44 protein-coding genes, 2 tRNA genes and 7 pseudogenes are annotated in these 57,671 nt (G+C 35.9%); 16 read left to right on the forward strand and 37 right to left on the reverse strand.

Going from position 1 to position 57,671, the window contains the following annotated elements:
* Window positions 1-1,728: 1,728 nt before the first annotated feature.
* Window positions 1,729-1,827, forward strand: a complete 99-nt coding sequence (locus CICURV3402_RS07570; protein WP_407079069.1) for a hypothetical protein — start codon at window positions 1,729-1,731, stop codon at window positions 1,825-1,827.
* Window positions 1,828-3,503: 1,676 nt separating this feature from the next.
* On the opposite strand, the gene CICURV3402_RS07575 is transcribed toward CICURV3402_RS07570, so the two are convergent.
* The 5 genes from CICURV3402_RS07575 to CICURV3402_RS03155 form a co-directional block, all read right to left on the reverse strand.
* Complete coding sequence (locus CICURV3402_RS07575) at window positions 3,504-3,788, reverse strand: YcbK family protein (RefSeq protein WP_407079074.1); 285 nt, start codon at window positions 3,786-3,788, stop codon at window positions 3,504-3,506.
* Window positions 3,776-3,940 carry a peptidoglycan L,D-endopeptidase MepK gene (locus tag CICURV3402_RS07580; RefSeq protein ID WP_407079070.1) on the reverse strand — a complete coding sequence of 55 codons (165 nt, stop codon included), beginning with the start codon at window positions 3,938-3,940 and terminating at the stop codon, window positions 3,776-3,778. The genes CICURV3402_RS07575 and CICURV3402_RS07580 overlap by 13 nt, the downstream gene beginning before the upstream one ends.
* Before the next feature lie 179 nt (window positions 3,941-4,119).
* Window positions 4,120-4,863, reverse strand: a complete 744-nt coding sequence (rlmB, locus tag CICURV3402_RS03145) for a 23S rRNA (guanosine(2251)-2'-O)-methyltransferase RlmB (RefSeq protein WP_158379827.1) — start codon at window positions 4,861-4,863, stop codon at window positions 4,120-4,122.
* A complete protein-coding gene (gene rnr, locus CICURV3402_RS03150; protein ID WP_158379828.1) occupies window positions 4,856-7,204 on the reverse strand; it encodes a ribonuclease R in 2,349 nt (782 codons plus the stop codon). The genes rlmB and rnr overlap by 8 nt, the downstream gene beginning before the upstream one ends.
* A gap of 66 nt (window positions 7,205-7,270) precedes the next feature.
* A complete protein-coding gene (locus CICURV3402_RS03155) occupies window positions 7,271-8,590 on the reverse strand; it encodes an adenylosuccinate synthase (protein WP_158379829.1) in 1,320 nt (439 codons plus the stop codon).
* 255 nt (window positions 8,591-8,845) lie between these two features.
* Between CICURV3402_RS03155 and CICURV3402_RS03160 the strand changes: the two genes are divergently transcribed.
* The 3 genes from CICURV3402_RS03160 (at window position 8,846) to CICURV3402_RS06535 (ending at window position 10,602) form a co-directional block, all read left to right on the forward strand.
* Window positions 8,846-9,469, forward strand: a complete 624-nt coding sequence (locus CICURV3402_RS03160) for a TIGR04211 family SH3 domain-containing protein (protein ID WP_158379830.1) — start codon at window positions 8,846-8,848, stop codon at window positions 9,467-9,469.
* 247 nt (window positions 9,470-9,716) lie between these two features.
* Entirely contained in the window at window positions 9,717-9,917 is a 201-nt protein-coding gene (locus CICURV3402_RS07585; protein WP_158379831.1) for a hypothetical protein, read from the forward strand.
* A gap of 481 nt (window positions 9,918-10,398) precedes the next feature.
* A complete protein-coding gene (locus tag CICURV3402_RS06535) occupies window positions 10,399-10,602 on the forward strand; it encodes a hypothetical protein (RefSeq protein ID WP_235667618.1) in 204 nt (67 codons plus the stop codon).
* Between the two features lie 1,500 nt (window positions 10,603-12,102).
* Here the strand turns inward: CICURV3402_RS06535 and tyrP are convergent.
* From tyrP to CICURV3402_RS06545, 5 genes are all read right to left on the reverse strand, one after another.
* Window positions 12,103-13,233 carry a tyrosine transporter TyrP gene (gene tyrP, locus CICURV3402_RS03175; RefSeq protein WP_320410062.1) on the reverse strand — a complete coding sequence of 377 codons (1,131 nt, stop codon included), beginning with the start codon at window positions 13,231-13,233 and terminating at the stop codon, window positions 12,103-12,105.
* Between the two features lie 98 nt (window positions 13,234-13,331).
* Entirely contained in the window at window positions 13,332-14,462 is a 1,131-nt protein-coding gene (gene nrdB, locus CICURV3402_RS03180) for a class Ia ribonucleoside-diphosphate reductase subunit beta (RefSeq protein ID WP_158379833.1), read from the reverse strand.
* A gap of 35 nt (window positions 14,463-14,497) precedes the next feature.
* Window positions 14,498-16,789, reverse strand: coding sequence for a class 1a ribonucleoside-diphosphate reductase subunit alpha (gene nrdA / locus CICURV3402_RS03185; protein WP_158379834.1), 2,292 nt, complete (start codon window positions 16,787-16,789; stop codon window positions 14,498-14,500).
* Between the two features lie 308 nt (window positions 16,790-17,097).
* The gene (locus CICURV3402_RS06540) at window positions 17,098-17,301 is read right to left on the reverse strand and encodes a hypothetical protein (protein ID WP_235667619.1); all 204 of its coding nucleotides are present in this window, start codon (window positions 17,299-17,301) and stop codon (window positions 17,098-17,100) included.
* Window positions 17,302-18,765: 1,464 nt separating this feature from the next.
* Window positions 18,766-18,915, reverse strand: a complete 150-nt coding sequence (locus CICURV3402_RS06545; RefSeq protein WP_235667652.1) for a tight adherence pilus pseudopilin TadF — start codon at window positions 18,913-18,915, stop codon at window positions 18,766-18,768.
* Window positions 18,916-23,503: 4,588 nt separating this feature from the next.
* Here CICURV3402_RS06545 and CICURV3402_RS06550 point away from each other — a divergent pair.
* The gene (locus CICURV3402_RS06550) at window positions 23,504-23,707 is read left to right on the forward strand and encodes a hypothetical protein (protein WP_235667620.1); all 204 of its coding nucleotides are present in this window, start codon (window positions 23,504-23,506) and stop codon (window positions 23,705-23,707) included.
* A gap of 712 nt (window positions 23,708-24,419) precedes the next feature.
* Here the strand turns inward: CICURV3402_RS06550 and crr are convergent.
* From crr to secG, 14 genes are all read right to left on the reverse strand, one after another.
* Window positions 24,420-24,932: a PTS glucose transporter subunit IIA gene (gene crr / locus CICURV3402_RS03205; RefSeq protein ID WP_158379835.1), complete on the reverse strand. Its 513-nt coding sequence runs from the start codon at window positions 24,930-24,932 to the stop codon at window positions 24,420-24,422.
* Between the two features lie 136 nt (window positions 24,933-25,068).
* Window positions 25,069-26,793, reverse strand: a complete 1,725-nt coding sequence (gene ptsI / locus CICURV3402_RS03210) for a phosphoenolpyruvate-protein phosphotransferase PtsI (RefSeq protein WP_158379836.1) — start codon at window positions 26,791-26,793, stop codon at window positions 25,069-25,071.
* Between the two features lie 50 nt (window positions 26,794-26,843).
* Window positions 26,844-27,101: a phosphocarrier protein Hpr gene (gene ptsH / locus CICURV3402_RS03215; protein ID WP_158367375.1), complete on the reverse strand. Its 258-nt coding sequence runs from the start codon at window positions 27,099-27,101 to the stop codon at window positions 26,844-26,846.
* 171 nt (window positions 27,102-27,272) lie between these two features.
* Window positions 27,273-29,138 (reverse strand): DEAD/DEAH family ATP-dependent RNA helicase, encoded by a 1,866-nt coding sequence (locus tag CICURV3402_RS03220; RefSeq protein ID WP_487249580.1) that lies wholly within the window; start codon window positions 29,136-29,138, stop codon window positions 27,273-27,275.
* Between the two features lie 440 nt (window positions 29,139-29,578).
* Window positions 29,579-31,723 (reverse strand): polyribonucleotide nucleotidyltransferase, encoded by a 2,145-nt coding sequence (pnp, locus tag CICURV3402_RS03225; RefSeq protein ID WP_158379837.1) that lies wholly within the window; start codon window positions 31,721-31,723, stop codon window positions 29,579-29,581.
* A gap of 149 nt (window positions 31,724-31,872) precedes the next feature.
* Complete coding sequence (gene rpsO / locus CICURV3402_RS03230) at window positions 31,873-32,142, reverse strand: 30S ribosomal protein S15 (protein ID WP_158379838.1); 270 nt, start codon at window positions 32,140-32,142, stop codon at window positions 31,873-31,875.
* A gap of 247 nt (window positions 32,143-32,389) precedes the next feature.
* Window positions 32,390-33,334 (reverse strand): tRNA pseudouridine(55) synthase TruB, encoded by a 945-nt coding sequence (truB, locus tag CICURV3402_RS03235; RefSeq protein WP_158379839.1) that lies wholly within the window; start codon window positions 33,332-33,334, stop codon window positions 32,390-32,392.
* Window positions 33,324-33,740: a 30S ribosome-binding factor RbfA gene (gene rbfA / locus CICURV3402_RS03240; RefSeq protein ID WP_187306945.1), complete on the reverse strand. Its 417-nt coding sequence runs from the start codon at window positions 33,738-33,740 to the stop codon at window positions 33,324-33,326. Before rbfA ends, truB begins: the two co-directional genes overlap by 11 nt.
* A gap of 65 nt (window positions 33,741-33,805) precedes the next feature.
* Window positions 33,806-36,454, reverse strand: coding sequence for a translation initiation factor IF-2 (gene infB / locus CICURV3402_RS03245; protein WP_158379841.1), 2,649 nt, complete (start codon window positions 36,452-36,454; stop codon window positions 33,806-33,808).
* A gap of 108 nt (window positions 36,455-36,562) precedes the next feature.
* Window positions 36,563-38,047 (reverse strand): transcription termination factor NusA, encoded by a 1,485-nt coding sequence (gene nusA / locus CICURV3402_RS03250; RefSeq protein WP_158379842.1) that lies wholly within the window; start codon window positions 38,045-38,047, stop codon window positions 36,563-36,565.
* Between the two features lie 11 nt (window positions 38,048-38,058).
* A complete protein-coding gene (gene rimP, locus CICURV3402_RS03255; protein ID WP_158379843.1) occupies window positions 38,059-38,523 on the reverse strand; it encodes a ribosome maturation factor RimP in 465 nt (154 codons plus the stop codon).
* Window positions 38,524-38,782: 259 nt separating this feature from the next.
* Window positions 38,783-38,859: transfer RNA gene (locus CICURV3402_RS03260), tRNA-Met, on the reverse strand.
* A gap of 68 nt (window positions 38,860-38,927) precedes the next feature.
* Window positions 38,928-39,014, reverse strand: a tRNA-Leu gene (locus CICURV3402_RS03265).
* 72 nt (window positions 39,015-39,086) lie between these two features.
* Window positions 39,087-39,416 (reverse strand): preprotein translocase subunit SecG, encoded by a 330-nt coding sequence (gene secG / locus CICURV3402_RS03270; protein WP_158379844.1) that lies wholly within the window; start codon window positions 39,414-39,416, stop codon window positions 39,087-39,089.
* A gap of 337 nt (window positions 39,417-39,753) precedes the next feature.
* On the opposite strand from secG, the gene ychF reads away from it, so the two are divergent.
* The gene (gene ychF / locus CICURV3402_RS03275; protein WP_158379845.1) at window positions 39,754-40,845 is read left to right on the forward strand and encodes a redox-regulated ATPase YchF; all 1,092 of its coding nucleotides are present in this window, start codon (window positions 39,754-39,756) and stop codon (window positions 40,843-40,845) included.
* Here ychF and CICURV3402_RS07590 read toward each other — a convergent pair.
* The 7 genes and pseudogenes from CICURV3402_RS07590 to CICURV3402_RS07595 all read right to left on the reverse strand — a co-directional run.
* Window positions 40,831-41,376 (reverse strand): annotated as a pseudogene (locus CICURV3402_RS07590) (chorismate-binding protein); the annotation flags it as partial. The gene ychF and the pseudogene CICURV3402_RS07590 sit on opposite strands and share 15 nt — an antisense overlap.
* Window positions 41,377-42,201: 825 nt before the next feature.
* Window positions 42,202-42,393: a hypothetical protein gene (locus CICURV3402_RS06555; protein WP_235667621.1), complete on the reverse strand. Its 192-nt coding sequence runs from the start codon at window positions 42,391-42,393 to the stop codon at window positions 42,202-42,204.
* Window positions 42,394-42,576: 183 nt separating this feature from the next.
* Window positions 42,577-42,687 (reverse strand): prepilin peptidase, encoded by a 111-nt coding sequence (locus CICURV3402_RS07340; RefSeq protein WP_320410064.1) that lies wholly within the window; start codon window positions 42,685-42,687, stop codon window positions 42,577-42,579.
* A 1,147-nt stretch (window positions 42,688-43,834) separates the two neighbouring features.
* Entirely contained in the window at window positions 43,835-44,062 is a 228-nt protein-coding gene (locus CICURV3402_RS03290) for a hypothetical protein (protein ID WP_187306920.1), read from the reverse strand.
* A gap of 100 nt (window positions 44,063-44,162) precedes the next feature.
* On the reverse strand, window positions 44,163-44,354 hold the full coding sequence (locus tag CICURV3402_RS03295; RefSeq protein ID WP_222837041.1) for a hypothetical protein: 192 nt from the start codon (window positions 44,352-44,354) through the stop codon (window positions 44,163-44,165).
* A gap of 815 nt (window positions 44,355-45,169) precedes the next feature.
* Window positions 45,170-45,334 carry a hypothetical protein gene (locus CICURV3402_RS06565; protein WP_235667622.1) on the reverse strand — a complete coding sequence of 55 codons (165 nt, stop codon included), beginning with the start codon at window positions 45,332-45,334 and terminating at the stop codon, window positions 45,170-45,172.
* Between the two features lie 423 nt (window positions 45,335-45,757).
* On the reverse strand, window positions 45,758-46,048 hold the full coding sequence (locus tag CICURV3402_RS07595; RefSeq protein ID WP_407079071.1) for an iron chelate uptake ABC transporter family permease subunit: 291 nt from the start codon (window positions 46,046-46,048) through the stop codon (window positions 45,758-45,760).
* A gap of 282 nt (window positions 46,049-46,330) precedes the next feature.
* On the opposite strand from CICURV3402_RS07595, the gene CICURV3402_RS07600 reads away from it, so the two are divergent.
* Entirely contained in the window at window positions 46,331-46,474 is a 144-nt protein-coding gene (locus tag CICURV3402_RS07600; protein ID WP_407079078.1) for a hypothetical protein, read from the forward strand.
* Window positions 46,475-46,525: 51 nt separating this feature from the next.
* Here CICURV3402_RS07600 and CICURV3402_RS07605 read toward each other — a convergent pair.
* The 5 genes and pseudogenes from CICURV3402_RS07605 to CICURV3402_RS03325 all read right to left on the reverse strand — a co-directional run.
* Window positions 46,526-46,588: pseudogene (locus CICURV3402_RS07605) on the reverse strand (hypothetical protein); the annotation flags it as partial.
* A 674-nt stretch (window positions 46,589-47,262) separates the two neighbouring features.
* Window positions 47,263-47,538, reverse strand: a complete 276-nt coding sequence (locus CICURV3402_RS06570; RefSeq protein ID WP_235667623.1) for a TroA family protein — start codon at window positions 47,536-47,538, stop codon at window positions 47,263-47,265.
* Between the two features lie 94 nt (window positions 47,539-47,632).
* Complete coding sequence (locus tag CICURV3402_RS07345) at window positions 47,633-47,719, reverse strand: hypothetical protein (RefSeq protein WP_158380008.1); 87 nt, start codon at window positions 47,717-47,719, stop codon at window positions 47,633-47,635.
* Between the two features lie 404 nt (window positions 47,720-48,123).
* The gene (locus CICURV3402_RS03320; RefSeq protein WP_158379846.1) at window positions 48,124-50,172 is read right to left on the reverse strand and encodes a TonB-dependent hemoglobin/transferrin/lactoferrin family receptor; all 2,049 of its coding nucleotides are present in this window, start codon (window positions 50,170-50,172) and stop codon (window positions 48,124-48,126) included.
* Window positions 50,173-50,461: 289 nt separating this feature from the next.
* Complete coding sequence (locus CICURV3402_RS03325; RefSeq protein WP_158379847.1) at window positions 50,462-51,169, reverse strand: methyltransferase domain-containing protein; 708 nt, start codon at window positions 51,167-51,169, stop codon at window positions 50,462-50,464.
* Between the two features lie 52 nt (window positions 51,170-51,221).
* Between CICURV3402_RS03325 and gloB the strand changes: the two genes are divergently transcribed.
* Both gloB and CICURV3402_RS03335 read left to right on the forward strand, forming a co-directional pair.
* Window positions 51,222-51,971 (forward strand): hydroxyacylglutathione hydrolase, encoded by a 750-nt coding sequence (gloB, locus tag CICURV3402_RS03330; protein WP_158379848.1) that lies wholly within the window; start codon window positions 51,222-51,224, stop codon window positions 51,969-51,971.
* 171 nt (window positions 51,972-52,142) lie between these two features.
* Window positions 52,143-53,348: a transglycosylase SLT domain-containing protein gene (locus CICURV3402_RS03335; protein WP_235667624.1), complete on the forward strand. Its 1,206-nt coding sequence runs from the start codon at window positions 52,143-52,145 to the stop codon at window positions 53,346-53,348.
* A 38-nt stretch (window positions 53,349-53,386) separates the two neighbouring features.
* Here CICURV3402_RS03335 and CICURV3402_RS03340 read toward each other — a convergent pair whose 3' ends face one another.
* Window positions 53,387-54,205 (reverse strand): endonuclease/exonuclease/phosphatase family protein, encoded by an 819-nt coding sequence (locus CICURV3402_RS03340; RefSeq protein ID WP_158379849.1) that lies wholly within the window; start codon window positions 54,203-54,205, stop codon window positions 53,387-53,389.
* Between the two features lie 240 nt (window positions 54,206-54,445).
* Here CICURV3402_RS03340 and CICURV3402_RS03345 point away from each other — a divergent pair.
* The 7 genes and pseudogenes from CICURV3402_RS03345 (at window position 54,446) to CICURV3402_RS03365 (ending at window position 57,616) form a co-directional block, all read left to right on the forward strand.
* Window positions 54,446-55,257 (forward strand): annotated as a pseudogene (locus CICURV3402_RS03345) (metal ABC transporter solute-binding protein, Zn/Mn family).
* Window positions 55,235-55,859: pseudogene (locus tag CICURV3402_RS03350) on the forward strand (ATP-binding cassette domain-containing protein); the annotation flags it as partial. The pseudogenes CICURV3402_RS03345 and CICURV3402_RS03350, both read left to right, overlap by 23 nt.
* Before the next feature lie 6 nt (window positions 55,860-55,865).
* A pseudogene (locus tag CICURV3402_RS03355) lies at window positions 55,866-56,297 on the forward strand (metal ABC transporter permease); the annotation flags it as partial.
* A 107-nt stretch (window positions 56,298-56,404) separates the two neighbouring features.
* A pseudogene (locus tag CICURV3402_RS07145) lies at window positions 56,405-56,539 on the forward strand (metal ABC transporter permease).
* A gap of 19 nt (window positions 56,540-56,558) precedes the next feature.
* On the forward strand, window positions 56,559-56,633 hold the full coding sequence (locus tag CICURV3402_RS07150; RefSeq protein WP_268904301.1) for a hypothetical protein: 75 nt from the start codon (window positions 56,559-56,561) through the stop codon (window positions 56,631-56,633).
* Window positions 56,634-56,691: 58 nt separating this feature from the next.
* Window positions 56,692-57,068: pseudogene (locus CICURV3402_RS07155) on the forward strand (metal ABC transporter permease).
* Window positions 57,065-57,616, forward strand: coding sequence for a metal-dependent hydrolase (locus CICURV3402_RS03365; RefSeq protein ID WP_158379850.1), 552 nt, complete (start codon window positions 57,065-57,067; stop codon window positions 57,614-57,616). The pseudogene CICURV3402_RS07155 and the gene CICURV3402_RS03365 overlap by 4 nt, the downstream one beginning before the upstream one ends.
* The last annotated feature ends 55 nt before the right edge of the window (window positions 57,617-57,671 follow it).

The raw sequence follows: 57,671 nt of genomic DNA on the forward strand, positions 1-57,671 counted from the left end.
ATTATTCACTCTCACGTCAGTGCACACACACATTATCTGATAAATTTTTAAAGAGCTTCTTCCTAATCCTAATATGACCGCGCATTCTACGTACTTATTCTATCCAGTCAACTCCTTTAGTCCATTTATTTAATTCCAATCAACATCTATATGTTAATTAAAGTATGCTCCCAAATTATTGTCTTACCGAGAGATCATTGTACGGGGAACGATCATAACCAGCCGAAACGGCTAGCACATATTGATGAGATTGCTCATGAAAGCTCACTGATGTGGCAGAAAAACACCAATACGGCCAGTGATAGCGTAAATTGCCCTTCAGCTTTTGCATGTCTGGAAATTGACTTTGTTCACAAACATTTAAGTACCAGGAATAGGAAATGATGATCGCCTTTGGGATATGAAATCAATTCACCTGGTTTGGTATGCTTCAAATCTATATAACCCATTAAAATTTAGAATGCGTTTGCAATAGCTGAGTACCAAACAACACCGCTTATTGTATAAGCGTTTTTTATATTTATAAAAATATCAATTAGCATTTCTATACATTAAAAAATACATATTAAATAATATTTAAAGCACAGGGATTATTATGAATGCATCTGATGATCTGGGTAAAAATTAACGATAACTCTATTATATTAGTGACTTAAATTTATTTTTTCTAAATATTTTTAATATGACTATATTTTCGCAAAATAGCTAACTTGAGTAAAATACATGAAAAATTTAACGAAATGATACTTTTTATTTGAAAAAAATTTTAATTACTTAATTTTATTAATAGTTCTATTTTAAAATATTGCTGCTTTTTAGCTTACTCAAATGAAGTTTGGTAAAAGATAGATCGGAAGAACTATGACTTTCAAGAATTTCTTTAATTAATTAATGCTAATATCTATATATATATTAGTGCAACTATTGAACACAGTAATTATACTATCTGCTTCGATAATAAGATAGATATTACTTTTAATATCATTATTACTATGTCTATTTTTCTCACTTGTGATGAAGGTTATAAAACTTCTTTTAGGTAGTTTGTCCTCTCTATTGCAAATCTAATTATTCGACATAGCCAAAAATCATTGCTTATTTGGCTATCATACCACCAGTTAGCACGTGATATTATTTTGTTTAATCGATCTCGATACCCTGACCCCGGGTGCGGCATTAAAATGCTGATAGATCAAATTTGATACTGGTAGGAAAATTTATCAAAAATAGGTCAGGCTACACAAGCGGCTTTAATGATAAACATTACTGTAGGCCGGCGTTTTTAAAAAGTAGCTTAAACATATAAGATACCTGACTATTTTGAAGGTGAAGCTCTTAGGAAATATTCTATTGTATAAAGCACTGGATAATAGTAGTAAATTGCATGGATTTATTTTAACATATGACTGTCGATTTTATTACCCGTAATAATTTAGCTAAACGCATTTTGTATCGCACTCTACCAATCGCTCAGGATTATGCTATAGACACTGGATTTTTTGGCGAAAACACCCGAGAGATAGTTCCTACTGGAGGTCTATTCTCTACTCAATTATTCCATAAATCAAGCGCATAACGCTCATTTGCTTGAAGGATAGCTCAATTCGCTACTTGAGTCGATGAATTTTTTAAACCGATGCAATGTATTGCAAAACTGATTATAAAAAAATTTTGGGCTACTGTTTTGCAAGATTCTGTTGTTGAACCAGTACTGACGACCTTGAGAGATTGTTAAGAAAAACGATTTTTTATTCACGCTGTGTTAAAATACATGCAAAGGTTATCGGCACCTACCTATATCGAGAAAAACGAGTATCATCGTTGTGAAATAAGACCTTTTTAAAATTTTATTTATTTTAACAATTTTAATATTAACAATTTAAATAATTTATTTTGTCAATATTGACATATTTACTTTAATATTTTTATTAACGAGTCAAATCTTATGACAAAAGATATATCGAAAACATTTAAGATGAATTTTACTAGAATTTTTCCATTAGATTTGAGTCGTGAATCTTCTAAATCTAGATTATTATGTGATTTGAGTGGTAGTTTCAATAGAACAATAACATGGGATCCACAACAGAATGTTTCTCAAAAAACATAGCATATTATTTCTCTATCTGACGTATATTTTAGAGCATCTATTAAATCATACAAAAACATTTTCAGAAGACTCTTGATCAAGAGTTATTGACTGATTCAAAATTACAAAATAATTTTTAAAAACCTTAGCTTGAAAAGATCAGCAACAAGAACATTGAAAATATCTGATGTTTTTTGAACTCATTAAATTCTCTGTCAACGATCTCGAGAGAAACAGCTTTTGCTGGCACGAGTTGCAGCCTTTTAGGCCTTATTTTTGGAAAAATTACCAACTCAGTAGCAACTGTGAATGATCGTTCAATGATTAATTATTTAAGCGATTTAACAAAAACTAACACGAATAACACGGATAAGTTTTGTAAAAACCCTGCTCAAAGATACCAATCTTTACTCAAAATCCATAAATGTAGATTGATAGCAGGTATATTGACATCAGTTATAGGTATCCAGATTGTTATTGTGATAATAGCCGGCTTTGTTTGCTCTATATCTGTTCTAATTTCTTTGGGTATATTAGTAGAAGACTATGTTTATTTAACAATGAGAGTAGGCTCACTCCAACAAAAACTAACGCGGCTATTTGAAGGATCTAAATCTACAATAAAGTTATTTTTTCATATAGGAACGAAATACTTCAGAAGATTCTAGAATACAATAAGCTCGATAACAATAGTGTTTTTTAAAGAATATTTAAGAAAAGTTTGAGAACGAAATCAATAAAGAAATAAAAAGCGATTATGAACACTTTCAGGACTCAAAGTTATACTCAATTTTATATAAAATCATAAAAATAAAAACACGATCAAATATGGTACTGCAATATTAGACAATTCAGTACCCTACTTTTAAGTATAACATTCAAGTAGTAAAAACACTGTTTTAGGCAAGCTAGAAAAAATGGGAAATAATAAAACAAAAATAATTCTAAAAAACTTTTTTTACAAAACATAAGACTTCTTTAACAAAAGAACAGATAGTAAATATGAAAATAATCGAATAAGATGGTATAGACTGAAGTTCTATTTTACGTGGTAAAACTGTAGACGTTATTAAACAAAATCTCAATCAAGAATTACGGTTGTTTGATAAGAAATATTATTTAATACCAGAAGATGGTAAAAATAAGCCGTGAAATATTCATAGAACGAAATAAAAATGATGCCAAAATTTGAGCTTCATAACCTTTATCTTTTAAAACCTCAGTTTTTAAAGATTACAAATACTATCTGCTATCAACATCGAGAATTCTGAAAATGTTTAGATAAAATCGATCCACCCGGCAAGTGAAAGGGGGTTGTTAGGTTACTCAGTGTGATAAAGAGAAGATGTAGATCTGTATGTTTTTATCGATGACATAACTTTTAGTGACAATACTTTTAGATTACATCAGAGCTCTATTGATATGATGACCAGTTTCGTACTGGACTAGTATCAATATGAATAAAATAACTTTTATGATAAAAACCTACTCCCCCTACATTCATTCTTAATGCCGCTTTATAAATTTTGTTCGGTGGTATGCCTTCAATATAAAAATCTACAGCACGACCTAAAGTATGAAATCTGTTTATAGCTACAGCAGAGCTGCTCTTTCTTAATAAATTATTGGTTTTTTGTTCGATAATCTGAAATAAGCTGTATCGGTTTACTTGGTATCCAATATATTTTATAAAAGATATAGTTGATTAAATAATTGAGTGTCAATAGATAATAATTTATTGACTCTAAAATCTCGAAATATATAATTTAAAAGAGACAGCCATTTTTTATTATATTTGATTCTATCAGAAAACTCTATTTTAATAAATTCTCCTGTATGAGTATGATTCATTTGCAGTATTCTCAGCTTCGGACGGGATGCCGTTAACACCAAATGAGATAACAGGACCGATCCCTAAAAAGCGTCTCCTAAAATAAACTACTTCCGTTGATGTATATCTATTTTATCTATAGTTATCTCTGTGAATAATATCAATATTAAATAACCTTAACGACCTATAAAAATGGAATTCATATCTTTGTCATATTGCGTTGACGTACTGCTTCAAACAGACAAACACCAGTAGCAACCGATACGTTTAAAGAAGAGACCATGCCTAGCATGGGAATTCGTATTAAATGATCACAATGCTCTCGAGTTAAACGACGTATCCCTTTTTCTTCGGATCCCATTACTAAAGCCATAGAGCCTGTCATCTTCGCTTCATACACCGTTTTTTTTGCTTCGCCTGTTGTACCGATAATCAAAAGATAATATTCCTTCAATATTCTAAGAGTACGAGCCAGATTGGTAACCCTAAACACGGGAATATTTTCAGCAGCGCCACTAGCCGCTTTTCTTACAGTGGCGTTTAAAGGAGCACTCCGATCACGTGGCAATATGACGATTTGTACTCCGCTGGCTTCAGCAGTACGTAAACAGGCCCCTAAATTATGAGGATCAGTGATGCCGTCTAATACCAAAACAAAAGGGATATCCAAGCTATTTAGTAAGGCTGGTAACTCATTTTCTTGATATTGATGCGCAGAACACACTTCCGCCATGATGCCTTGGTGGACGCCGCCGCCAGTTTGAGCGTCTAAGTATTGGCGCGAAGTGAAAAGAATACTCAGACCAGCCGATTTGAGCTCTTTTACCAGAGATTGAAGACGATAACTGTCATTATTTTGTAAAACAAAAATTCCCAAAAAACGCTCTGGGTGATGCTCTAAAAATGCTTTAATACTGTGAAAACCATAAATAATATTACTCATCATCTTTCTTAATAGTGGTTTTTTTTGGATTGGTGCTCGCACGCTTTTTTTTAGGGGGCGTTTTCGTACTTTTCATTTTGGTTTTTTTTGCGTTGTCTCGGTCAGTTTTCCCTTGGAGTGGAGGTTTCCTGTCACTGGAAACTAAAGAAAAATCAATTTTACGTTGATCCATATTCACCGCCTCTACCCTAACTTTTACTGTATCCCCTAAACGATAAAGGATCCCTGAAGATTCCCCTATCATACGTTGCCCAATACTGTCATAACGATAATAGTCGTTATCCAGACTAGAAACGTGCACCAAACCATCAATTAAAAAATCATCGAGACGAACAAAAAATCCAAAACCAGTCACGGTGGTGATGATTCCTATAAAGACATTCCCAACCTGATCATGCATAAAATCGCATTTTAACCAATCAGCCACATTTCTAGTCGCTTCATCAGCACGACGTTCTGCCATGGAAGCATGTTGGCCTAGTTCAAGCATTTCTTCATAGGTGCTGTGCCAACCTCCAGTCGGTGTTGAGCGTGCTTTGAGAGGATCTTTTTGCTTCGTATTTTTTTCAATCGATGTCTTACAAAGGAGATATTTAATTGCTCTATGCGTCACTAGATCAGGATAACGACGAATAGGGGAAGTAAAATGCCCATAAGAGCTTAATGCCAAACCAAAGTGCCCTCTGTTCTCGGGATCGTAAACCGCCTGCTTCATAGATCTCAGTAGCATAGTTTGCAACATTTGTTGATCTGGGCGATCTGCTATTTTACGCATCAGTTCTGCATAATCTTTTGGTTGTGGTTTAAGATCGCGTCCTAATGCCAAACTTAGTTCACCCAAAACGCTGCGTAATCCTGTCATAGCATCGTCCGAAGGACGATCGTGGACGCGAAAAAGTACTGGCTCTTTCTGTTTTTCAATAAAACGGGCAGCGGCAATATTAGCTAGAATCATACATTCTTCGATCAATTTATGTGCGTCATTTCGTAATACAGGCTCAATGCGTTCTATCCGCATTTGCTCATTAAAAATAAATTTGGCTTCTTCTGTTTCAAAGGTAATCCCTCCGCGTTGTTCTCTTGCACGATCAAGCATTTGATACATCGCATAAAGCTCTTCAAGATGAGGGATAAAAGCTTGATATTGATCACGTAAGCTTTGTTCACCATCAAGGATGCGCCATACTTTTGTGTAAGTTAAACGTACGTGTGATTTTATAGTGGCTTCATAAAATCGATAAGATGAGAGTTTACCTTGCGCAGAAAGCGTCATTTCACAGACCATGGATAAACGTTCCACTGATGGATTGAGTGAACAGAGTTTATTTGATAAAATTTCAGGTAGCATCGGAATGACTTTAGAAGGGAAATAGACTGAATTACTGCGATTTTTTGCTTCATCGTCCAGTGCGGTATTAGGGCGAACGTAATAGCTCACATCTGCAATCGCCACCCATAAACGCCAACCCCCTCCTCGTTTTTTTTCACAATACACCGCATCGTCAAAATCACGGGCATCTTCACCATCAATGGTCATTAAAGGTAATGCTCGCAAATCAACTCGTCCTTGTTTAGCCTCCTCGGGAACCTCTTCCTTTAATTGGTTTATTTCTTTTTTTATTTCATCTGACCAGAGATAAGGAATTTCATGGGTACGTAGTGCCATCTCAACAGCAATGCCTGTACCCATATTCTCCCCTAATATTTCAATAATTTTACCTACAGCTTTACTGTAATATGTCGCGCGCTGAGTGAATTCTACCACTACCAGAAATCCTATACGGGCGCGTTGAGCATGTTCCGATGGAATCAAAATATCAAAGCTCAACCGGGCGTCATCAGGCACAACAAAACCGACACCGGCGTCGACAAAATAACGACCGACAATCTGGCTTTTTTTGGGTACCAAGACTCGCACAATCCGTGCTTCCCTTCGCCCTTTACGATCAAAGCTCACGGGTTGCACCAGAACGATATCACCATGAATAGCTTTTTTCATCTGTTCTGCAGAAAGATATAAATCGTCTTTACTCCCTTCAACACGTAAAAAACCAAAACCATCACGGTGGCCTATCACCGTGCCTTTTAATAAATCTAAGCGTTCTGGCAATGCGTAACATTGACGGCGAGTAAAAACCAATTGTCCATCACGCTCCATAGCTTTTAAACGACGCCTCAGGGCTTCCAAAGACGCCTCACCTGATAAATGCAGATCATTAGCCAACTCAATACGGCTAACAGGCGTTTCACGTTGAGCAAGGTGCGCTAAAATAAATTCTCGACTAGGAATGGGAGATTCGTATTTCTTTGCTTCACGTTCAAAGAAAGGATCTTGCGACATCAAAATTTCTCCTTCGTTGTCTATTGTCAGTACAATGCCAAAAACGCATTTTGTAAAAATTTTAGTTTATCTTTTTCTATTTTTTGTCATTTCATCAAATGGGTGTCGCAAAATAATGGTTTCTTCACGATCGGGTCCAGTAGAAATAATATCTACCGGGATACCAGTAAGTTCTTCAACACGTTTGATGTAATTTAGTGCCGTTTGAGGCAACTGGCTCTTCTCTTTAATGCCAAATGTGCTTTCTTTCCATCCCGATAAGGCTTCATATATAGGTTCGACTTCTGCCCACTCATCCCTTGTAATAGGGGTACTCATGGTTTCCGTGCCATCAGTTCTTTTATAACGTACGCAAATTTTAACGGTTTTTAGCCCATCCAATACGTCCAATTTGGTCATACACAAACCAGAGAAAGAATTCACTTGAACCGCTTGCCGCAAGCTGACGGCATCAAGCCACCCTGTACGGCGGATGCGGCCTGTCGTAGCACCGTATTCATGACCTTTATCACGAAGAAAATTCCCTGTCTCATCATTAAGTTCGGTAGGGAAAGGGCCTGCTCCTACACGAGTTGAATAGGCTTTGACGATCCCTAAAATATAGTCAATATACAAAGGACCAAAACCAGAACCTGTTGCGACGCTCCCCGCAGTGGTATTAGAAGAAGTCACATAAGGATAAGTACCATGATCGATATCTAAAAAAGTGCCTTGTGCGCCTTCAAATAGTAAATTTTCAGCCTTTTCTCTGGCGTGGCTTAATACTTGCGTGACGTCAATCACCATATTTTTTAATATATCGGCAATGCCCCATATACTTTCAACAACACGCTCGTAGTCAACCGGTTCTGCTTTATAATAATGGACCAATTGAAAATTATGGTATTCAATGACCTCTTTAAGCTGTACTTCAAAAGTTATTTGATTGAAAATATCACCTAAACGTAACGCCCTCCGGGCGACTTTATCTTCATAAGCAGGCCCTATTCCACGGCCGGTGGTACCAATGGCTTTAATCCCTCGCGCTTTTTCTCTTTGATTATCCAAAGCAACATGATAAGGCAGGATCAGTGGACAAGCGGCAGATAGAAATAACCTGTTACGAACAGGCACACCTTGCATCTCAAGTTCTTTGATCTCTTTGATTAAAGCATGAGGCTCTAAGACTACGCCGTTACCAATAATATTGATGGTGTTATTGCGCAAAATGCCAGAAGGGATTAGATGCAAAACCGTTTTTTTACCCTTGATGATTAAGGTGTGGCCGGCATTATGCCCGCCTTGATAACGGATAACATATTTTGCCCGTTCAGTCAGTAGATCAACAATTTTACCTTTACCTTCGTCACCCCATTGTGCTCCAAGCACGACTATATTTTTACCCATGTCAAAAATCACCTAATTGCTTAAAAAAAGATTCTAACATTTGATTTTTATGCTGACAGCACTTTATTTGTTTTTTTAAAAAAATTGAAAATCCAATAGATTTAATGATGGCCGGCTTGATGAAATCTTTTATAAAACCGTATTGAGGGAAGTCAATTCAAATGAGCTTATAATGATAAGCGCGTTGCATCTGCACTATTAAACATCTACTATTTATCGTATTTCCAGTTATATTTTAATGAAAACGATGACATCATGAAAAAACGACATTGCATCTATCTTGTGATATTGAGTTTATCTCTCTCTTTAAGTGCACAAGCAGCAGAAGAAGAACGTTATATTTCAGATAACCTAACGACCTATGTTTATAGCGGTCCTGGGGATGAGTATCGTATCCTAGGCGTATTAAAAGTAGATGAACCCGTCACTTTATTGGACGCCCAGACTACCAATCAGTATGCTCAAATTCGCGATAAAAAAGGACGTGTTTTTTGGATCCCTGCGAAGCATCTCAGCACAGTACCAAGCCAACTTTCACGTTTACCCAACTTAGAGCAGATAATTAAAAATTTAACGGATCAATTAAATGACACTCACCATCGTTTGAAAGAGCGTAGCCAAGAAATACAAGCAAAAATTGCGTTCAGTGAAAAATTGATTGAGGGGTTAAAAAATGAAAATACAGGATTAAAAGAGCAGCTTACTATCCGCAATCAACAGATCAACGAAGTTCAAAATAAAACAAACGCCGATAAAAACAACATCATGATGAAATGGTTTACTTACGGAGGAATGGTGGCTGGCACAAGCTTTATTTTTGGTTTGCTGCTTCCTTTTTTGATTCCTCGTCGTAAAAAAAATCACCGTTGGATAGATTAGGTCATGTATTTGATATTTGATCGGAAAATCTAGGTTTTAGATAAAAACTTAATATAAGTTAGGTGATCATTTTTTGATAAGAAATGGAGTAAGTAGCTTATGTAAAGATAATTATGAAGTTCGATTATTTTATAAATCCCCCCCCTCTTTAATGGCATACTTCCTTTTTTTTATCTTTTATCATCCTCAAAAACAGAGATTATTTTAAATATTTACTTTGTTAACAGTACCATATCATTAAATAGACATGACATCTTTCACAGTGAAGGGGAAGAAATCGACCTCAATGATTGAGGAAAGAGGTGAGTTACTGTGTAAAAGTGTAGTGTGGGATGATAAAATGGTACATGAGCCTATTTCTGAATGTATTACTCTAGGGAATAAACGTAAAACATTCAACCATAACTGGTTGGATACTGCCAATACGTTATTTAAAATCTCCTTTTAATCATCCTCACTTTACTCAAAATTAATTAATTAATTTAAATGAATCTTTCATGCACCTCGTTTATTTAAAGCGCTTTTTTCTGTGTCTGTAAAAATAAATGAGGTATTTTCTTCTTATAAATGCATGTATATTCTGTTTTTGTGCCATTTGAGGTATTTTTGGACGCTTTCCTTGGAAAGCAAATGAACTTTATTTTTTTAATATCTCTTAGAATATGGTTATTCACAACGCATGGCTTGTATCGCATGTGGGTGATTTTCCGTTTATAGAAAAACCTCCATGCATGGCTTGGATAGGTGCCTTTTTTATAAAAATTCTGCTATTTTTACCTGCTCATGAATCATCGCGATTCGTGGTAGTACTCTATATTTGCATTATAGTATGGGGGTTTTTTATCAACATCTCGTTGTTTGCATGAAGAGAGTAGTTGCAAAAATATTTCCAAATTTGACCAAAATACACATGCCAGTCGAACTGAAAAATGAATACTCTGTGTTTATTAGTTAGCACATTAGGTTTTGTTGAAAACATTCATAAATGCACAGCAGATCTTGGTCAATTGGTTGTGGCAATGATGGATTTGAGTACACTGATTCTTGTTGCATCGCCTACTTCAGAAAAACGTCCAAGCTACTATAATAGTTTATTTGGCTCTGGTATTGGCGTTTCATTTGCATCAAAATGATGATTTATTCTTTATATTTTTATTTAAATTTTTGTATTTTTCGAGTTATTTTTCTGATTTTCGGTAAATTCTTTCGTTGAATTTTCCTTTTTTACTACTTTAACCGTCTCTCCTTTCCTGCTCATTTTGCGTGGGTTAATTTATCAAACTCACCCAAATGTATTTAATGCATAGTTTTGGGCCAATAACATCGGGTGTTTTCAGGATTAGAACGGTTAGATGGCAATGATGTGACTTATTTTAATAAATTCGTCTCTATATTGTTTAAAGGAGCCCTGGCCTCTCTTTTTTCATTATCAGGGTAAGCACTTTTATTATTTCGCTTATTATGTTCTTGGTCTTATAAAATTCAAACAACTCAAGAAAAAATTTTATATATCCGGCAATAAAAACACGAGGCTACTATGTCGATATTTTTTGATCACCGGTTTATGCACTCTGTGGGTCTCATCCTCTATGCGTTATCTTTATTTGCTCCTAATCTTACCTACGATTATTTTAGTCGCACTGCCTTTTTTACATTTGATGAAATCAATAAATTTAAAATGGCAAAAAGGATTAAATATTTTCTTTTTTTATAACGTTATTAATCATATTGATGACTCGGATCAATTTTGGTTACAATGGTCAATCCACGTTACTAGGTCTAATATGGCATAATGTGCGCGATGTTTATCCTCTTTTTTTCGTGTTACATACAAAATGTATGCTGGTGTCGCTAGTATGCTTTTTAAGCACACTGCTAGTGCCGTGTCGTTCGGTAAACAGATAAAAAACTTGTTCCTATAATTGTAACCTTGCCATACTGTGGTCTACGACGGCTTTATTCGTGATACCTCGGATTGATGCATCTCAAAGCTACGAATAGAATTTTGTATCTATGAATTCCGTCATGGCTAATCATAACGGATGCATGATAACAGGGAAATTAAATGAATCAGCACTTGGGATGCTTTAGTACGTAATAAGAAAAGCCGGTATTCAATGACATTTTTTGAAAAAAGTATTCAAATATCACTGAAAATTCTATATTAGACCTTTTTAAAAATCGCAGCGAAAGCTGTAAATTGGACTTACCTGAATCCATAACGCGGCCACTGGGAGGTGTACTAAGGTAGATCGAGACGGCAAGCATACTCGTTTATTAGGACAGGTAAAGGAGAACTTACAACCCTCCGCCGATTTTTTAACATCGGTCCTGTTACTGTGTTGCGCATTTCTTCTGGCTCTAGATGAAATTAAATTGCCACAAAAAATATTTCGTCCATCTGGACACTATTTGGAGTGGGGATCGCATGACTGATGAAAAAGGATTTACCTTGTACCATAAAGGCCTCTGAAAACCCTAATGTAATGGCCTCTTCTTACTGTTCCTCTAGTTGCTTTACGTCGAGGTGGCCGTATTAGAACTGCTTTTATCGAGATTTAAAACTTTGGATTTACCCTGTGGGTAAAAGGAATTTCGAAAAAGACAGGATAAAAACAATCCCCTTTTGTCATTCATAATACGACAGAATCTATCTGAAAACACATCATGGCAAAACCACAACCTAACACTAGGAGCAACCCGGGTTTACCGCCCCATACCTTATAACTTCCTTGATATGTTTTTCGTACTTTCCATACCATCAGTGCAGGTAATATGAGAGCCAACACAGCCAATGCAACAGCGGAAAAACCTAATGCCATGATAAAACCATTCGGATAAAAAAGGGCGAATATCAGTGGAGGGGAAAAAGTCATAACGCCTGTTTGGAAACGCCCTTTGGCGGTATTGCTTCTTTTAAAAAGATCGGCCAAATAATCAAATAGCCCTAATGCAGCACAGAGAAAAGACGTCACCAAGGCGAAATCGGAAAATAAATGTAATGTCACTTCAACATGAGAAAAATTCAATACAGTGCGCGTAGCTTCTAACAGCGCGTTGAAACCCATTTTTTGGGCTAAAATACCGATAAAAGTTTCAGAAGAAATGCTACCTAAAGTTACGAGTTGCCAAAAAATATACGCGATTAACGGGATGGCACTGCCCATAATAAAAACGTAGCGCAGTTTACGAATATGACCACCCATATAATGCACAATGCTGGGGATACTCCCGTGAAAACCAAATGAAGTGAAAATAATCGGGATGGCTGAAAGGACAAAACCTTGCTGTAAAGGTAACGTTAAAAGATAGTTGATGCGAATATGCGGGGCCATCGCCGACAGCATCAGTATTAAAAAGATAATTTTTGTGCTAAATAAAATTCGGTTAAAAAAATCGACGGAATGCGTCCCTACACAAACTACTGCTCCACCCAGCAGGGTAAAAATCAAAACACCAGCAACGCTAGAAAAAGATTGCCCTGTCCATTCTCTGATGGTAGAAGCAATTAATTCCCCAGCGCCGCTAATATAGGCCGAGGTTAAGGCATACATTAAAAAGAGCATGCTAAACCCAGTGATTCCATAGCCGATCTTCCCAAGATAACATCTTGCAAGTGCTGCTAATCCTGTCTGGATAGGATGATGTTGGTAGACTTCCAGAAACAATAAAGCGGTGTAAGACATTAATAACCATATTAAAATTAATATCAGCAAGGTGGCTCCAAAACCTACGCCTGCGGTGGCCAATGGCATAGCCAGCATGGCCGCTCCGATAGTCGTTCCTGCAACAATTAAAATACTGCCTAGGGTGCGATTTTTCACTTTCACTTCCTCAACCAATTTTTTAATATTTATTTTTCTTAAAGTTTAAAATCTTTCAGATCGTTTGAATCTATTTGAGCATCAATTTGCCCCACCAAATAGGAGCTGACTTCAACTTCTTGAGGGGCAACCTGTACATTATCTGAGACTAACCAACTGTTAATCCAGGGAATAGGATTAGTTCGAATGCTAAACGGTGCGTCGAGTTTCACGGCTTGCATGCGGATGTTTGTCATATATTCTATATATTGGCAAAGAATATCTTGGTTTAAACCAATCATCGAGCCGTCTCGAAACAAATACGCTGACCATTCTTTTTCTTGCTGAGCCGCTAACAAAAATAAATCACTACATTCTTGCTGGCATTCTTGAGCGATTTCAGCCATTTCAGGATCATCTTTCCCTGATCGCATTAAATCCAACATATGCTGAGTTCCCATCAGATGTAGCGCTTCATCTCTAGCAATGAGCTTAATAATTTTGGCATTGCCCTCCATCAATTTACGTTCAGCGAAAGCAAAAGAACAAGCAAAGCTAACGTAAAAACGAATGGCTTCAAGTACATTGACACTCATCACACATAAATAAAGCTGTTTTTTTAACGTATGTAAATTGACTACTATGGTTTTGCCATTAACTTGATGGGTGCCCTCATCTAATAGATGGTAATAGCTGCTCATTTTGATCAAATCATCATAATAAGCAGAAATATCTTTTGCCCGTTTTAAAATCTCTTTGTTGGTTACGATGTCATTAAAAATACAGCTGGGATCATTAACAATATTTCTGATGATATGAGTATAAGAACGAGAGTGAATGGTTTCTGAGAATGCCCAAGTTTCTATCCAGGTTTCAAGTTCTGGAATGGAGATGAGCGGGAGTAACGCGACATTGGGGCTGCGGCCTTGGATGGAATCTAATAAAGTTTGATATTTGAGATTGCTGATAAAAATATGTTTTTCATGTTCAGGTAAAGACTGATAGTCAATACGATCACGGGAAATATCAATTTCTTCTGGACGCCAAAAAAAAGACAATTGCTTTTCAATTAATTCTTCAAAAATGGGATACTTTTGTTGATCATATCGAGCAACGTTCACCGTTTGACCCAAAAACATAGGTTCAAGTAATTGATTATTTTTTTTCTGAGAAAAAGTGGTATAGCCCATTCCATAACTCCATTGTAGGTTTTAAAACCGCTCTTTTAAATTTTACAAGCACCGCTGGAACACGCATCATCCATCGATAGATTTTCTTTGAGATCACCACCCTGCACATCATCTGCACCATCACGTGTATTATGATAATACAGCGTTTTAATCCCCCATTTATAAGCGGTTAAAAGATCAGTTAATAATTGTTTCATCGGTACCTTACCGTTAGAAAAACGCTTTGGATCATAATTCGTATTAGCAGAAATCGATTGGTCCACAAATTTTTGCATCAACCCCACCAGCTGAAGATACCCATCATTATTAGGAATATTCCATAACAGCTCGTACGCTTCTTTTAAAGATTCATATTCTGGAACAACCTGGCGCAAGATACCGTCTTTTGAGGCTTTAATGCTGACATAACCTCTCGGCGGTTCAATGCCATTTGTGGCATTAGAAATTTGTGATGAGGTCTCCGAAGGCATGAGAGATGACAGCGTAGAATGACGTAAACCAAACTTCAGAATATCTTGACGCAAAGACTCCCAATTATAATGCAGTGGCTCTTGGTGGATATCATCGAGATCTTTTTTATAGGTATCAATAGGCAAAATGCCTTTAGCGTAATGGGTTTGATCAAACCAGGAGCAAGCCCCTTTTTCGCGTGCTAAATCATTAGAAGCCCGAAGAAGATAGTATTGAATGGCTTCGAAAGTACGATGGGTTAAATTATTGGCACTGCCATCAGAATAACGAACTCCATTCTTAGCTAAATAATACGCAAAATTAATCACACCAATACCCAGAGTGCGGCGCGAAACCGCGCTTCTTTGTGCCGACGGAATCGGGTAATGCTGATAATCTAATAAGGCATCTAAGGCGCGCACAGAAAGAGTGGCTAATTCTTGGAGTTCGTCCAAGCTGTTGATGGCACCCAGATTAAACGCCGAGAGCGTGCAAAGGGCAATTTCTCCTTTTTCGTCATTGATATTATTAAGCGGAGCGGTCGGTAAAGCAATCTCTAGGCACAGATTAGATTGCCGAACGGGCGCGACTTTGGGATCAAAAGGGCTATGCGTGTTACAGTGATCCACATTTTGGATATAAATACGGCCTGTTGATGCCCTCTCTTGCATCAGTAGAGCAAAAAGTTCGACCGCCTTAATCTTCTTATGACGAATGTCAGAGTCGGCTTCATATTGTACATAGAGCCTCTGAAATTCACTTTGATCTGAGAAAAAAGCCGCATATAAGCCTGGTACATCTGAAGGACTAAATAGCGTGATCTCTTCTCCTTTTAACAACCTCTGATACATTAATTTATTAAGTTGCACGCCATAATCCATATGACGGACTCGATTGCCTTCAACGCCTCGGTTATTTTTAAGAACAAGCAAACTTTCGACTTCAAGATGCCATACAGGATAAAAAACAGTGGCAGCGCCACCCCGTACCCCTCCTTGAGAGCAGGATTTGACCGCGGTCTGAAAATATTTATAAAAAGGAATGCAACCGGTATGAAAGGCTTCACCGGAGCGAATAGGGCTGCCCTGCGCACGGATAACGCCCGCATTCACACCGATCCCTGCACGCTGTGAAACATATTTGACAATCGCGCTGGCAGTCGCATTAATCGAATCCAAACTGTCGCCACATTCAATTAAAACACACGAGCTAAATTGACGAGTTGGGGTTCTGACACCCGCCATAATCGGCGTAGGTAAGGAAATTTTAAAGGTGGAGATCGCATGATAAAAGCGTTTGATGTAATCCAAACGTGTTAAAGCTGAATAACGAGAAAATAAACAAGCAGCGACCAAAATATATAAAAATTGTGCACTTTCATAAATTTGCTGATTCACGCGATTTTGTACTAAATATTTTCCTTCTAATTGCTTGACTGCAGCGTAAGAGAACGTCATATCTCGCCAGTGATCAATACATTCATCCATCTGTGCGAATTCATCTTCACTATAGTCTTCCAAAAGATGGGAATCATATTTCCCCATTTTAACCATTTTTGAAATATGCTCAAATAAAGGGGGGGGCTCAAAACGGCCATAGGCTTTTTTTCTGAGGTGAAAAATAGCAAGACGGGCGGCGAGATATTGATAATCTGGCGCTTCACAAGAAATTAAATCAGCGGCCGCTTTAATCATGGTTTTATGAATATCTTCAGTTTTAATGCCGTCATAAAACTGAATTTGAGAACGTAATTCAACCTGAGAAACCGAAACATGATTGAGTCCCTCAGCTGCCCAATTAATCACCCGGTGAATTTTATCCAGATCAATCGATTCTTTTCGTCCATCACGCTTAGTCACAAGTAAGCTGTGGTTCATTTTCTTGTTACCTTTAAAGAAGTCAAAAACGTTTTATGAAAATAGTTCAAATTAAAAAAAGAAAATTGAGTTAAAACACAAGATATAGTGCTAAAAAATTTTTTTTATAACAAAATAATGATAAATCGCCGATCTGGCAAGTGAACAACTCGAGGAATTTGTAGATAACCCAGTGTATAATGACGTGGATAAACACAAGAACTCAATGACAAACAGGAGATTAGCGTCAATAAAAAAAGACAGTTTTGATAAAAGATGTCTCTTTTCGAGATGAAAAGGGTGTGTCGCATTAAAAAAATAACATTAAATTAATGTAAAACATTAGTCCCTATAGGATCATCTCCACTGGCGTTAAGAATTTGTTGAAGCTCCTCATCCACATTATTTAAATTATTATAATTATGCATATGTTTTCTCCTATACACTGTGGTTTCTAATAATTGGGCTTTCAATTGACCTGCCGGTACCGATGCAATACATCTTAATGCCACTATTTTTATTTTCTCGCACATGCCTGTTTCAACGAAGCTATCAGATATGTTTAAGGTATTATTGCTAAAGTGTATTCGTAAAACTCTTTTATTGTCATCATTAATCGCTATGAGGCGAGCTTACTCCGTATCAGATATGATAATTAATAATTATGAAAATTTCATTTTTTTCACGAGGTAGAGGAATAGGATCTCTATATAATAGAGAGGCTACATAAACGCTTATCCAGTGAAAAACTAATGACATTAGAATCCGTCATGGAAAATGGTATTTTGTTTACTGTTTTTACAAAATCAATACTTATTGCTAATAACTTCTGTTTATTGAGGTGCTTTAAATGCAGCATGACAAAAATTTATGTTGTCATCATTAGGTTTTAAAAGAAAAACAAAAGGTTGAAAACAATACTGTCTTTCTTTCATTCCCACCGAAAAAGGCATGAAACCCACTTTATTTAAGGGATTCATTTCTAAAATAGTATTTATTTTTTATCAACACTTTTTAACCCATTAATTTTTTGTCTTGTCTCCCAACTCATGTGAAGTGGATTTTCTATCATATGACGATAAAAACTAAAAAAGAAAACAACATCCATAGGTTCTTCCTGATACACTGTTGGGCTGCCGTTTTACCTGAAACATTCATTGTTGCAAATGAATTAAAAATATATGAATAAGCATTTCTTAATGTAATGGTATATTTTTTAAATTATTTTAAGTAGAAGAAGTAATTTCAATACTTTCATTAGTTGCTGTTGTTGAATGAATAAAAGACTCAATATGACTGTGTGTTAAAAACGATTTCGATCTCCTAGCGTTCCAGAGGAATCGTCATTATCTTTCGCCGTGAATATTAAACTCGTTTATTCTAAAACTTGCTCTTCTTTAATTTTTTCATTAATTAAACGACAGTATTCAAAAGTGGTATAAATTAAAGTAAAAAACAGAAAATCTGAAAAAATTTTTTATAGGTTGAGCTTCCTTATTCAATAAATACAATAATCTCAGTTTTTGATGATACGCAACATTGTTATTGTTTTTTCTTAAAATTTAAAAAAGAATGAGAGAGCCAGCATCATGGGAGAGGAGAACTTTATCTCTGATAAAAATGGCTCTGGAACACGCTTAAATTAAAATCCGGGGGGATACAAATAGTCACTCGATAAAACGGGATTCATTCATGATTAATGCCTATCCCCCTTTTTTAACAGAGCATGACCTCTTTTTTGTTCTTTCGATCATTTAGATGATCGCCATCATCGCCTTCAACGATTCTGTAGGGAAGCAAGATGGTATACCTTGAGCACTACTTAGCGGCCTCACGAATGTTTGTGTGTTTTGTATCTGAGCTCGTCCCTGTGGCCTGCGGATCATCTTCAAAATAAGGAGATTATAACACCAGCGCATTGCGCGGATTTGTTAAAATATATATTATTATATCGAAATAATTCGATTGCGACACGTACTAATTGATTCGCGCCCCTGTTAAAAGAGGCTGTCTAGCAGCATATAAACGGTTCTTTCTTTTAACTCGCTTGAAAGCGAGTAAGCAATAGCATTGAATCTTCCTATTATATTGATGTATTGCACTATGGTAGTTAATATAAAAAATAAAATCACAAAAAATAAAGTCATCAGAAACAATTCAACTGTGATGCCTCCTTGTTTATCATGAACAAATAAAAACGTTGATCTTCTTGAACAAAAAGCACCTCACGAATTAAAGTAAAATTCACTAGAAAAATGGGTAATAAAAAAGGTTGATATCTATATTTCAGTTTATATTGATCCAATGAATTACTGTTGGCATAGAAGTCATGAGGATTACTGATAAAATCGTTAAGACTTAAATAAAATTTCAGATTTAAATGCCCTCTCGTGTCAAAAAAGGACTTAGTTGAGTCTTTTGTTTTGCTAATTTAGTTGCAAGTGTTGCTTTGTAATTGACCTTTAGAGTATTTTGAGCTCTTTTAATCGATTTTAAAATCGCCAGATTAAAAGAGACCCTTTTGATGAATGAATGGACTGATTCAAACAAGAGAAATATAAGCTCAATCAACATTAACAGACACAATAAAAATTGTGTCACAACCGCCTTTTCCCTGACAAGAAAAAGTTGATGTACAGACGTTTTTTCATTTTTTATCTTTAATTGAGAGGTGTGGTTGAGAGATTTGACTTAATACTTTAAGCAGCTTATCTGGATTATCAGATATTTTTTATTTCAATTATTTTTTGCATAAGAATTATCTTTTATTTGAACTAAGTAAAAAATTTAATTATGTATTAATTTTGGATCTGTATTACCTTTTAGATATTCCGGTAAAAGAAAAGAAACGACTTTTTATAATCTCTCTTTTAAATAGCAAGCACGGCAAAATTGTTTAATACAGTAAAATTTGAAATAAAAAGATCTCAATATTGTTTAAAAGCGTTTTCTGCTTTTAAAAATTTCCCTATATTGGCTTATGCAATACCATATAAATTAAACTATTCCGCACTTTTTATATTATTTCAATATATTTCGATAATAACTTGATCTTCTTCATTTCTATCTTTTTAAATTAAATTTTTCACATGTAATAAATAAATTTTTTCATATTTTTCAAATAATGAGATTTTGAAACAAGAGATTATAGATAGTATAAAAAAAAATCGTTATCTCCAGATAAACAATAAAACTCTGATGCTTGTAATCTGAATGTGCTGTTTTCTTTTTTGTAAAAGAATTGAGATATAAAGACATTAATCAGAAAAATTTTTGATTAAATTTTGATTTAATAAGAACACTTTTTTATCTCATCTAGTTGATAATCTTTCTTAGTAGAAGCTGCACAGACGGTAAGTAATATTAAAATTGTAGATAAAATAATTTTATTTATTTTATAGCTCATAAAAACGGATTTCCTAAAACAACCATAAAGCAGTTCAGGATATCATTAATATCATAAAATCAATAAAGATCAACAAAAACAAAATCAATGTTCATTTTATGAATAACTTACTTCTTTTTTCTTCAAATTCCATTAATTGCATTTCTTTAATATCGGTTGAAAATTTCATTAAATGCTCATATACGGAAGAACCGAAATCAATATTATTCTGCACTGCATTACAAAACATTTTTTTCTAAAAAGAAACCTCCTGATGCAATGTTTCTATTGCATTTTTAAGACCATAGACTTCTGCGTTACGAACTCATTTCATGATTAATGAAGGAGTATCCTGATTAATTTTATAAAAATTTTCATCACTATAATTAGTGGATTTTCTATCGTCATTCCGGCGTGAATACGAGCTGATATCATATCAATAAAAAAGGAAAACAAGATAACATAAAGCGAGTTTTATGAAAACTAATACTTTTAATTAATAATTAATCAAAACCAATAGAAAAATATTACTTATTAAAAATAGCGCAATTAATATATTTTTTGAGTATTCAATTTTAAAAATAAATATGATGAAAAAATCAAAGAAAATAGCCTAGCGATACAAAGTATGCTCTTATTTTTTCTAATAAAAACCTATGATTTTAATTATAGAATAAGTCATTTTTTAATTCAGGTTGTTTGAGTTTCAACCTTCTTGTCATTAACTTTTTTATAAACCGATGTTCTTCTTTTTATCAAAAAGAATAAAACAATATAATAAAAATAAAGAAAATCATATTATATTGCTTTCCTAAAAATATTTCTCATTATAAAAACGTCAAAATATTACTTAGCAATCAATAATAAATAAGAAATAATTATTTTTCGTTTTTCATAAAACATTTTTTGAAAAGATGAAGTATTAATAAAATAACTGAGCAAAAAATATAATAGATATTAATGTAAACACCTATATAGACATTCTTATCTCCCATGTCATCTCCATTTTTCTTTTTTCATTTTATTAGAATTTGTAACAATGTGGATTAATCTATGCATTAATTCTCTTAATTTTAATTTGAACTTTCTACAGTTCTGTAGTTGTAAAGAAACCTGATCTCAAGGATGGAATAAATTAAGTAAATACTAATTTGTACCTATCTCACACGTATAGGTCATTTTCCCTGATGCTAAATTAAATTTTATAAAATCTGGATTTCCCGCTTATGCTATCATTTTTCTTGTAATATAAGCATTTTTTCTAAATTATTTTTAATAAAAACCCTTTAATTGAAGCCAAAGGAGATAAGTTGCTTTTCACTAAAAGGATAGATTCAGGAAGTTATTGATGACTCAAAATACAATTTTTATTATTTAATAAATCCACAATCACTATCTTTTTTTGCTTTAGCCAATAAACTAAACACTGTATTTTCACTGATCACATTGGTGGTATTAGTGATAAAATCTTTTTATCTTCTTTATTATATGTGAGTAATCCAACACCACAAATCACAATTATGAATATAAAAGATAGTAAGACTACTATATAATTCATTTTGGTTTTATTCCCTTTTTTGTAAACAAATGATTAAAAAAAGTAAAAATACTGAATAAATAATACTTAATAAAAATCCTAATGAAATATACACCCCATAATAAATTTATCTTTTTATGTTAGAAAATAAATAAATATTCTTAAAAGTAGAACCAATAAACTACAGATTGAAGTGTAAAATATAAAATGTAAAATTTGTAAACGATTTAAACCAAATATTAAGAAGGTTATTAATTTAATATCCTAACCGCTCATCAGTCCAAGAATAAAAATAAAAATATATCAATAAAAAATCAAAGTACTTAAAAAGTGATTTTGATTAAAAAAGTACACATATAAAAGACTTGTTGAAGTAACGATGAAGAGTAATTCATTACTAATGAGGAGATATTTTATATCGGTGCAACAAACAAACGATATTTTACAAAAAAATGATTTAAAAACGATAATGTTTCCATATAAAATATTTTATTAAATAAAATACTTTCTTAAAACTTAAAAATAAAATATAAAAGATTAAAACTCTTACTTTAAATGTAATCGCAATTCTATTGTATATAGTGATAATACACTTAAAATTTTCAAGAAGATAATCATCTACATTTAAAAATTTTTAATCTATCTAAATTATGGACTGCTCTAATTTTTAGCAATATTCACAAGTACTAGTACTATAACTAGAACTAGTAATAACTTGGATCTTCTATACACTATTTTTAATTAATTTTTCCAACGGTACCTTAAGAACCGTTCCTAATCCGACTAAAACACCAATAAGTATGACATACTTTAAAAACGTCAATCCACGTATATTTTTTATAAATTACATTAATAAGTTTTACAAAAAATATATGGTTTAATAAGAATGTTTCTTATTATTTTCTCTTTTACATATAAGATAATAAGAGTTTATATATTATTTTGTTATATTCATAAATTATACTTTTTATAAATAAATTTTATTTTTAATACGCTTAATTTATTTAAAAATGAGTTAATCTCAAAAAGATTTATTAATATTTTGTGAATTGGGTTTTAAAAAATAAAATAAATAATAATTTAAAAAATCTACATCATTCATCAAGAAATATAAATGAATTTTGATAGCACTATTAATAAAATTAATATATTTCCATATCAGTAAAAATATATTTTTTATAATCTAATTTAAAGAATTATGTTATTATCACTGAATCTATTTCAGTTGAGTATTTAATTGAATCATTCATAATATGCATTATTGTGAATATATATGTTACAAGGATTCAAAATAATGAAAAGCGTCATTTTTAATTGGATTAAATTTGCTCTGCTTTAGTTCATGCCATGAAGCTGAAAATTTGCTACAAGTTTATCGGCAAGCAAAAAGCAGTAATACTGATTTACGTAGTGCGGCAGCAGAACGAGATATCGCATATGAAAAAATAAACGAATCACGTAGTTCCCTGTTGTCTTAGATAGGTTTAAGTGGTGTTAATGGTTATAAAGAAGGCTGGAGAAGTAATACAAATTTAAAATCTAATAAGCGATCGCTGCATTACAATTAATGAGAAACTCTTTTTAATATATTACAATAGCGAGAAATGACGTTTCATCAAAAATCAGCGGGTATCTAAGAGGTTGATTTTCAAGTCAAAGAGCAACAATTATTACTGAGCGCCGCAACGGCTTATTTTAACGTATTGAGAACTATTGATATCTTGTCCTTTATCAAGTCAAAAAACAGTAATTTATCGGAAATTAGATGATAATAACATAACGATTGAACGTTGGATTAGTTACAATCACAGATGTGCAAAACGCACGTGCTGATTATGATATGATTTTAGCTAATAAGGCGAAATCTCGTAATGAGATTGATAACGCTTTGGAAGCATTGCAGGCAATCAGTGTAGGTGCTTATGCTTCCTTAAGCACTGTTAATGTGGATCGATTTAAGGTTTCTCACCCCGAGCACGTTAACCAGTTCGTTAAAGAAGCAGAACAAAAAACTTAAAATTACTAGTTGTTCGTCTATCTCAAGATTTCGTGCGTTATCAAATTAATTAGCATAAGCAGGCATATGATAACCCTGAATTTAAATGCTTCCAGTGAATTTAGCAACATCTACAAAAGAAAAGGGCCCTAGAGTGACAAGAGTTATCACTGGGAAAATAGCGTGAGTATTAATTGAGATATTCCACTGTATCAAGGAGGGTTTACCCGTTCTAAACTTAAGCAAGCTCAACATAATTTTGTCAGACTCAGTGAAAGATTAGTCAGTAAAAACGCGCAATGTTTAAAAAACTTCGCACTTCGTTTAATAATATTTCGGCTGCCATCAGTAGTATTGATGCTTATCAATCAGCTGATGTTTCTGAAAAAGTTCATTAAATTCGATGGAAGTTTGTTATAGTGTCGTGACGTGTACTATTCTTGATGTATTAAAATCGAACTATAAGTTTTATGAGGCTAAGCAAAAACCCAAAATATAGTTTTGGTACTTTAAATGAGTCAGATGTAGATTCAATTAATAACCTATTAGAAAAATCTATTTCTACCTCTGCGACTACATGGGCTCCTGAAATTTCAACATTAACGAAAAAAGAAAATTTTATTCCTACGAATACCCCCCTAATAAAATAGCAGGCGAAAAATTCTTTTCAGTTAGAGACGGGATCTAAAAGAGGGGTCTATAAGATATTTTTCTGATGTTAAAATAAAATATCTTATTTTCTAATACGAAGAATAGGTGTTTCACCTGCTTTGACTTGACCTGTGAGTTTTATCATGTCTTTCATTTCGTCCATATTAGAAATTACAACAGGCGTGAGACAAGATTTCGCTTTATTTAAAAGTAGCGATAGATCAAATTTAAGAATCACCTCTCCTTTTTGAACATACTGGCCTTCTTTTGCAATACGTTTAAACCCTTCGCCTTTTAGCTCAACAGTATCAATACCAAAATGAACAAAAAGCTCAATACCATTATCGGATTGCATAGAAAAAGCATGATTGGTTTCAAAAATTTTTCCAATGGTGCCGTCAATCGGCGCTCTTATTTTGTTGCCTGTAGGTTTGATAGCAATACCGTCACCTACAATTTTTTCGGCAAAAACAACATCCGGGACCTGTTCAATTGGAATAATTTCCCCAGATATAGGAGAATAAATATCAATGATTCTATTTGATTTTTTATTATCTGATGAAATCCATGATTTTAATTTATCGATCAACCCCATGATTTTTTCCTGGATATTAATATTTAGTTTGGTATTTTAAGGCGATTCATTCTACGAATGAATAAGCCTGTGTTTTTATAACAAGAAGTTATTTTTATTGTTTCCAGGTTTCTTTGTGTAATAACGGTCTATAGTATTATGTCGATTCCGTTTTAGAGAAACGGCTAAGCACATTCATAATGTCTTCAGTGGTTGCTTGACTCAGTACTTCTTCAGCGAGTTTTTTTGCTTCTGAAAATATTGTTTTACGAATAATCCCCTTTATTTTTGGGATTGCAATCGCACTCATACTAAATTCATCCAGCCCCATGCCGAGTAGTAAACAGGCCGAACTTTTATCACCTGCAAATTCACCACACATGCCCGTCCATTTGCCTTCTGAATGAGAAGCATCAATGACCCTTTTTATTAAGTTGAGTACAGAAGGAGACATGGGATTATAAATATGGGCAATGAGTTCATTTCCACGATCAACTGCTAAAGTATATTGCGTCAAATCATTTGTACCGATACTAAAGAAATCCACTTCTTTTGCAAGGTGATGAGCATTAATAGCTGCAGATGGTGTTTCTACCATAATACCTATTTGAATTTTTTCATCAAAATTAATTTTTTTGCGGCGTAATTGTTCTTTCAATAATTCTATTTCTGATTTGAGTATGCGTATTTCTTCAACAGAAATAATCATCGGAAAAATGATTTTGAGTTTCCCAAAATTAGAAGCCCGTAAAATAGCTCGTAATTGGGTATGTAATATATCTTTACGATCTAAGCTAATCCGAATCGCCCTCCATCCAAGAAAAGGATTCTGCTCTTTTGGAAGGTTCATGTAGGGTAAATCTTTATCACCTCCGATATCCATAGTACGAATGATTACAGGCTTTGGAGACATGGTTTCAGCGACAGTTTTATAGTTTTCAAATTGCTCCTGTTCTGTCGGAAAATCATTCCGGTTCATAAAAATGAATTCCGTACGATACAGCCCGATGCCTTCTGCGCCATTATTTTTAGCACCACGGATATCATTTGCAGTACCAATATTCGCAAAAATTTCAACTTGATGCCCATCGTGAGTCACGGCGGGTAAATTTTTTAACTGAACGAGTTCTTCTTTTTCAGTCATATATTGATGTTTAAATTCTATTAACTTATTGATAATATCTTGAGTGGGATTGACATAAACTCTGTTATTAATACCATCAAGAATTAAATTCTCTCCATTTTTAATTTTTTTTGTGGCATCTTTAGTGCCAACAATAGCGGGTAATTCAAGTGAACGAGCCATAATAGAAGTATGAGAAGTACGGCCACCCAAGTCAGTGATAAACCCTAACACTTTTTCAAGATCAAGTTGTGCGGTTTCAGAAGGGGTTAAATCTACAGCCACTAGAATTACCTCTTCCGTCATGGTGCCAAGATCAGTTACAGGTAAGCCAAACATATTTTTAAGAAGACGTTTTCCAATATCACGTATATCGACAGCCCGCTCTTTAAGATATTCATCATCTAATTCTTCCAACTCTGTAGCTTGAGCTTCAATCAAAAAATGAACAGCAGAATCAGCAGACACCTTTTTATTTTTAATACGATGGATGACATCTTTTTCAAATTCTTTATCTTCTAATAGCAGGATGTGTCCATCAAAAATGACGGCTTTTTCTTCGCCTAATGTCATCTTAGCTTTCGTTCTGATGGCCTCAAGTTGTTCAGAAGATTTCGTACAAGCCCTTATGAAACGATCTATTTCAAAATCAACCAGCGCTGGAGAAATATGATTCGAATTGATGGTAATTTTTTTTTCTACTAGCAAATAGGCTTTAGCAAAAGCTATCCCCTCGGACACTAGAATGCCTGAAATCATTAGATTTCCTTATTTTTTATAAAAATTTTAACATTAAAACAGTCGAGGCTTTACTCAAGTTCTGCCAGTAATTTGGCTAAATATTCAACCGCCTTTTGTTCGTCTTCACCCTCAGCTGATATAACAATACTAGTACCTTTAGCTAAACCTAAAGTTTGCAATTTAAATAGGCTTTTGGCACTGGCATTTTTTCCGTCTGAAATAACTTTAATATCACAGTTAAATTGTTTTGATTCTTTAACAAATTGGGCAGCTGGACGTGTGTGTAAACCATTCGGAGCTTTAATAGTAACTTCTTGTTCAAACATTATGTTTACCTAAGTTGAAAAAATATAATGAAATTACGCTTATTATCAGTTCTCGGCTCTTGTCAGTTTTCGATTATTATGTCTCGATTTTTTCCTACTTAATACCCTAGCTGACAAGCTGTCGTTGCTTTTTTTATAATGAATACCAATGAAACCTAGAGGTCATGTTTTTTAACGAGCCACTCCTGCAAATGAACGACGATGCTGAGTATCATACGGACGATTTTGATCGCTGAGTGAACGAGTTGATCTCCTGTCTGAGGATGGGCGACGTTCCCGGCGCTCTTGCGGACAATTACCTAAAAGCCTAATATTGATAGGCTTATTAAGAATATGTGTACGACTGCAATGAGACACAATCTTTTTGTGTATTTCTTTTGGCAGCTCGATGGTCGAATAGGAAGGAAACAAGCTGATGTTGCCAATATAACGGCTGCTAATATCACCTTCATTTGCAATAGCCCCCACTATGTGACGAATCTCTACACCATCATTACGACCCACTTCAATACGATACAGTTGCATTTCTCCAATATCGCGTCTTTCTCGGTAAGAAGGGCGTTCAGACGCGTCACTATAATCACGCCGGCGATGAGTTGAACGGACCTCTCTTTCATGACATTCGCGCCGCGCTGAACGAACAGGATCTGGCGGTAAAATTAACGGACGCTCACTCTGAGCCATTTTTAGCAAAGCGGCTGCGGTTATTTCTAAATCAAATGGTTCTTCTGGTCGTAATTTTTTTAGTAAAGTTTTATACATTTCTAAATCACTGCTTTCAATGTGTTGTCTGACTGTAGCGGCAAATTTTTCTAATCTACGTTGGCTGAGTAATTCTGCTTTGGGTAACTGAATCTCCGGAATAGGCTGTTTTATAACACGTTCGATATTTTTTAATAAACGGCGCTCGCGATTTTCAACAAATAACAAGGCACGCCCGGCCCTGCCGGCTCTTCCTGTACGACCGATACGGTGAACATAAGACTCAGAATCCATGGGAATATCATAATTAACAACAAGACTAATACGATCAACGTCCAAGCCTCTTGCGGCTACATCAGTAGCAATTAAAATATCCAAACGACCATCTTTTAATCGCTCTAAAGTTTGTTCACGTAAAGATTGGTTCATATCACCGTTTAACGCTGCACTGTTATAACCACTATCTTCCAATGCTTCTGTGACTTCCAGCGTGGCGTTTTTTGTTCGTACAAAAATAATAGCAGCATCAAAATCTTCTGCTTCTAAAAAACGCACTAAAGCCTGGTTTTTACGCATACCAAACACGGGCCAGTAACTTTGAGTTATATCAGGTTTAGTAGTGACATTAGAATGAATGCGAACTTCTTTTGGCTCCTTCATGAAACGACGAGTAATGCGGCGAATAGCGTCTGGCATAGTCGCAGAGAAAAGTGCTGTTTGATGTTCGGCTGGGATTTTAGCCAGGATGTTTTCCACATCTTCTATAAATCCCATACGCAGCATTTCATCAGCCTCATCTAATACTAGACCTGTCAACGAAGATAAATTCAAAGTACCTCGTTTTAGGTGATCTAATAAACGCCCTGGGGTACCTACTACAATCTGTGGTCCTTGACGTAAAGCTTTTAATTGAACGTGATACGGTTGCCCCCCATAAAGTGCTAATACGTTAATGCCTTTCATATACTTAGAAAAATTGGTGAATGCTTGAGCAACTTGAACCGCGAGTTCACGGGTGGGTGCTAACACCAGAATTTGCGGGGCTTTGATATCAGGTTTAATATTCTGTAAAAGAGGTAAACTAAAAGCTGCTGTTTTTCCGCTTCCGGTTTGTGCCATTCCGAGCACATCACAACCGTTTAGTAGATATGGAATACATTCCAGTTGGATAGGAGAAGGTTTTTCGTATCCTAAATCAGTAAGAGCAGAAATAATAGATGGGGAGAGCCTCAATGTAGAAAAAGAGATAGGTAACTCAATCGTCATGTAAAATGCCTCATTAAAAATGGCGGCCAGTCTACATAACTTGTCGAAAAAACATGGAATGATTTTCATTGAAAAGTGTGAACTGGCTCAAATTAAATTATAAAAAACAACAATGATCTACTAGTTAGGTATATAGTTGGGGGTAAAACAAAAATAAATCAGTTGGGCGCTTATTTATTTTTTGTTTTTAATTCTTTACCCTCTAATAAATGCGCCTATTTTTGATCTATCAGTGCCAATTCTGACAACTCATATCGAAGGCTTTATAGACAGTATCAAAATTTGTGCCTGTGTTAAATGAGTTCCTAAATATTTAGGATAGTTAAATTTTAAAATCTATTAAGAAACCTCCAATCCTTAAGAAAGAATTACGTTCAAACACTCAGAAACAAAGGGTCGGTATTATACAGCACTCCTCTCTTATATAAAAGCTACACTTAATTTGGCACCCTGTTATGCGCTTTTATTTAATGGGCCTGCCCTAAATTTTTTTTAAAAAAATTTATTGTTTATGCGATCCTCTCGAAAGAGGAATCTACAGGAGTATCTTCTATTTTATTTTTAGAAGTATCCGCTATAGCATCTTTGATGCTTAAACGAATACGGCCTTGGCGATCAATCTCTAAAACTTTGACTGCTATCTGTTGCTTTAATTTTAAATGATCTGTTACTTTTTCTACCCTACCTTCAGCGATCTGCGAAATATGAACCAACCCTTCTTTAGCAAAGGCAATCGAAACAAAAGCACCATAATCTGCAATGCGGGTTACTGTTCCTTGATAAATGCTTCCTACTTCAATATTGGCTGTAATTTCTTCGATGCGTTGTTGAGCAAAAGCAGCACTTTTTTGACTTAAAGCAGCAATAGTAATATTACCATCATCTGAGATATCAATCTTAGTATCCGTTTCATCAGATAGCGCACGGATCACCGCTCCCCCTTTACCAATAACATCTTTAATTTTTTCAGGATTGATTTTTATATTGTAGATATGAGGCGCATACTGAGAGATGGTAGAACGTGCTGAACTAATGACCTGATTCATCACACTCAAAATATGCAAACGTGCCGCTTTTGCGTAATACAAAGCAGATTGCATAATTTCAAGTGTAATACCTTGAATTTTCATATCCATTTGCAATGCAGTAATGCCTTCAGAAGTCCCTGCTATTTTAAAATCCATATCACCGAGATGATCTTCATCTCCTAAAATATCAGATAACACGATAAATTTATCTTCTTCTTTGACGAGCCCCATAGCAATACCTGCAACGGCAGATTTGATAGGAACACCTGCATCCATAAGGGCAAGAGAAGCACCACAGACTGAGGCCATCGAAGAAGAGCCATTTGATTCTGTAATTTCTGAAACCACTCGAACAGTGTAAGGAAACTCTTCTATATTCGGCATCACAGCCATTAATGCTCTTTTTGCTAAACGAGCATGACCGATTTCACGTCGTTTAGGTGAGCCAAGAATGCCTGTTTCTCCTACAGAATAAGGTGGAAAATTATAATGAAATAGAAAAGAATCTGAGCGTTCGCCCATCAGATCATCTATTGTTTGCAGATCACGAGAGGTACCCAAAGTCGTTGTGACCAATGCTTGAGTTTCACCACGAGTAAATAGTGCCGAACCGTGTGTACGTGGTAAAATACCTATACAAGCGTGTAAAGCCCGAATCATATCTTTATCACGACCATCAATACGAGGCTCGTCTTTTAAAAGACGTTGCCGCACGAGATTTTTCTCAAAATCGTAAAGAATATCTTGAATTTGCTCCGTATTTATAGTTTCTTTTTCTTTTAAAATCCTTTCAATAATCTTTATCTTTATCTCATTGAGTTTAGCGTAACGTTCTTGTTTATCGGTAACAAGATAAGCGTTGCTTAAATCTCTTTTATCCTCTTCTGTAATAGAGGCTCTCAATTTTTCATCCACAATTTTAGGTGTACAAGGCCATTTTGGTTTCCCTGCCTTTTTCACTAGATCATTAATACTTTCAATGACGATCTGCTGCTGCTCATGACCGAAAATAATAGCGCCTAACATTTGCTCTTCAGTTAAAACATTGGCTTCTGATTCAACCATTAAAACTCCGTTTTTTGTACCGGCAACCACTAAATTTAAATCACTTTTTTTTAACTCTTCAGGAGTAGGATTAAGGACATACGCCCCATTGATCAATCCAACACGGGCAGCGCCTATAGGCTCATGAAATGGGATGCCGGATAAGCTTAATACAGCAGAGGTGCCTATCATAGCAACGATGTCTGGATTCACCTTCGGATTCACAGAAACGACAGTCGCTATAACCTGTACTTCATTTAAAAAATCTTTAGGAAATAGAGGTCTGATAGGACGATCAATTAAACGAGAAGTTAAAGTTTCCCCTTCGTTTGGGCGAGTTTCACGTCGAAAAAAATTACTGGGAATACGGCCAACAGCATAGCTGCGTTCTTGATAATGTACGCTTAAAGGGAAAAATGTTTTTCCAGGTTTGGCCTCTTTTTGGGCGACGACAGTAACCAAAACGGCAGTACCTTCAATGATTACCATTACAGAGGCCGTAGCTTGGCGGGCCATCATGCCTGTTTCTATGGTGACTTTAAGCTGCCCGTAATCAAATCTACAGATAGTCGGAGTGAACAAAATAGTATCCTTTTCTTATATAATAGGCGTTGTGAAATTTTTTATGATGCTTATTTCTAAATCAATATCAGAAAGCGATAAAATTGATATTTTAGATAAACTGTAGAAAAAGGGGCCAATTGGCCCCTTTAATGTGATTATTTTCTGCATTATTTACGTAGACCTAAGGATTGTATCAGATCTGTATATTTGGATATATTTCGTTTTTTTAAGTAATCAAGCAACTTACGACGCTGAGAGACCATGCGCAAGAGACCCCTTCGGCTATGATGATCTTTTTTATGTTCTAAAAAATGTTTTTGCAAATCATTAATTCTTAATGTCAGAAGAGCAACTTGAACTTGAGTAGAACCTGTATCATGAGCAGAACTAGTATGCTCAAGTATTACTTTGGCTTTTTGTTTAGCATTTAGAGACATAATTTTTAACCTTAACAATGTAATAGAATGGACCCGATCTCTAATTCAGAAATTGATTACATCAAGCTTTTTGTCATTCTATTTTGTGTTGATATTCTCCCTTCTTAAAGTAGTAGGGTATTTCTAATAGATCATAGCCAAATGTATTTTGATTGATCATAATCATTGATTATGAAATAAACAATTATGGTGGCTTTTATTGAACATCTTGTTCTTGAATGTCAAAATCACGTAATTTTATAACGCCTTATAAAGAATCTGCAACATTTCTTAATAAACGTTTTGGCGCGATTCGGCCATGAGCATCAATAATACCAATACCAATAAAATGACGCTCACCACCTTCAGTGAGGCGTACCATGATGGTGTCAGTAGGATTGTCAAAAAACGAAACGGGCTGACCTTGTTTAATACAAGCAGCAGCGCCAGATTCTAAGTTAACTTCTGGAAGGTGTAAAGCAGTGCTCTCAATTGGCAGTAGCAATACATCTATTGCAGAGCCTAAAGTATTATTTTGCAATGTCAGTTCTTCAAGTTTTTCTAATGTCACCATGTAGTCATGCGTGTAATCTGCTAACTGTAAACGACGAAGATCTCTAACATAAGCACCGCAGCCTAATACTTCGCCTAAATCGTCTACTATTGTTCTAATATAGGTGCCTTTAGAGCAATGAATTTCAAGTTCTAGTTCATGACCCTCCCAACGAAGACATTGTAAATCAAATACAGTAATGCGACGAGCTTCACGGTCTAATGTCACTCCTTGACGTGCATATTCATATAGAGGTCTTCCTTGATGTTTTAATGCAGAATACATAGAAGGGATTTGTAAAATAGGCCCTCTAAATTTTTCTAGGGCTTCGTCTAACTGAGGTTGCGTAAATGTGATTTCTCGTTTGTTAATAACGCTGCCTTCAGCATCAGAGGTTTCTGTTGTATGACCCAGATAAGCAGTCACTCGATAGCGTTTATCTGCATTAAGCAAAAATGGCGAAAATTTAGTAGCCTCACCAAAGCAAATCGGCAACATGCCTGTTGCTAAAGGGTCCAATGCACCTGTATGTCCCGCACGACGGGCAGCAAAAATAGATTTTACTTTTTGTAAAACTTGATTTGAAGAAAAATTCTTGGGCTTATCTAATAATAAAATCCCATTAACATCACGACCGGAGCGCCGGCGTTTAAATTGCATTTTTGATATTACTGTCAGTTTTTTGATGTTTTTGATCCGACTTAGTAACATAAGTTACTAAGTTATACATACGTATGCCTTCGATTAACGAGTCATCATAAATAAAAGTCAGGTTCGGCACTATTCGTAGGCACATTGATTTCCCCAATAATACTCGGATATAGCCAGAAGATTCTTGAAGAGCCTTAAGCCCATCTGTCTGATGGTAATCAGGTGCCATACTTTCTGTTAAATCATTGAGAAACGTTACAAAAATTTTTGCATAGGCTAAGTCACGAGACATTTTAACGCTGGAAACAGTGACCATTCCAACTCTTGGATCTTTAATTTCACGTTGAAGGATGAGGGCAATTTCTCTTTGTATCTCGTGAGATACACGTTGAGCACGACTAAATTCTTTCATGATATTTGCCTCCAAATAAATTGAGGTTTAACAAGCTCATTGAGATAGATATTACTTATGTTGTATTTTTAAGAAATAGTTCTTTTAATTTCAATTATTTTAAAAACTTCAATCGTATCGTTCACTTGTACATCATAATTTTTCACTCCAATACCACATTCTATTCCATTACGTACTTCGTTTACGTCATCTTTGAAACGACGTAAAGATTCTAGTTCACCCTCATAGATAACCACATGATTACGGAGTACACGAATAGGACTGCTGCGTTTAATCAGGCCTTCAACAACCATACAACCAGCAATGGTCCCAAATTTTGGAGATTTAAATACGTCACGAACCTCTGCAAGACCAATAATTTTTTGTTCATATTTTGGTGCAAGCATGCCACTCATGGCTTGCTTAACTTCATCAAGCAAATCATAAATAACAGAGTAGTAACGTAAATTTAAGTTTTCTGCTTCTACTAAACGACGCGTTGTCGCATCAGCGCGAACATTAAAGCCTAGAATAATTGCGTTGGATGCTGCTGCTAAAGTCGCATCTGTTTCTGTAATACATCCCACACCTGAACCAATGATTTTAATTTTCACTTCATTTGTCGACAATTTTTGTAATGCCTCTCTGATGGCTTCACAAGAACCCTGTACATCAGACTTTAATACAATATTTAATTCTGAAATTTCACCTTCCTTCAGGTTATCAAACATATTCTCAAGTTTTGATTTCTGTTGGCGAGCCAGCTTGATTTCACGAAATTTACCTTGTCGATACAAAGCAACTTCGCGCGCTTTTTTCTCATTACGAACAACAGTCACTGCATCTCCTGCAGAAGGAACACTAGACAACCCAAGAATTTCTACTGGGATAGAGGGGCCAGCAGAAATCACTTCAAGGCCTAATTCATTACGCATTGCACGTAATCTACCGTATTGAAGGCCACATAAAACAATATCTCCCTTATTTAGGGTACCTTCTTTTACTAAGACTGTTGCAACTGGACCCCGGCCTTTGTCTAAGAAAGACTCTATAACCACTCCATTGGCCATACCGCTTTTTACGGCTTTTAGCTCAAGGACTTCTGCTTGCAATAAGATAGCGTTAAGAAGATCGTCAATACCTGTTCCTACTTTTGCAGATACATGAATGAATTGAGAATCGCCACCCCATTCTTCAGGTTGAATACCATATTGTGTCAATTCGTTTTTGACACGAACGGGATCCGCTTCTGCTTTATCTACTTTATTGACCGCAACCACCACTGGAACTTTGGCAGCTCTAGCATGCTGAATCGCTTCAATAGTTTGAGGCATAACCCCATCATCGGCCGCGACCACTAATACAACGATATCCGTTGCCTGGGCACCTCGAGCTCTCATAGACGTAAAAGCCGCATGTCCTGGAGTATCTAAAAAAGTGATCATGCCATTTTCTGTTTCAACGTGATAAGCCCCAATATGTTGCGTAATTCCGCCAGCTTCTCCTGTGGCTACCTTTGTTGAGCGAATATAATCTAGTAATGAGGTTTTCCCATGATCAACATGACCCATAATAGTCACAACAGGTGCACGATGCACTGTTAAAACACCGGTATCTCTATCACTCATTAAAGCTTCTTCTAGCTCATTTTCCTGTCTCAGGATCACTTTATGACCCATTTCTTCTGCTATTAATTGTGCGGTTTCTTGAGCTATCACTTGATTAATTGTTGCCATAGCGCCCAATTTCATCATGGCCTTAATTACTTGAGAACCTTTAACGGCCATTTTATTAGCTAATTCAGCAACACTGATGGTTTCACCAATCACGACATCACGATTAAGAGCGACAAGAGGCTTATTAAAGCTTTGTTGTAAGGCACTTGGCTTACGTTTACTTTTTCGAACGACTGCTCTAGCTTCTTCACGATCCGATTTGGACTCAGAGAGTTTATTGGTCTTTTTCTGTTTTGTTGTTTTAGTCCCACGATGACGACTACGTCGATCTCCTTCAACTTTAGCGTCATTTTCGTCTTCTGCAGCACGAGCGTGTTCTGAAGTTGTTAGATGGTAATCCGCCGAATCAATTTGATCTGTCACCAGCTCTGACCACTTAGCTTCATTTTCAATGGCCATTTTTCGAGCTTGTTCGGCAACACGCTTTGCTTCCTCTTCGAGTTTACGCCTGACCTCTTCTTCGGCAAAACGCCTCAGCGATGAGGTTTCTGCTGCACGCCGCGATTTTTCAGATTGAGCTTCTTTTTTCTGTTTTTCTTTAAGAGAAAAGCATTCTTTTTTGGGAGATTCGATTTTTGCTGTTTCAATGGCTTTAGTTTTAAGCGATTTTTGAGAAGACGTTTTATTGAGTGGTTCTTGAGAAAATGTATTTTTTGTTGTTTTATATATTTTAGCGTTTTTCTCTTCTGGAAGAGGCGCTTCTAGCTTTGTGATAGATGGATTAACATAAGTACGTTTTTTACGTACTTCAATATGCACAGTTTTACTTTTTCCGCCAGTGAGTTGAATGTTTAAAATACTACGAGTTTTTCGTTGCAAAGTAAGCTGATTATCCACGGTGCCCTGTTGACGATTAAGGTGCGCCAGCAATTTTTCTTTTTCTTGCTGGGTTACAGCATCCGCTTGCGATTTTTTGATCCCTGCATCAAAAAATTGCTGAACTAAACGATCAACAGAAGTTTTAATTTCTTCTGCCAGCGATTTTACGGTTACATCTGTCATGCTATTCCTTCCTAAACTACAAGTTTATTACGTATTATTTTTAAGCTCATTAAAATTAAGTCATTTCCGCTAATATTGCGAAAGAATTTAAAAATTCTGGGTAAATGTTTAGGTATTATCATCGCTAAACCAACAAATCCCGCGGGCAGCCATAATCAGCTCGCCGGCCTTATCATTACTCAGACCCTCAATATCAGCCAAATCGTCAATAGACTGCTCAGCCAGATCTTCCAGAGTGGATATGCCAGATGCAGATAATCTAAAAGCAATTTTAGAATCCATATTGGGTAAATTTAATAAATTATCAGAGGGGAAGTTATCACTAAAATTTTCTGCTAAGGCAAGGGTGGTTAATGTTTTTTTAGCTCGATCACGCAATGCATTAACCATTTCTTCGTCAAGCCCTTCTATCTCTAATAGTTCCTCAATAGGGACACAAACCAATTCTTCTAAAGAAGATAAACCTTCTTCAATTAAAACTTCAGCAAATTCTTTATCAATATTCAGGTGTTGAATAAAAGTATGTATAATAGAGTCGACTTCATCTTGATTTTTTGACTGTAGTTCTGCTGCCGTCATCACATTTAATTCCCAACCACTGAGTCGTGAAGCCAAACGCACATTTTGCCCATTACGTCCAATCGCTTGAGCCAAGTGAGTAGCTTCGACAGCTATATCCATTGTATGCTTATCTTCATCTATGGTGACACTAACCACCTCTGCAGGTGCCATTGCGTTAATGACAAACTGCACAGGATTATCATCCCATAAAATAATATCGATACGTTCACCGCCCAATTCAGTGGAAACAGCTTGAACACGAGCCCCTCTCATTCCTACACAAGCGCCCACGGGGTCAATACGTTTATCATTACTTTTTACTGCAATTTTCGCTCGAGAAGCAGGATCTCTCGCAGCGGCTTTGATTTCAATCAATTCTTCGCCAATTTCAGGGACTTCAATACGAAATAACTCTATCAGCATTTCTGGGCGTGAACGACTGATAAACAATTGAGCCCCTCGTGCTTCAGGACGCACATCATACAAAACACCACGAATACGATCACCTGTACGGATGTTTTCTCTTGGCAACATGTCTTCGCGACTAATAATACCTTCGGTATTATTCCCCAGATCAAGATAAATATTTTCACGAGTCGCTTTTTTTACTACGCCGGTGACAATTTTCCCCTGATGCTGACGAAACTGCTCAACGAGCATCGCCCTCTCGGCCTCTCTGACTTTTTGTACTATGACCTGTTTGGCTGTTTGTGTTGTAATTCGATTAAAAATGACAGATTCAATTTGATCTTCAAAATAATCACCGAGCTGAATTTGAGAATCTTGAAACTGAGCCGCCTCTAAAGTGATTTCTCGTGTGGGTGATGTCACAATATCAACGGCGAGCCAACGACGAAAAGTATCAAAATCGCCGGTTTTACGATTAATGTTAATACGAACTTCAATGTCTTGATCATATTTTTTTTTTGTTGCTGTTGCTAATGCGCTTTCTAATGCCTCGAAAATTTTTTCGCGAGGAAGAGATTTTTCGTTTGAGACGGCTTCTACAACAGCTAAAATTTCTTTGTTCATAACTACTTGCCTTATCCACGCACTGAGAAGTGGGGTATCAAATTTGCTTTCTGAATATTGCTTAGTGCGAACACTTCATCTTTTTGATTAACAGCAACAATGATTAATTCGCCATCAATGGATTTAATAACGCCTTGCCATTTACGCTGATTTTGAATAGCCATTCGTAACATCAGATTCACTTTTTCACCGATAAATTGAGCGTAATGCTTAGCAGTAAAAAGCGGGCGATTTAAACCTGGAGAAGAAATTTCCAAGTTATATGGAATAGTTATGGGGTCTTCAACATCCAATACCAAACTGACTTCTTTGCTTACATCAGCACAGGAATCAACAGTGACCCCTTTTTCATGATCTATATAAATACGCAATACCGATTGTCGATTTTGAATAAACTCAATCCCGACTAATTCATAGCCTAATCCTTCAACCGGGGCTATAATAATTTTTTTTAATTTTTCTACTAATATAGACAAGCAAACGATCCTCAGTAGATTTCTGTTTCAAAGAAGGGCCTAGTTGCACGATTCCTATACAGGCAAAACAGGGGCCGCTCAATAGAAAACCAGCCGGTTAGGTCAAAATCTGTGCCTGATATCGCTGCCCGGAAGCCGAGGTGTTTATGAAACCCCGAAAAACAGCTAAAAATTTCGATAAACTTGCTTTTAAATAACAAAAAACCCCGAAACTCGGGGTTTTATAACTAGATTTTTTATCCCTTAACGGGTAATAAATTGGTTGCGGGAGCTGGATTTGAACCAACGACCTTCGGGTTATGAGCCCGACGAGCTACCAGACTGCTCCATCCCGCGTTTAAGAGCCTCAATATAATACGTGTCTAACAACTAAAAAGCAAGTTATTTGAAATGCTTATTTTAGATGGTACCGAGGACGGGACTCGAACCCGCAAGCTCAATTGAGCACTACCACCTCAAGGTAGCGTGTCTACCAATTCCACCACCACGGCAGATTCTTTATAACAACTTCAAATTGAAAAGTTAGAAAAGGCATCCATGCATTGTCATATTTTTCTAATACATCATTGTGGTATATCTGTCTGAGGCTGATTAATAGGATTTTCTGTGTTTTTCGCCTGCCTGGATTTTTCGGGCTGATTCAAATTTTCCCATTCACTTTTTTTATTGGTCGCAATATTGCCTAAAATAAGGCTGATTATAAAAAATAAGGTAGCCAATACTGAGGTTATACGGGTCATAAAATTTCCGGAACCGTTGGAACCAAATAAACTAGTTGATGCGCCTGCACCAAAAGATGCGCCAACATCAGCCCATTTACCCTGTTGTAACATGATGCAGCCGACTAAAAGTATTGAAATTAAAATAAAAAATATCAAAAGTGTAAAGTACATATTTTTATGTCTTATCCTTGTGCTTGTTTTTTAGATTGCCTAAAAATATCTTTTATAGGTCTACGTAACCAAGGCCGAAGATGTGATTTAACGAGCGATGCATACTAACGAAAGTGTTAAACACAAGCAATACCCATTTATTTAATCTTGCAAAGTGAGATCCGTTTTTATTCTTTTAAATTTAACAATCATATCTCAATATAGAGCCTATGATTCGTATTATTGTACCCTGTTGCTCCAACCTGTTCTCTTACCAAGAATAATATCAACATATATAATCAATGTATTTTAAAATAAAAAATTATTTTTCTTTATTCATCTAAAAGGTATTTGAAAAATGGGCTTTAAATGTGCGATTGTGGGTTTGCCTAATGTAGGCAAATCCACTCTTTTTAATGCATTAACACAAGCGGGTATTGAAGCTGCTAACTTTCCTTTTTGTACCATAGAACCCAATACCGGGGTTGTGCCTGTCCCAGATCTTCGACTTAAGCAGATCGAAGCGATCGTTCAGCCTAAAAGAGTTGTGCATACTCATATGGAGTTTGTCGATATCTCTGGGCTAGTGAAAGGCGCCTCTAAGGGAGATGGTTTAGGAAACCAGTTTTTAAGTCACATTCGTGAAACTGAGGCTATTGCACAGGTAGTTCGATGCTTTTATGACGATAAAATTATTCATGTTGCAGGAAGAGTGGATCCTAGCGAAGACATCGATATTATTAATACAGAACTGGCTTTGTCTGATTTAGAAACCTGTGAACATGCACTGGATCGGATTCAAAAGAAAGCAAAAGGGGGATATCAATCCGCTAATATAGAATTGATAACGTTAGAAAAATGTTTAATTTTTTTGAAACAAGGAAAGATGCTACGCACTCTCGATTTAACAAAAGAAGAAAAAAATACGATGGCTTATCTTAATTTTTTAACATTAAAACCAACTATGTATATTGCTAACGTCGATGAAAACGGGATTAAAAATAATCTTCATTTAGATAAGGTTTATCAGATTGCAGAAAAAGAAAAAGCCATTGTGGTGTCTGTCTGTGCTGCAATAGAAGCCGATCTGATTGAACTGGAAGAAAAAGAACGTGTAGCATTTATGGTTGACATGGGGCTTACAGAGCCCGGTTTAAATCAAGTGATTCGAGCAGGATATCAATTGTTGAATTTACAGACTTATTTTACTGTCGGTGTTAAAGAAGTGCGCGCCTGGACAATTCCTATCGGGGCAACTGCACCCCAGGCCGCGGGTAAAATCCATACCGATTTCGAAAAGGGATTTATCCGGGCTCAAACCATTGCTTTTAGTGATTTTATCGCTTTTAAGGGCGAACGGGGGGCAAAAGAATTCGGCAAAATACGTTCAGAAGGAAAAGATTATATCGTGCAAGACGGGGATATCATGAATTTTTTATTTAATGTTTAGATGAAATTTAAACCTCTTACTTGAAGAGGATATTTTAGTATCCTCTTTTTGTTTATGCAACCCAGTTTTTAACTGGGACAGTATTCGTGCAATTTTATCTAATCTTTCTTGATATTCTGCTTGCTCTTCACTATCAGCAACAATGGCTCCGCCCGTTCAACAATGAATTTTTACTCGTTCTGTTAAAAAAGTACAGTTTGTGATATTGGTGTTGATGGTGCTACAGAGACTACTATACCCCATATTACTGCAATACAGATTACGATGATGAGGTTCAAGTGCTTCGATAATTTCCATGGCTCGCATTTTAGGAATTCCACTCACTGAATTTCCAGGAAAACACGCCCGTAATAAATCAGTACCAGTATATTTCTGACGCAGCCTAGTTGTCATGGTACTCACCAAATGATGTACCAACGGAAAGGTCTTAACTACAAAGCGCTTAGGCACTTTTACAGTACCTGGTTTCTCCACTCACCTGATATCATTACGTAGAAAATCAACAATCATTAAATTCTTAGCCAGATCTTTTTAGTAAATATATTTTTATTTGGCGAAATTTTTGACTATATGCTTCGCGAGACATGCTAACTGTGCTAGCCTGAATTGAGTTTAAAAAGTTGAACAAAGTGAGAGGCTTAATTTTTTATTCTTCCAAGTATTGTCAGCATAGCTTAATATGATTATGGTAAACTAAAATCCACTCTTCTTTGTGATGATTAGCAATTAAAGCCCATTCATATATACCTATCGATATATCAGGAAAATCGATATCCTTCTGATTTTTTCTAGTAATCGTTTAATTCTGTGCCCAAGATTATATCCAAAAGCCCCAGTACACCTCCAAGAAAAGGCACATCAGACTATGGTTTTGCTATCAAATTTAACTTATTTAACTCTTGGTTTAAAAGCATAAAAGAATCGAGCGCGTTTTTTCAATCACATCAGATGCCATATGAAAGTGAAGAACAATTTTTATATTTTTCTGCGGCCATGACATCAAAGCGATCATGAGCGTGTTGAGCAAATTTAGAATGCAACAAAACAGCCCAAGGCTGTTCTAAAAAAGAAGAAAATACTATAAAAGAGCATCTGGTTGATAATTTAATTTTTGAAAAATCATGTGATAGACATCAAATAGGTTGTTAAAAATAAAAAATCTCTGTTGAGATCTTAAGTCGATTTTAAAAACAGCCCCATAAAATCTGGAAATAGTAATACAAACCAACCACCCAGAGCCATCCAAATCTCAAATGGGATCTTATCTTTTGTAGGCCCAGACAATAAAGTAAATAGTATGCCAGAGAATGACGAGATTAAAGCGACATGAATCAGATTTTACACTTCAAGCAACGCTCATAAAGCACTAAATAATAAAAATCCCCCCGATCCTACCCCTTCTCGACCAAAAAGAAATTTAAACCCCCAATATAGGTTCAATAATGCGAAATACCCGATCATCCACCGCTGACAGCCTAGGATAAATTCAGGGGGCTGTAATCCAGTAAAGCCACCAAGAGGCGAAACCAAAGTAAAGCGTAATTTCAAGACTTTGGAAATCAAATATGATCGATGTTAATAAAACTAAGAATAATCAATAAGACGCTGCATCCCATTATCACCATACTCTAAAAGAAAGCCCCAAACCATCACCGGAAGGGTAAATGCAATACTAGTAAATAACTCTACTACTAAATAACGAAGACCAATCTTTTTTCGATAAAATCGATATTAGTTTTTTAAATATAACCAAGAGAGGAAAGGGATCTTATTGTAAAAACGCAACAGGGTTTGAGATTCAATACAGTGCGAAGGAGATAAAATGAAATCAAAACGTTCTATTTTTTAGAGGGGATCCCCAACATATTTTAGGCTTTAAAACACCAAGCGTTTTCGATTATTTTAAAGTATCTGTAAATAACGACATTTAAAAAACTGTTGATCACAAAACCAAAAATCAAAATGACTATAAAGATAAAAGGTATATTTTCCAACATTTGTAACTAAAGCATCATGGTTTTTCTATCTTATAAAGGCAGTGTTTATAAGATAAACTCATCCTTGCAAGCGGCTGATTTCAAACTCTATTGATACTCATGTGATACTAAATATTTTGCTGTAGCACATTTCAAATCTCGTTTGAAGCACATAAATGTTTTTGATATTCTTATAAAAATTGATGCGGTGACTTTGTAAATTCAGTCTCCTGTTCTTGCATAAATATAATCTTAATTTTATTAGCCTAATAGTGAGCCACCATCAGCACATAGTGCTCACTTTTCATAGGAAGATATGGTCTGATTTTATCAACCTGTTTTTTGGCAAGTGTGCTCGCAGGATCGATAGCAAAAGGTTTAACACATTTATTTAAAATAAAAATCAATAAAAATATTAATTGATAAAACATCAGCACTCCATTATCTTAAAAACCCATTCAGCCTGTTGAAAATCTATAAAATAGGGCGGTAAATTTTAGGGGCATGGAAACCTTATTTGACATCTCTGATGAATTCTAAACGCTGCACCTCTATTATATCCTTAGAATGTCAGTCTCAATCAGGTCAAGATAAGCGGCTTGTATACCGTGCTGACATTGTAGATCGAATCACTAATAAACTAATTTTTTTAAAAGACACTTAATGACCCAAACTTGTAATGATTTTTCTTACTCTTACATTTTAATGATTTCCATACCCGCCTGAGCTGCATTCTGATTCACTATATTCGAGAGACTTTCATAAGGTAAAATGCATGATTGTATCGATACCTGTTGCCCCGGTCATAAAACCTGTATATCAGATCTTTAAAAAAGCGCTGAAAGCTCAGCGCGCTTACTGAATTGATTCAATTTTCCATCGTCTTTAATGAGATCTGCATTGACGGAATAATGAATGCAGTGAACAGATTGATCTATTTTTCCCGTAAGTAAATAAATAGGATATCCGTGATTCCAATTCTCCTAATTGGTGTCTGAGCACACAGAATGGGCTTAAACCTTGGTGTGGTAAAAAGAGTTTAAAACGAAGTCCCCTCCCCGACTCATGTTAATTTGAGCGCGTAACATAGAGAAATCTCTGCTCATCGTCAGATAAGAAGCACGAAGCTTTTGTTGTATTTTGATGTGCAATCCATCTAATTCCGGTAGACGAAATACCTTGTTCCAGTCACGGCAACCCTTTTTAAGGAGAGCAAGAAGAATTTGTTTGGCGTGGCGCAATGAAAGATGGGAGCGTTAACAAAGCCGCTAAGACCTGTGCCTTATCGGATTTAAGAGTGTTAAGGTTGAGCTTTTCAGAGGCGGTAGGTAATACGTAGATTTATGTTTTGTAAAGACGATATTTTTGGGCTGTGATGCCTTTGAAAACACGTAATTCACTTCCATTCGTTAAAAAACGTTCTGACGTTGAAACAGTAGGCTTTGATAGCATAAAACCGTTGTTCACTTTGTGTTCAATAGACTTAATTTTAGGCTTAGGCTTGTGCATGAATTTCACTATATGATTCGCCATATTTAATGCTTTATAAGGTATGAATATAGAATATGTTAAGCAGCACTATCAATTGTATCCATGGCGATTTATTTTTTGCGTTGAGAAAAGGGATCTATAAGCGTATTTATATTAAAATAGGTCTGAAACTCACTGAGTTCTAAGCGGATTAAAGCCTCTTTAAGAGGATAAACTCCGAATGATTTTTTCCAGCCCGGTGCCAAAGTGACTTCATTTTTATGTTTATGCGCTAAGCTACGCGTCAATTTATTGATTGCAAGCGACTCAGAGTTTTAGTAGTTTATCTGTTGAGCGTTTCCGCAGGCCAAGTTAAGCGCTATAGATTATTTTGAAGTCGATAACCGACTTTAAATAGGTGGTGTCTTTTCAGTGCATGTTCGGATTTGGAAAACCTACAGATACTATAATTATGCCTCTATTATCTGAATATACAGCATCAATACCCGCATGAAAATTAGATTTAAAAATATGAAAGAACATATATGTAATATCTCTATGTAACCATTAAATGGTTTTTTGATATGCCTCTACATTTTGAGCGATCTCTATTGCCTGTATTATATGGAGCTCGTCCCTGCGTTGACCAGATGCAATCATGTAGCATCATGGGCGAAAATAAACGGCTTTTTGAAAGAGAAAATAGCAAAGAAAGCCCGTGTCGTATCTACTAAGATGCTGCTAATACCTGCAGCTCTACATATTTATTTGAAGACACTTTTTCCATAATGCTCATCCTTTCGACTAAAGGGATTTAACTGCTCGATAAAATACTTAATGTTTGTGCAAAACGTACGGTATTCGAGATTTTAATGATGTTACCCATCAACCAACGGGCGTCGTAAAATCATCCGATGCCAAACGATCTGCATGCCCTTTCGTCGTTGAGCTAATGCGCATGAAATCTGTACTCGTTTCTGCTCTCCACCGGATAATTTTCGGTAGTCTCGCTGAGAAAGCGAGTCACATCCTGTTTGTTCCATGGCTATTTATACAATATTATCAAGTTGATGAGTAGCATTTGGCGCGCTCTCCCCATCGCTACGACTTCTTTAACGCTAAATGGAAACAATAGATGACTAGATTGGCACATTATCGCACGAGTTTTGGCTAATAAATGCTGAGGCTATTGAGACAGAGGCCGACCTAATAAATCGCAACGTCCGAATGTCGGCGATAAATAACCACTGAGCAATTTCATTCAGGTAGATTTTCCTGCGCTATTCTGCCAGATAATGCCTACTATGTCGCCGGGCTAGATTTATATAGAGAGCGTTTGTATTAAAAAACGATTACCAAGATGGTAATGTAAATTTTGCGAGTTGAATAAAATAGGCGGGCGCGAAGAAAGCGTATTTTAATAAAATCCTTTAAAACTCACTATGAACAGCGAGCTTGTTTGAGTATCAGCAGAAAAAGTAAGAGGCCCCGATCAGGCTTGTGATCAAACAGACTAGCATTTCTGCAGGGGCGAAGATGGTTCGAGCCATAGTGTCTACGGTGATCAACAAACAGGCACCGCCTAAGGCTGCCCCTGGCAATAACAAGTGATGATCTCTGTTTACATAAATCCGTTCTACATGAGGTACAACCAAACTGGTAAAACCTATAACGCCTGTTATTGACACTGCAACTCCCACCAACAAAGCACTTAATAATAGCTTCCGTTTCGTTCGGGCCACATCAACACCAAGCAATGCGCCTCTTCATCCCCCCAATTGCAATAAATTTAGTTTATTGGCTTGAAATAATGTGATGGCGATATCAGTGAGAATCAAAGTCGTTGCAATGAATAATGTGCGTCACTCTATTTGGTTGAGAGCACCTATCATCTATAAAGAGAAATGTCTCAGTTGTTGATCTCTGCTCAAATAACTTCGGAGTCGGATGCCGGAACTACATAGTGTCTTGCTGGCAATGCTAGCTCATAATAAACGGCTGAAGTTTCATTTCTTACCCGATCGACTTTAAAAAGGATCATGACAAAAATCAGTAAGCTGTCTATTAAATCCGCAATTAAATGGGCGCCAATTCCTAAAAACGGCAAAGTGAATGGCATCATCGTGGCTAAAGCCATTAAAAATGCGGTGCCGCTGCAGATGCCTAATAAGCAGGTCCGCTAATGGGTTTCGAAACAGCCATTGCATAATGGTGCCGGAGACAGCCAGTACCCTGCCGATCAATATTGCCAAAAGCACTGTCAGTAAACGAATATTGAGCCAAATTTGCCAACCCATGTCTTCTTCTAATGGGGCATGCCATACATTATAAAAAGAGAGTGTGAGCGGTCAAAAATAGCTGATTTTATGCTGATCAGTATTAATAATGTCAGGAAGGCGCCAAGTTTATAACAAGTGGTGTCAGTTTTTTAAATTTTAAATAGAATCTTACTGTCCGATATAACTGACGTATCACGTTGGGTGTTTATAATCAAAAACCCATCAAATCCATAGAATAGAAAACAAGGATCCGCCGGTTCTTACCTGCTGGTATTTTATCCATTTCTGGCAGTTGCTAAACCTGATATAATCTTCCTAAAGAATGAACAGTTTCTGTGGTAACTAGAAGGAGATCTGACCTACTGGCAATAATATAATACCTTCTGCAGATAATTGGCGGTAATGCTTGAACCTTTGCATGGTATTTTGGTTACCCATTACTCCAATAACCGCATTGGCTGAAGTACCCTGCCCAGCAGAGGGAGAGTGCCTCCATAATTCATAATGAACAGGATTTTGATGGGCATAGGGGTATTTTTAATAGACTCTATTTTTTTGATATGTTTGAGAAAGTAATTCACCTTTTCTATTTGATGAACCGCTTGATCGATGGTCTGATTTTTTTGTGAAGCTCTTTAATGTGAGCTCCGTTGGTACTTTTACGACCTGAACACCGTTATTTGATATCTATTTCAAAACCAATGTAGGTTAAGCTTGTTGGTGACTAATATCAGCGTGGGTTTTATCGCTAAAATTCTTTCTATGTTAAGCTGTCGCATATAGTCAATGATAGGCAGGGTGCGAATTTCTTTTGGTTGAAGACTTCTGCTGTCGAGATCCACTACGTGTGCACTCATGCTCAATGCGTAAACTCTTTCAGAGATATATTTAACAATGGTGACAATCCGCTCTGCCGATATAGCAAGAATAGTGTATAGCAATACACCTGCTAAAAACCAATATTTCATTTTTTAGGACTCTGCGTTCATAACTGAATAAAGAAAAGGTTTGACGACGCCATTGTTTTTGTTCGTGCTGCCCTTCAACACGCTGAGCAAATAATTATACAAATTGCACAATTTGATCGCCATTCGCATCAAATACTTCCAGGCTGGTGACAAACCAGTCTTTGGTATTTTTTCGGGTAATTCAACTTTCGGTAATCGCATTGATATTAAGATGCAACCTAAAAGTAGAATTAGAAGCAGTGATCTAGGGAAATGCCCATTTGGGATGACTCTTCTATTTTCGTAACGCAGGTTCACTGCAGGTATGTCGTTTTGATTCTGTGTTATGAAAAACGTTGTACCACACTTTCGAATTCAGACAATAAAGTGTAAGTATTTATACACCCTGCTCAAGACGAGCCTGCATTGATTCTGCCGTGCTGATATTAAGTTGTTCGTCAATCGCGGTATTTGTGTGTGAATGATTCTACTAGCTCTGTAACGCTTTTATATTGAAAGACGATAGCATGGTTATATTTTTATCCTGTTAGATGAGTGAAAGATCCCAGAGATTTTTTATTTCTATGGGAAATTTTATACAAAAAATTACCACTGATAGCTAATCAATAATTTCGCTGTGCGACCTAATTGTGGAACGCCTTGTGCGGAGTAGTATTCTTTGTCAAAAGAATTCGCTAATACCAGATTAGTCGTCACGCCTTGAAACTGATTTGTGCCTTTGTAGCTAAGATAAAAATCATGAACCGCATAGCCTGGTTGTGCTTTTATTTCCTGTGAATTGGTTGTGCCAGGGGATTTCATAAAATCTGTGCTTTCTGCTAACGTCATTACCCAGCCAGCTGAAAAATCCGTTTTTGGTATGGGAATATCCAGAGAGCTTGTGAGTGTGTCAGGGTTGATAGAAGAAATATAAAGCCCTGTTTTTTCATTTTTACCGTGGGTACGGTTATAGGCTAAATTCCACCCAAACCAAGGCGTTTTGTAGTTTAATACGGCATCCAAACCGAAAATATTGGTATCTGGAACGTTGATAGACTGCGTAGTTCCCTTGATAAAATTCACTTCTGTTGTGATGTAATCTGTTGCTTGAGTACTAAAATAGCTGGCTTTAAATTCCACACTGTCTTCTGTTAGAACCAGATCATCAAATTTCACCCCAAAACCATATTCTTGAGTTGCATTTTGTTCTGGTTTTAAGTTGGGATTCGGCTTGAAACGGTTACCCAGAAAATGTTGGGCATCATTGTACATCTCACCCATAGTCGGTGCCCGGAAAGCCTGTCCATAAGAAGCAAACAACATAAGCCAATCGGTAGGAGTGAGGGTGACAGCCCCTCGTGATGACCAATTATTTGCAGAGATATCTGCATTTTTGAGATTTGTAGATTTATAGCGATCAAAGCGGGTGCCTATTAAGAGTGACACCGGTAAATCAAGGAAAGTGCTTTCATCCTGAACCCAACCAGATAAAAAATTAGTTTTTGCATCAGGGAAAATCTTATCGGGACCCTCTGGTTTTTGTTTTTGTTGATAAAGTTCAGTACCGTAGGTCAATAAATGTACGGCAGAGCTGCGTATCAATAAACGACTCCGGTTTTCTAATTTTGCTCCCAGCGTTTTTTGTGTGCGCCCTTGATGTGCTTGTTTTTTCACTTTGCCATTAATGCTCACATCTGAATAATACAGGGTGGTTTTGGCATCCAACCAATCTGATTTTTTTGTATTAAGGGCATAACTAAATTGTACATCTTTTTGAACTGTTTTGCGGTCCGTCATGGGATTTTTTACTGAGGGGTTGAGTTCTTTCGGATTCAAAATTTCCTTAGCATTATTGCGATAATATCGCATATTAGCACTGAGAAATTGTGAATCGTCTATTTTCCATGTGCCTTTTGCCATAAGGTTACGAATACCTTCGTCATTGGGCGCATTGATCCTATCACTTTCTTTAATATTGCCGACATCACGACTACTAAAAGTAATTAAACCATCCAGATCATTGGTTTTACCAAAGACCGTCGCACCTATACTAAGACTGTGATCGCCTGTGGCACCCATGCTGAATACGCGATATCCTGAGTTTCGGCTAGGTTGCAATAGATCAATCATATCCGCAGTTTGATAAGAAATCACCCCCCCTAATGCGCCACTGCCGTACAATAATGCGGAAGGCCCTCGCACAATTTCTACTTGTTTGATTAAACTGGGATTAAGGAAATGACCACTCATGTGCCCTGTATCTAAATTTTGGCGCACACCATCTATCAGTGTAAGAATCCCTTTTCGTCCATATCCCCTCATATTAACATCTTGACCGTTTTTGCGACCAACCCCTTCAATCGTGATGCCTGGTGTGGAAAGCAATATATCGGCTGCGGACGAAGCGGTGTCACTTTTTGCATTATCTCTGTCAATCACAGTGATCATCATGGGCGTAGAAAAAGTATCGCGTGGGTTACCCGTGGCTGTCACGGTGATGGTTTCTGTTTTAAGAGACTGTTTATTAACAGAGGGCTTCTTTCCTGCTGTTTCGATTTTATTTGACATCCCGCTTTCTGCATAAGCTAAAGAAGGCCAAGAGATGGCAAGGGTTAAAGAGGAAAGCCGTAATAATTTTTGAAGTGTAAAAGACATAAGTCAGTTCTCTGTATAAATTTAAGAATAACAAGGTATATATAGACAGATGGCATTGTTTTTTTGGTCCAATCGATATATCAAAAAACGCTTCTAAATATGCTGGCGGCCTTGATCTTAGTAAGAAATCTGGAAGGCTTCTTTTTTATTTAAGAATGATTCTCATCATTATATATAATCATTTATCACTTCAAGTAAAAATTTTGATTTTGTTTAAGAGAAAGTCATGAAACGAGGGGAAATCGAGATCATAATTATGAAAATCAAAAGAATTATTAAAAATAAGGGTTTAGATTTTATAAATTTCTGTATTGATTGGGCTAAAACAACGTTTAGGCGTTCTCAATTTGAGTGCATCTAAAATTAATGGCGTGGTTCGCTTACGAGCAATGATAAGACTAAGACAACTAATGGCAGGTGAATGAATCTTCATAGAATATTCTCCCTGATCATGCCACGGAAGAACATGAAACCCGATTTGATGGACGATTTCATAATTAAGTAAACCTAGCCAATTTAATACACGCATTCTAGAAAACATTGGATAGACATAAGGTTGTCTCCGCTTGATCACAGGCAGTAATTTTCCGATCCCTAACAAACTGAATGAATTAAAATAACTGATCACCAACCAACCGTCATCAACTAATATGCGGTCGACTTCTCGTAAAAGACGATAAGGATCTTCCACTGTGGATAAAACATGTAAAAGCAGGCAAACATCCGACGATTTTTCAGAAAAAGGCAATTGGTTAAGGTCAACAATGACTTGCATTTGATCACCCCGCTCCCCAACATTAATCTGATGGGGGATCTTAGATTCACGAGTATCAATTTCTGTGCTAAGCGCTCCGATTTTGAGCAAATAAAATCCAAAAAATTTTGGCCACCAAGGTTGCATATATTGTTGAATTTCAAAACGATAATTTGGGCCTAATGGAAACTCATTCCAAGAGTTGGGAGCAGGTATTTTTAGGTATGAACTGAGAAATTTCATTGTGCTATGGTCTATTTTTTTAACGTCAACAATACGTTTTGAGAGAGAGTTTATGAGACTGATTCATATTCCAGCGCTAGGAAGTAACTATATTTGGCTTTTAGCGGATTCTAATCAGCATTGTGTGATAGTCGATCCCGGCGAGGCTTCTCCTGTTGAATCTGTATTAACAGATCAAGGCCTTTTACCTCGAGCCATTTTATTGACCCATCATCATCAAGATCATATGGGGGGCGTACCTCAATTATTGCGGCGTTTCCCAGATATTCCTGTCTATGGTCCAAAAGAAACAAACAAAAAAGGCGCGACCATATTATTAAAAGAGGGAGATCAGTTTTTTATTTGTTCTCAAATATTTTCTGTCATTGAAGTCCCAGGACACACTTTAGGCCATATTGCATACTATTCTGCTCCTTATCTTTTTTGCGGGGATACCTTATTTTCAGCCGGTTGCGGACGTTTATTTGAAGGTACGGCAGATCAAATGTATTACTCAATCCAAAAATTAATACAATTACCAGATGAAACCTTAATTTGTGCAGGACATGAATATACACTTTCTAATCTTAAATTTGCCCGCTCGATTTTACCTGATGATCCACAGATTATTCTCTATCAGAAACAGGCAGAAAAATTAAGAGCAAAAAATCAACCTACCTTACCCGCTCTCCTTAAGCGTGAGTCTCAAGTTAATCTTTTTTTGCGCTGTAAAGAAAGCTTTTTACAAAAAAAAATGGGCACTAAGAAACATGATCCTCTGTCTGTTTTTTCTACTTTACGTGCAATGAAAGACCGTTTTTAAATCAGCTTGATTTAATCACCGTAGAGTTATTGTCAATTTTAGGTAAATAAAGCGAAAACATAGCGATTTACAGCAGATCCGATTGTGTTGCTTTCGCAAATACAGTAGATTTGCTCATTTTTTAATCAAGAAATTAATTTTAACTAAAAATATTCAGATTAAAGAGATTCTATGAAAATAAAAACTATATTTCTGTCTGCTGTTTTTTTAGCCAGCTGTCAGTCTATTAAATACCAGAAACAATCTGAAAACCCTATTAAAAATTCTATATCTGTTTCCACTAAAAAAACAATGGTGACCCGAAATGTCAATGCAGGGTTGACAGTAAAAAAATCAGAAGCTGACTTTAAATCTAATACTCAGAACATTAAAAATTTAGAGCAGAAAAATCTATGGTATTTTGTTAAAGTTCATTTAAACGAACTGATGGAGGATAATGAGCGCATTCGTGAGCAAAAAGAAAAGCTCTTAAAAACTAAACAAAATTTTTACAATCTGGCATTAAATGCTGAGCCTTACATGTATCTTATTACTGAAGAGATTCAAAAACGCAACATGCCAATGAAATTGGTTTTACTCCCCATAGTAGAAAGTAATTTTAATCCAGCCGCTATTTCATCTGCTAAGGCTGCCGGATTGTGGCAAATGTTGTCTAGTACTGCTAAATATTATGGTGTAAAACAAAATGAATGGTATGATGGCCGTCACGATATACTTGCTTCCACCTATGCTGCCTTAGATTTAATGCAAAATTTAAATCGTAAGTTCAACGGAGACTGGTTGCTGACCATCGCCGCTTATAACTGCGGGGAATATTGTGTATTGAGACAAATAAAAGCCAATAAAGCACAGGGGAAACCGACTCATTTTTGGGCTTTATCTCTCCCGAGAGAAACCTCTTTGTATATCCCTAAAATGCTCGCTTTGAGTGACATTATTAAAAACAGTGAAAAATATGGGGTAAAATTACCAATATCTGATGAAAATAGAGGTTTAATTGTAGTCAATCTCGATCATCCTATGAAATTAACTCAAGCGGCTGAAATGTCTGGATTACCTTTATCTAAATTTAAATTATATAATTTTGGGTATAAATATAGCAGTACCCCATTGAGTGGGCCTCATTATTTTATGGTGCCTCAATCTCATGCCCAACAATTTAAAATTGCTTTAAAAATAAAGAAAAAATTACCGGAGGATGCGACGCTTTTAGCAAATCATAAAAATGATGATATGCCCTCTGTATTTTATAAAGTTGCAGTAGGGGATACATTATCTGGTATTGCTCAGAGAATGAAAATTAAGATTCATGATGTAAAAAATTGGAATCAATTAGAAAATTTAAATTTTTTAAAAATCGCGCAATTTTACAGCTGAAAAATGAGTTAAATTATCTTAATGGGTAAGCACTGATATTAATCAATAGTATTTGATAAAATATCGAATTGAACTACCAAAGGATTATGATCTGAGGCTTGTGTGGCTAATACAGAGGAATGGATCAGATTAAGGCCTCTAAAAAAAATAAAGTCTAGTGGTCTCCCAAAAATTAAGCTTCGATTATCAACAGGAAATAAAACCTCTTCCAAGTTCATGTTTTGAGTAAATATTTTTAGAGCTTTTACTCTCTTTTTACTCCAAGTATTAAAATCTCCCGCTAAAATCACGGGCCCTTTATGGGCCGCTATTTTTTTCCCAATAGGTTCAAGTTGTTGATTATAATTTTCAATACCTAGACTGAAATTAATTGCATGAATATTGATTACCATCAATAAATTTTCTTTATAAGTTGGGTAGACTGTGATTAATGCAGATTTTGAAAAGCCTAATAGAGGCTCTCTTGTGCGTAGTGGATAACAATAAATAGGAAAAGCTGAGGATAATGTCATAACACCATAGGAATGCTTAGGCAATGAAAAAGCCGGGACTTGATCGGCTGTTAAGTAATAAGAGGCAACAAAATCGAGCATTTTTGGATTTGTTTTTACTTCCTGTAGCAACATTAGCGCTGTATTCTCTCCGTTTTTTTTAAGCACAGAAAGCCAACCTTTTCGTTGTTGTTTTAAAATATTCCACACCATGACCCGGAACGTTTTTGTGATTGTCAGAGGTAATTTCGGTATTCTGGAATATTGAGGTTGCGAGTGAAAATCTGAAAAAATATGTTTCACGGGTTGACCGTGAGCATACCTTATCGCATATGTTTTTTTTTTAGCACTATAATTTTCCTTTATTAATACTCATGGAATTTTTTATTAAATTTATAGTAAACAATAGCATTGTTTAAAAATTAATGTATTTCTAAAATATTTCCTTCATTTAAATGACATTTTTTAAAATTAACAAAAAATAACATATATGTTTAATAAATATTACAATACGGTTTTAAAGCAGCAAACTATTGATTACGTTTCGAATCATTTTTATCGCCTTCGTTTTTTTATATCACATTATTATGGATTTCGTTGTTTTCAATCAGTACTTTTAGCCATGCCGAAATATCGGCTTCTAAAAATTATAGGGTATTTAAAGTCATCACTACTTTTACCATTATTCAGGATATTGCCCAAAATATTGTAGGCAATGCGGCTATAATAGAGTCCATTACTAAACCAGGCGCAAAAATACATGGTTATCAGCCTACTCCAAGCGATACTTTGAAAGCATAATCCTCTGATTTAATTCTATGGAATGAGATGCATCTAGAACGTTGGTTCGAACGTTTTTTTGAAAATGTCAAACAGGTTCCCGAGGTGATTGTGACCAAAAATATACAACTCTTACCTATCTGCGAGGGGCTTTACCATGGCATTCCTAATCCTCACACCTGGATGTCTGCTTCTAATGCTTTAATTTATATTGATAATATTTTCAATGCTTTCAAAAAACATGATCCCGAACATGCCGCAGTGTATCAGCGAAATGCTGAGAATTATGCTCTTTAAATTCATCCCATAGATGCGCGATTGCGGGCACGTTTAGCTCGTATTCCAAAAAATCAACGCAGGTTAGTCACCAGCGAAGGGACTTTCAGTTATTTGGCACAAGATTACGCTTTCAAGGAAGTTTATTTTTGGCAGATCAATACAGAGGAGGAAGGATCTGCTTAGCAAATTCGTTAAGTAATTGATATTGTTTGTCAATATCGCATCCCCTTGTATTTATTAAAAGTACCATATCTGACAAATCTGCAAAACAGCTCAGTGAAGAAATAGGCGCACGATATAGAGGAGTTCTTTATATGGATTCCCTCTCCAATAAAAATGAGCCTGTACCGAGAAAATGACACCTTTATCCGCTATAAGTTTGTGGTAGAAAACGTTTCTGTCACTTATAAAAATAGTTATACCGTCATTTATGATATGAGTGTTACTTTATCAGGCGGGATGATATGTTAACTATCAGGCGTCAATGGTAGCCCTAAATAGACTTTGTTTAACAGCATTATATCGCTTCTTAAACCATCTTTAGGTCATGTGAGATTAAATCATCAACCTCTCTCGATGCTTTGCGTAAAAACAGCATTGCTTACGTACTGCAAATAGAAGATATTGATTGGTATTTACCTGTCCTGGTGAAAGATGCGGCCATGATGGGGCGCTATGGAAAAATAAAGATTTTGCGAATCCCCAGTTGAAAAGATAACAATATTGTCAATCAGGCCATAGAGCGTATGGGCGCATCTGAATTCGCAAACCGACAAATTGAGGAGCTATCTGGAGGTCAAAAAAACGGGTATTTTTAGCCCGGTCACTGGCACAAGAAGTGCCCGTGTTGCTACTTGACTGGTCTTTCAGTGGTGCTGACATTACAAAAGAAAACGCCATTATTGATTTATTACGTATTTTACAGGATAACAATCACTTAATTTTGGTATCAACGGATAATAATGACGGTCGTAGCATGTTCATTCTCTGTATCTTTTGGAAAGATTTATGGGTGGTCTTTTTTGATGAAAATCATGCGGTTTCTATTGGCTTATCACCGTTTCGATTAAAAATGATCTTTTTTACACTCCTGAGTGCTTGAACGGTTGTAACATTGCAAACGGTGGGTGCCATTTTAGTGATCTCTATGGTGATCCACACCTAGCCAACCGCTTATCTTCTAACAGATCGTTTTGGCTATTTATTGATCATGGCGATTATGATTGGTCCCGTGACTAGTAATCTTGGTGCTTATTGAAGTTTTTACCTTAATGGTTACACGGACGGGATAATCGTCACTCTATAAACGTTGTTTTTATTGGCTTTGTATTTTTCTCCTAAATATAGTGTATTGGCTCGTCGTTATCATATCTATAAAAATTGCCTAAGTCTTCCTTAATGAAAATCTTGATGAATACTGTTTTGAATCTGATCACGGAACCTTTTACCTATCCTTTTATGCAGAGAGCATTAATAATTTCCGTAGTGACAGGCATGGTATGTTCTATGTTTTCATGCTACTTGGTATTCAAAGGTTGGTCATGAATGGGGGATACCATTTCTCATGCGGTATTACCCAGTATTGTGCTTGCCTTTTTATTAGGAATACCTATTATTACTAATAGGCGCATTTGCTTCTAGTATTTTTTACGCTTTTGCCATTGGATATATCAAAGAAAACAGTAGAGTCAAAAAAGATACTGTAATGGTCATCTTTTATTTGGTCATATATTAGGCGTTACAATATCTAAATTTCATCAAACCATCTGGATCTCTAGGGTGACTTTTTTGTAATGCTATTCAAACGTAAAGATTTTATATTGTACTATTTTGATAATAATCATGCCAAAATCATCGGATTACACGTTACATTATTAAATTATGGGTTACTTTTTTACTTTCATTGACGATTGTGGCGTCTTTTCAAGCGGTTAGAGTGATATTGGTGATAGCGATGTTGATAGCACCTAGCATGACTGCTTTAATGCTATATCAACAATTTCATCAAATGTTGATCATCACGATTTTAGTTGCAGTGCTTTCCTGTATTTCCGGCATTTTATTGAGCGTTCACATCGATGATGCTACAGAGCTTTTTATTGTGATAGTACAGGCAGTCATTTTTATGAGTGCATCAATTTATAAGCAAATTAATGGCATCAAAAAATGACCGGGGAAGGACATTTAATTTTTTCTATCGCTTGTGCCATTTTTGCTAAAAAAGCCGCATTGACACCTCAATTAGCGAATGGAGATTGGTGGCATATTATCCCAGCCTCACTGTTAACATCCTTATTACCTGATATTGATCATCCTTATTCCCTCTTAGGACAAAGATTAAGATGGATTTCACGCCCAATTTTCCGTGTATTCGGCCATAGAGGTTTCACTCACAGTCTTTTTGCGATTATTGCCGGAATCATTTTATTTCAGATCAATTTTGCAAGTCATGGTGTTTTCGCAACAGATGTGCTACAGGGGATGGTGGTAGGATATTTAAGTCATTTACTGGCCGACATGTTAACGCCATCAGGCATTCCCCTTTTTTGGCCATATCGACAACGTTTTCGAATTCCTTTGATTAATACAAAAAGAAGTCAATTATCAGAACGAATATTTTGTGTATTATTAGTTCTTATCGCACTGTATTGGCAAACTGATATAGCTACTTTTATACAGCTTTATGTTAAAAAACTTTCAATTTTTGGCGACTTCTAATGTATTTACTCATTATGATGAGTTTGTTGGCATTGGTTATGAATTGAGTCACCTT

Source organism: Candidatus Williamhamiltonella defendens (genome assembly GCF_900699045.1).
Lineage (GTDB): Bacteria > Pseudomonadota > Gammaproteobacteria > Enterobacterales > Enterobacteriaceae > Hamiltonella > Hamiltonella defensa_A.

What these genes read in the sequence shown, in the direction of transcription:
- secG (WP_158379844.1), bottom strand. Translation starts at nt 39,416, where the DNA reads ATGTACTTTACACTTTTGATATTTTTTATTTTAATTTCAATACTTTTA.
- CICURV3402_RS06540 (WP_235667619.1), bottom strand. Translation starts at nt 17,301, where the DNA reads ATGTGCGAGAAAATAAAAATAGTGGCATTAAGATGTATTGCATCGGTA.
- CICURV3402_RS06535 (WP_235667618.1), top strand. Translation starts at nt 10,399, where the DNA reads ATGAATACTCTGTGTTTATTAGTTAGCACATTAGGTTTTGTTGAAAAC.
- nrdA (WP_158379834.1), bottom strand. Translation starts at nt 16,789, where the DNA reads ATGAACCACAGCTTACTTGTGACTAAGCGTGATGGACGAAAAGAATCG.
- CICURV3402_RS06570 (WP_235667623.1), bottom strand. Translation starts at nt 47,538, where the DNA reads ATGAAATATTGGTTTTTAGCAGGTGTATTGCTATACACTATTCTTGCT.
- rnr (WP_158379828.1), bottom strand. Translation starts at nt 7,204, where the DNA reads ATGTCGCAAGATCCTTTCTTTGAACGTGAAGCAAAGAAATACGAATCT.
- truB (WP_158379839.1), bottom strand. Translation starts at nt 33,334, where the DNA reads ATGCAATTTAAACGCCGGCGCTCCGGTCGTGATGTTAATGGGATTTTA.
- ptsH (WP_158367375.1), bottom strand. Translation starts at nt 27,101, where the DNA reads ATGTTTGAACAAGAAGTTACTATTAAAGCTCCGAATGGTTTACACACA.
- CICURV3402_RS03320 (WP_158379846.1), bottom strand. Translation starts at nt 50,172, where the DNA reads ATGTCTTTTACACTTCAAAAATTATTACGGCTTTCCTCTTTAACCCTT.
- CICURV3402_RS06565 (WP_235667622.1), bottom strand. Translation starts at nt 45,334, where the DNA reads ATGGAACAAACAGGATGTGACTCGCTTTCTCAGCGAGACTACCGAAAA.
- nusA (WP_158379842.1), bottom strand. Translation starts at nt 38,047, where the DNA reads ATGAACAAAGAAATTTTAGCTGTTGTAGAAGCCGTCTCAAACGAAAAA.
- CICURV3402_RS06545 (WP_235667652.1), bottom strand. Translation starts at nt 18,915, where the DNA reads ATGACTTTATTTTTTGTGATTTTATTTTTTATATTAACTACCATAGTG.
- CICURV3402_RS03155 (WP_158379829.1), bottom strand. Translation starts at nt 8,590, where the DNA reads ATGGGTAAAAATATAGTCGTGCTTGGAGCACAATGGGGTGACGAAGGT.
- CICURV3402_RS07585 (WP_158379831.1), top strand. Translation starts at nt 9,717, where the DNA reads ATGACATCTTTCACAGTGAAGGGGAAGAAATCGACCTCAATGATTGAG.
- CICURV3402_RS07600 (WP_407079078.1), top strand. Translation starts at nt 46,331, where the DNA reads ATGACAAAAATCAGTAAGCTGTCTATTAAATCCGCAATTAAATGGGCG.
- nrdB (WP_158379833.1), bottom strand. Translation starts at nt 14,462, where the DNA reads ATGGGCTATACCACTTTTTCTCAGAAAAAAAATAATCAATTACTTGAA.
- CICURV3402_RS03160 (WP_158379830.1), top strand. Translation starts at nt 8,846, where the DNA reads ATGAAAAAACGACATTGCATCTATCTTGTGATATTGAGTTTATCTCTC.
- CICURV3402_RS03335 (WP_235667624.1), top strand. Translation starts at nt 52,143, where the DNA reads ATGAAAATAAAAACTATATTTCTGTCTGCTGTTTTTTTAGCCAGCTGT.
- tyrP (WP_320410062.1), bottom strand. Translation starts at nt 13,233, where the DNA reads ATGCTGGCTATGCCATTGGCCACCGCAGGCGTAGGTTTTGGAGCCACC.
- rlmB (WP_158379827.1), bottom strand. Translation starts at nt 4,863, where the DNA reads ATGAGTAATATTATTTATGGTTTTCACAGTATTAAAGCATTTTTAGAG.
- crr (WP_158379835.1), bottom strand. Translation starts at nt 24,932, where the DNA reads ATGGGGTTGATCGATAAATTAAAATCATGGATTTCATCAGATAATAAA.
- CICURV3402_RS07580 (WP_407079070.1), bottom strand. Translation starts at nt 3,940, where the DNA reads ATGAATCATACTCATACAGGAGAATTTATTAAAATAGAGTTTTCTGAT.
- infB (WP_158379841.1), bottom strand. Translation starts at nt 36,454, where the DNA reads ATGACAGATGTAACCGTAAAATCGCTGGCAGAAGAAATTAAAACTTCT.
- gloB (WP_158379848.1), top strand. Translation starts at nt 51,222, where the DNA reads ATGAGACTGATTCATATTCCAGCGCTAGGAAGTAACTATATTTGGCTT.
- ychF (WP_158379845.1), top strand. Translation starts at nt 39,754, where the DNA reads ATGGGCTTTAAATGTGCGATTGTGGGTTTGCCTAATGTAGGCAAATCC.
- ptsI (WP_158379836.1), bottom strand. Translation starts at nt 26,793, where the DNA reads ATGATTTCAGGCATTCTAGTGTCCGAGGGGATAGCTTTTGCTAAAGCC.
- CICURV3402_RS03295 (WP_222837041.1), bottom strand. Translation starts at nt 44,354, where the DNA reads ATGGCGAATCATATAGTGAAATTCATGCACAAGCCTAAGCCTAAAATT.
- rpsO (WP_158379838.1), bottom strand. Translation starts at nt 32,142, where the DNA reads ATGTCTCTAAATGCTAAACAAAAAGCCAAAGTAATACTTGAGCATACT.
- CICURV3402_RS03220 (WP_487249580.1), bottom strand. Translation starts at nt 29,138, where the DNA reads ATGAAAATCATTCCATGTTTTTTCGACAAGTTATGTAGACTGGCCGCC.
- CICURV3402_RS03325 (WP_158379847.1), bottom strand. Translation starts at nt 51,169, where the DNA reads ATGAAATTTCTCAGTTCATACCTAAAAATACCTGCTCCCAACTCTTGG.
- CICURV3402_RS03365 (WP_158379850.1), top strand. Translation starts at nt 57,065, where the DNA reads ATGACCGGGGAAGGACATTTAATTTTTTCTATCGCTTGTGCCATTTTT.